This window comes from Nonomuraea sp. NPDC050691, assembly GCF_040654455.1.
Taxonomy (GTDB): Bacteria; Actinomycetota; Actinomycetes; order Streptosporangiales; family Streptosporangiaceae; genus Nonomuraea.
On sequence record NZ_JBFAIA010000017.1, the window covers coordinates 1 to 56646 of the forward strand.

53 protein-coding genes and 2 pseudogenes (1 of these 55 only partly in view) are annotated in these 56646 nt (G+C 72.0%); 40 read left to right on the top strand and 15 right to left on the bottom strand.

From position 1 onward, the window contains the following. Window positions 1–317: 317 nt before the first annotated feature. From AB0H81_RS10140 to AB0H81_RS10155, 4 genes are all read left to right on the top strand, one after another. Window positions 318–1304 (top strand): TerC family protein, encoded by a 987-nt coding sequence (locus AB0H81_RS10140; protein WP_358371919.1) that lies wholly within the window; start codon window positions 318–320, stop codon window positions 1302–1304. A gap of 105 nt (window positions 1305–1409) precedes the next feature. Further along, window positions 1410–2051, top strand: coding sequence for a phosphatidylserine decarboxylase (locus AB0H81_RS10145; RefSeq protein WP_358371922.1), 642 nt, complete (start codon window positions 1410–1412; stop codon window positions 2049–2051). Further along, on the top strand, window positions 2038–2865 hold the full coding sequence (pssA, locus tag AB0H81_RS10150) for a CDP-diacylglycerol--serine O-phosphatidyltransferase (RefSeq protein WP_358371925.1): 828 nt from the start codon (window positions 2038–2040) through the stop codon (window positions 2863–2865). Before AB0H81_RS10145 ends, pssA begins: the two co-directional genes overlap by 14 nt. A gap of 41 nt (window positions 2866–2906) precedes the next feature. Then, the gene (locus tag AB0H81_RS10155) at window positions 2907–3179 is read left to right on the top strand and encodes a hypothetical protein (protein ID WP_358371927.1); all 273 of its coding nucleotides are present in this window, start codon (window positions 2907–2909) and stop codon (window positions 3177–3179) included. 122 nt (window positions 3180–3301) lie between these two features. Here AB0H81_RS10155 and AB0H81_RS10160 read toward each other — a convergent pair whose 3' ends face one another. After that, entirely contained in the window at window positions 3302–3958 is a 657-nt protein-coding gene (locus tag AB0H81_RS10160; protein WP_358371930.1) for an MBL fold metallo-hydrolase, read from the bottom strand. Beyond that, entirely contained in the window at window positions 3955–4749 is a 795-nt protein-coding gene (locus tag AB0H81_RS10165; protein ID WP_358371933.1) for a maleylpyruvate isomerase family mycothiol-dependent enzyme, read from the bottom strand. The genes AB0H81_RS10160 and AB0H81_RS10165 overlap by 4 nt, the downstream gene beginning before the upstream one ends. A 228-nt stretch (window positions 4750–4977) precedes the next feature. Between AB0H81_RS10165 and uvrA the strand changes: the two genes are divergently transcribed. The 8 genes and pseudogenes from uvrA (at window position 4978) to whiA (ending at window position 15330) form a co-directional block, all read left to right on the top strand. Beyond that, the gene (gene uvrA / locus AB0H81_RS10170) at window positions 4978–7818 is read left to right on the top strand and encodes an excinuclease ABC subunit UvrA (protein ID WP_358371936.1); all 2841 of its coding nucleotides are present in this window, start codon (window positions 4978–4980) and stop codon (window positions 7816–7818) included. A gap of 249 nt (window positions 7819–8067) precedes the next feature. Continuing rightward, entirely contained in the window at window positions 8068–8556 is a 489-nt protein-coding gene (locus AB0H81_RS10175; protein ID WP_358371939.1) for a Rieske (2Fe-2S) protein, read from the top strand. Between the two features lie 127 nt (window positions 8557–8683). Then, complete coding sequence (locus AB0H81_RS10180; RefSeq protein ID WP_358371942.1) at window positions 8684–9196, top strand: Rieske (2Fe-2S) protein; 513 nt, start codon at window positions 8684–8686, stop codon at window positions 9194–9196. 46 nt (window positions 9197–9242) lie between these two features. Then, on the top strand, window positions 9243–9710 hold the full coding sequence (locus AB0H81_RS10185; RefSeq protein WP_358371945.1) for a Rieske (2Fe-2S) protein: 468 nt from the start codon (window positions 9243–9245) through the stop codon (window positions 9708–9710). A gap of 161 nt (window positions 9711–9871) precedes the next feature. Beyond that, window positions 9872–11755: pseudogene (gene uvrC, locus AB0H81_RS10190) on the top strand (excinuclease ABC subunit UvrC); the annotation flags it as partial. A 262-nt stretch (window positions 11756–12017) separates the two neighbouring features. Then, complete coding sequence (rapZ, locus tag AB0H81_RS10195) at window positions 12018–13001, top strand: RNase adapter RapZ (protein WP_358371948.1); 984 nt, start codon at window positions 12018–12020, stop codon at window positions 12999–13001. 338 nt (window positions 13002–13339) lie between these two features. After that, window positions 13340–14278 (top strand): uridine diphosphate-N-acetylglucosamine-binding protein YvcK, encoded by a 939-nt coding sequence (gene yvcK, locus AB0H81_RS10200; RefSeq protein ID WP_358371950.1) that lies wholly within the window; start codon window positions 13340–13342, stop codon window positions 14276–14278. Window positions 14279–14349: 71 nt separating this feature from the next. After that, window positions 14350–15330: a DNA-binding protein WhiA gene (gene whiA / locus AB0H81_RS10205; protein WP_138670245.1), complete on the top strand. Its 981-nt coding sequence runs from the start codon at window positions 14350–14352 to the stop codon at window positions 15328–15330. Window positions 15331–15829: 499 nt separating this feature from the next. Here whiA and AB0H81_RS10210 read toward each other — a convergent pair whose 3' ends face one another. Then, a complete protein-coding gene (locus AB0H81_RS10210) occupies window positions 15830–16480 on the bottom strand; it encodes a hypothetical protein (protein ID WP_358371953.1) in 651 nt (216 codons plus the stop codon). Window positions 16481–16664: 184 nt separating this feature from the next. Between AB0H81_RS10210 and gap the strand changes: the two genes are divergently transcribed. From gap to AB0H81_RS10235, 5 genes are all read left to right on the top strand, one after another. After that, on the top strand, window positions 16665–17669 hold the full coding sequence (gene gap, locus AB0H81_RS10215) for a type I glyceraldehyde-3-phosphate dehydrogenase (protein WP_358371956.1): 1005 nt from the start codon (window positions 16665–16667) through the stop codon (window positions 17667–17669). Window positions 17670–17738: 69 nt separating this feature from the next. Continuing rightward, on the top strand, window positions 17739–18932 hold the full coding sequence (locus tag AB0H81_RS10220; protein ID WP_358371958.1) for a phosphoglycerate kinase: 1194 nt from the start codon (window positions 17739–17741) through the stop codon (window positions 18930–18932). Further along, on the top strand, window positions 18929–19738 hold the full coding sequence (gene tpiA, locus AB0H81_RS10225; RefSeq protein WP_358371960.1) for a triose-phosphate isomerase: 810 nt from the start codon (window positions 18929–18931) through the stop codon (window positions 19736–19738). The genes AB0H81_RS10220 and tpiA overlap by 4 nt, the downstream gene beginning before the upstream one ends. A gap of 99 nt (window positions 19739–19837) precedes the next feature. Continuing rightward, a complete protein-coding gene (gene secG, locus AB0H81_RS10230; RefSeq protein ID WP_310708919.1) occupies window positions 19838–20068 on the top strand; it encodes a preprotein translocase subunit SecG in 231 nt (76 codons plus the stop codon). Window positions 20069–20135: 67 nt separating this feature from the next. Continuing rightward, window positions 20136–20480 carry an RNA polymerase-binding protein RbpA gene (locus AB0H81_RS10235; protein WP_175589638.1) on the top strand — a complete coding sequence of 115 codons (345 nt, stop codon included), beginning with the start codon at window positions 20136–20138 and terminating at the stop codon, window positions 20478–20480. A gap of 166 nt (window positions 20481–20646) precedes the next feature. Here the strand turns inward: AB0H81_RS10235 and AB0H81_RS10240 are convergent, their stop codons facing one another. Next, window positions 20647–22260 (bottom strand): amidohydrolase, encoded by a 1614-nt coding sequence (locus tag AB0H81_RS10240; protein WP_358371962.1) that lies wholly within the window; start codon window positions 22258–22260, stop codon window positions 20647–20649. Between the two features lie 177 nt (window positions 22261–22437). On the opposite strand from AB0H81_RS10240, the gene AB0H81_RS10245 reads away from it, so the two are divergent. Continuing rightward, complete coding sequence (locus tag AB0H81_RS10245; protein ID WP_358371965.1) at window positions 22438–23460, top strand: GNAT family N-acetyltransferase; 1023 nt, start codon at window positions 22438–22440, stop codon at window positions 23458–23460. 328 nt (window positions 23461–23788) lie between these two features. Here the strand turns inward: AB0H81_RS10245 and AB0H81_RS10250 are convergent. Beyond that, window positions 23789–24208: pseudogene (locus AB0H81_RS10250) on the bottom strand (Clp protease N-terminal domain-containing protein); the annotation flags it as partial. Window positions 24209–24281: 73 nt separating this feature from the next. Here AB0H81_RS10250 and AB0H81_RS10255 point away from each other — a divergent pair. From AB0H81_RS10255 to add, 4 genes are all read left to right on the top strand, one after another. Beyond that, window positions 24282–25226: a hypothetical protein gene (locus AB0H81_RS10255; protein ID WP_358371967.1), complete on the top strand. Its 945-nt coding sequence runs from the start codon at window positions 24282–24284 to the stop codon at window positions 25224–25226. Window positions 25227–25307: 81 nt separating this feature from the next. Continuing rightward, entirely contained in the window at window positions 25308–26177 is an 870-nt protein-coding gene (locus AB0H81_RS10260) for an oxidoreductase (RefSeq protein WP_358371970.1), read from the top strand. 85 nt (window positions 26178–26262) lie between these two features. Then, entirely contained in the window at window positions 26263–26865 is a 603-nt protein-coding gene (locus AB0H81_RS10265; protein WP_358371972.1) for a TetR/AcrR family transcriptional regulator, read from the top strand. A 67-nt stretch (window positions 26866–26932) separates the two neighbouring features. Continuing rightward, a complete protein-coding gene (add, locus tag AB0H81_RS10270; RefSeq protein WP_358371975.1) occupies window positions 26933–28006 on the top strand; it encodes an adenosine deaminase in 1074 nt (357 codons plus the stop codon). 4 nt (window positions 28007–28010) lie between these two features. Here add and pgl read toward each other — a convergent pair whose 3' ends face one another. The 5 genes from pgl to tkt form a co-directional block, all read right to left on the bottom strand. Next, window positions 28011–28784, bottom strand: a complete 774-nt coding sequence (gene pgl, locus AB0H81_RS10275) for a 6-phosphogluconolactonase (RefSeq protein WP_358371978.1) — start codon at window positions 28782–28784, stop codon at window positions 28011–28013. Window positions 28785–28950: 166 nt separating this feature from the next. Continuing rightward, complete coding sequence (locus tag AB0H81_RS10280) at window positions 28951–29853, bottom strand: glucose-6-phosphate dehydrogenase assembly protein OpcA (protein ID WP_358372123.1); 903 nt, start codon at window positions 29851–29853, stop codon at window positions 28951–28953. Window positions 29854–29864: 11 nt separating this feature from the next. Beyond that, on the bottom strand, window positions 29865–31565 hold the full coding sequence (gene zwf / locus AB0H81_RS10285; RefSeq protein WP_358371980.1) for a glucose-6-phosphate dehydrogenase: 1701 nt from the start codon (window positions 31563–31565) through the stop codon (window positions 29865–29867). A gap of 99 nt (window positions 31566–31664) precedes the next feature. Further along, window positions 31665–32756 (bottom strand): transaldolase, encoded by a 1092-nt coding sequence (tal, locus tag AB0H81_RS10290; protein ID WP_358371983.1) that lies wholly within the window; start codon window positions 32754–32756, stop codon window positions 31665–31667. Between the two features lie 2 nt (window positions 32757–32758). Next, window positions 32759–34789: a transketolase gene (gene tkt, locus AB0H81_RS10295; protein WP_358372126.1), complete on the bottom strand. Its 2031-nt coding sequence runs from the start codon at window positions 34787–34789 to the stop codon at window positions 32759–32761. Between the two features lie 355 nt (window positions 34790–35144). Here tkt and AB0H81_RS10300 point away from each other — a divergent pair, with 355 nt between their 5' ends. Both AB0H81_RS10300 and AB0H81_RS10305 read left to right on the top strand, forming a co-directional pair. Beyond that, window positions 35145–36101, top strand: coding sequence for a heme o synthase (locus tag AB0H81_RS10300; RefSeq protein WP_358371985.1), 957 nt, complete (start codon window positions 35145–35147; stop codon window positions 36099–36101). Window positions 36102–36155: 54 nt separating this feature from the next. Beyond that, a complete protein-coding gene (locus AB0H81_RS10305) occupies window positions 36156–37307 on the top strand; it encodes a PrsW family intramembrane metalloprotease (protein ID WP_358371988.1) in 1152 nt (383 codons plus the stop codon). Here AB0H81_RS10305 and AB0H81_RS10310 read toward each other — a convergent pair. Beyond that, a complete protein-coding gene (locus AB0H81_RS10310; RefSeq protein WP_358371991.1) occupies window positions 37279–38007 on the bottom strand; it encodes an ElyC/SanA/YdcF family protein in 729 nt (242 codons plus the stop codon). The two genes, AB0H81_RS10305 and AB0H81_RS10310, sit on opposite strands and share 29 nt — an antisense overlap. 62 nt (window positions 38008–38069) lie before the next feature. Beyond that, complete coding sequence (locus AB0H81_RS10315; RefSeq protein ID WP_358371994.1) at window positions 38070–39056, bottom strand: COX15/CtaA family protein; 987 nt, start codon at window positions 39054–39056, stop codon at window positions 38070–38072. A gap of 127 nt (window positions 39057–39183) precedes the next feature. Here AB0H81_RS10315 and AB0H81_RS10320 point away from each other — a divergent pair, with 127 nt between their 5' ends. Genes AB0H81_RS10320 through AB0H81_RS10340 form a run of 5 tightly spaced genes read left to right on the top strand, consistent with a single transcriptional unit; the run spans window position 39184 to window position 43781 of the window. Beyond that, window positions 39184–40077: a dihydrodipicolinate synthase family protein gene (locus AB0H81_RS10320; RefSeq protein WP_358371997.1), complete on the top strand. Its 894-nt coding sequence runs from the start codon at window positions 39184–39186 to the stop codon at window positions 40075–40077. Next, complete coding sequence (locus AB0H81_RS10325; RefSeq protein WP_358372000.1) at window positions 40074–41075, top strand: proline racemase family protein; 1002 nt, start codon at window positions 40074–40076, stop codon at window positions 41073–41075. The genes AB0H81_RS10320 and AB0H81_RS10325 overlap by 4 nt, the downstream gene beginning before the upstream one ends. After that, window positions 41072–42061 (top strand): proline racemase family protein, encoded by a 990-nt coding sequence (locus AB0H81_RS10330; protein WP_358372002.1) that lies wholly within the window; start codon window positions 41072–41074, stop codon window positions 42059–42061. The genes AB0H81_RS10325 and AB0H81_RS10330 overlap by 4 nt, the downstream gene beginning before the upstream one ends. Before the next feature lie 21 nt (window positions 42062–42082). After that, window positions 42083–43093: an ornithine cyclodeaminase family protein gene (locus tag AB0H81_RS10335; RefSeq protein ID WP_358372005.1), complete on the top strand. Its 1011-nt coding sequence runs from the start codon at window positions 42083–42085 to the stop codon at window positions 43091–43093. Beyond that, window positions 43077–43781, top strand: a complete 705-nt coding sequence (locus tag AB0H81_RS10340; protein ID WP_358372008.1) for a GntR family transcriptional regulator — start codon at window positions 43077–43079, stop codon at window positions 43779–43781. The genes AB0H81_RS10335 and AB0H81_RS10340 overlap by 17 nt, the downstream gene beginning before the upstream one ends. 68 nt (window positions 43782–43849) lie before the next feature. Here AB0H81_RS10340 and AB0H81_RS10345 read toward each other — a convergent pair whose 3' ends face one another. Continuing rightward, entirely contained in the window at window positions 43850–44758 is a 909-nt protein-coding gene (locus AB0H81_RS10345) for an EamA family transporter (RefSeq protein WP_358372011.1), read from the bottom strand. A gap of 164 nt (window positions 44759–44922) precedes the next feature. Here AB0H81_RS10345 and AB0H81_RS10350 point away from each other — a divergent pair, with 164 nt between their 5' ends. Together AB0H81_RS10350 and AB0H81_RS10355 are read left to right on the top strand one after the other, a co-directional pair. Continuing rightward, window positions 44923–46095: an MFS transporter gene (locus tag AB0H81_RS10350; RefSeq protein WP_358372013.1), complete on the top strand. Its 1173-nt coding sequence runs from the start codon at window positions 44923–44925 to the stop codon at window positions 46093–46095. A 22-nt stretch (window positions 46096–46117) separates the two neighbouring features. After that, complete coding sequence (locus AB0H81_RS10355) at window positions 46118–46477, top strand: hypothetical protein (protein ID WP_358372017.1); 360 nt, start codon at window positions 46118–46120, stop codon at window positions 46475–46477. A 31-nt stretch (window positions 46478–46508) separates the two neighbouring features. Here AB0H81_RS10355 and AB0H81_RS10360 read toward each other — a convergent pair whose 3' ends face one another. Together AB0H81_RS10360 and AB0H81_RS10365 are read right to left on the bottom strand one after the other, a co-directional pair. Next, window positions 46509–47285 carry an ABC transporter permease gene (locus AB0H81_RS10360; protein ID WP_358372020.1) on the bottom strand — a complete coding sequence of 259 codons (777 nt, stop codon included), beginning with the start codon at window positions 47283–47285 and terminating at the stop codon, window positions 46509–46511. Next, window positions 47282–48190 (bottom strand): ABC transporter ATP-binding protein, encoded by a 909-nt coding sequence (locus AB0H81_RS10365; RefSeq protein WP_358372023.1) that lies wholly within the window; start codon window positions 48188–48190, stop codon window positions 47282–47284. The genes AB0H81_RS10360 and AB0H81_RS10365 overlap by 4 nt, the downstream gene beginning before the upstream one ends. Window positions 48191–48419: 229 nt before the next feature. On the opposite strand from AB0H81_RS10365, the gene AB0H81_RS10370 reads away from it, so the two are divergent. From AB0H81_RS10370 to sufU, 9 genes are all read left to right on the top strand, one after another. After that, a complete protein-coding gene (locus tag AB0H81_RS10370) occupies window positions 48420–49196 on the top strand; it encodes a VOC family protein (RefSeq protein ID WP_358372025.1) in 777 nt (258 codons plus the stop codon). A 93-nt stretch (window positions 49197–49289) separates the two neighbouring features. After that, window positions 49290–50594 (top strand): multidrug effflux MFS transporter, encoded by a 1305-nt coding sequence (locus AB0H81_RS10375; protein WP_358372027.1) that lies wholly within the window; start codon window positions 49290–49292, stop codon window positions 50592–50594. A gap of 82 nt (window positions 50595–50676) precedes the next feature. After that, window positions 50677–51387 (top strand): metalloregulator ArsR/SmtB family transcription factor, encoded by a 711-nt coding sequence (locus AB0H81_RS10380; RefSeq protein WP_358372028.1) that lies wholly within the window; start codon window positions 50677–50679, stop codon window positions 51385–51387. After that, on the top strand, window positions 51384–52796 hold the full coding sequence (gene sufB, locus AB0H81_RS10385) for a Fe-S cluster assembly protein SufB (protein WP_358372031.1): 1413 nt from the start codon (window positions 51384–51386) through the stop codon (window positions 52794–52796). Before AB0H81_RS10380 ends, sufB begins: the two co-directional genes overlap by 4 nt. Beyond that, complete coding sequence (sufD, locus tag AB0H81_RS10390) at window positions 52796–53920, top strand: Fe-S cluster assembly protein SufD (protein WP_358372034.1); 1125 nt, start codon at window positions 52796–52798, stop codon at window positions 53918–53920. Before sufB ends, sufD begins: the two co-directional genes overlap by 1 nt. After that, a complete protein-coding gene (locus AB0H81_RS10395; protein ID WP_358372037.1) occupies window positions 53917–54234 on the top strand; it encodes a non-heme iron oxygenase ferredoxin subunit in 318 nt (105 codons plus the stop codon). The genes sufD and AB0H81_RS10395 overlap by 4 nt, the downstream gene beginning before the upstream one ends. Window positions 54235–54238: 4 nt before the next feature. Continuing rightward, window positions 54239–54985 carry a Fe-S cluster assembly ATPase SufC gene (sufC, locus tag AB0H81_RS10400; RefSeq protein ID WP_358372040.1) on the top strand — a complete coding sequence of 249 codons (747 nt, stop codon included), beginning with the start codon at window positions 54239–54241 and terminating at the stop codon, window positions 54983–54985. Further along, the gene (locus AB0H81_RS10405; RefSeq protein ID WP_358372043.1) at window positions 54982–56265 is read left to right on the top strand and encodes a cysteine desulfurase; all 1284 of its coding nucleotides are present in this window, start codon (window positions 54982–54984) and stop codon (window positions 56263–56265) included. The genes sufC and AB0H81_RS10405 overlap by 4 nt, the downstream gene beginning before the upstream one ends. A 2-nt stretch (window positions 56266–56267) precedes the next feature. Further along, window positions 56268–56646: the 5' portion of a Fe-S cluster assembly sulfur transfer protein SufU gene (gene sufU, locus AB0H81_RS10410; RefSeq protein ID WP_175589611.1), read on the top strand. The gene runs 62 nt beyond the window's last position; the window shows 379 of its 441 coding nt (coding positions 1–379); it begins with the start codon at window positions 56268–56270; the stop codon falls past the right edge of the window.

A 56646-nucleotide genomic window follows, 5' to 3' on the forward strand; every position in this document is an offset into this window, starting at 1 on the left:
GGAGCTGGCGGAGGATCCCGCCGAGGCCGCGCGCATGGCGCGGGCCGCCGCCCGGCGCGGCGCCGAGCTGCCCGGCGAGGATGACGCGATGGACAGTGTTCTGTTCGTATACCGGGCCGCTACAGCGGGGGGATGATTAGGCGGACCTTACGCGTTCTCGTATACTGCGTGCGTTAGGGAGGGGAGTATCCCTTCGCGGCAGCCTCGTCATCACGGTGTAGCCCCGCTCCACGGGGCCCCCGGGGCTGCCGGTCCGCCGATCACGGCGGGCGGGAGAGACCTCCGGCAGTCAGTTCGTGCATGCCGGAGGAAGTGACGTGACCGTACCCTTGTGGGCTTATCTCGCCGTCATCGGCGGTCTTCTGGTGGTCCTGGCAGTGGACCTGTGGATCGTCGACCGCGGTGAGGCGCGCGAGTTCTCGATGCGCCAAGCCGGCTACTGGGTCACGTTCTACGTCGCCCTCGCCGTGCTCTTCGGCGGCCTGCTGTGGGTCACCATGGGCCCCGGCAAGGCGGGTGAGTTCTTCGCCGGATACATCACCGAGTACAGCCTGAGCGTCGACAACCTGTTCATCTTCTTCATCATCATGAGCAGGTTCGCCGTGCCCCGGGCCTACCAGCACAAGGTGCTGCTCGTCGGCATCGTGCTGGCGCTGGTGATGCGCGGTATCTTCATCGCGCTCGGCGCCGCCGCCCTGGAGCGGTTCAGCTGGCTGTTCTACGTGTTCGGCGCGTTCCTCCTCTACACCGCCTTCACCATCGTGCGCGACCACCTCAAGGACGAGGACGAGGACTTCAACGAGAACATCCTCCTCCGGTGGGTGCGCCGGGCGTTCCCCACCACCGAGGGGTACGTCGGCTCGAAGATCACCGCCAAGATCGACGGCCGGCGCATGGTCACCCCGATGCTCATCGTGATGATCGCGATCGGCTCCACCGATCTGCTGTTCGCGCTCGACTCGATTCCCGCGATCTTCGGGCTCACCACCGACCCGTTCATCGTCTTCACCGCCAACGCGTTCGCCCTGATGGGACTGCGTCAGCTGTACTTCCTGCTGGGCGGCCTGCTGCAGCGGCTTGTTTACATCAGTTACGGTTTGGCGTTCATCCTCGGGTTCATCGGGGTTAAGCTGATATCGGAGGCCCTGCACGCCAGCGGGGTTTCCTGGGCGCCCGAGATCCCCATCTGGCTGTCCCTCACGGTCATCGGCGGCACCATGGTCATCACCACCGTCGCCTCCCTGATCAAGGCCCGTGTCGACAGCCGCCGCAGCGAGGAAAGCAGTCCTACCAGGGCTAGCTAAATGGCTTTCGAGGCGCTTTGCTTGTGTAGTCGCGCCGTGTAATAGTTGCTGACTCTGTAACATCACGGCAAAGCGCCCAGTCCAGTCATTCACCAAAGGTTGTCCGTGTCAGACGATTCTGCCAAGACGAGCCGGGTCCGGCTCGCACGCGGGGTGTCCCCGTGGCTCCTCCCGACCGTGGCCTCCGCCGCCGCGACCGCGCTGCTCGCGCGCCGGGACCGTCGATGGGCGCTCGCGGCGGTGCCGCTGAGCGCTCTGACCGGGGGCATGCTCTGGTTCTTCCGTGACCCCGACCGCGTCCCCGGGTTCGGCCGCATCCTCTCGCCCGCCGACGGCGTGGTGCAGAGCATCGACCCGTGGCCGGACGGCCGCACCCGCGTCGCGATCTTCATGAGCCCGCTGAACGTGCACGTCAACCGGGCGCCTCTTGCGGGAAATGTCACCTCCGTGCAGCATGTGGCGGGTGGGTTCCTGCCGGCTTTCAACAAGGACAGCGACCAGAACGAGCGCGTGGTGTGGCATTTCGAGACCGCGCTCGGTGACATCGAGATGGTGCAGATCGCGGGCGCGGTGGCGCGCAGGATCGTGCCGTACCTGAGCGCGGGGGCCAAGGTCGAGCAGGCCGAGCGCATCGGCCTCATCCGGTTCGGCTCCCGGGTGGACATCTACCTTCCCGAAGGGATCTCTCCCGCCGTGTCGGTGGGCGAGAAGACGGTTGCGGGGGTGACCAGAATTGACCACGGCTGACGCCGGAAGCTGGCAGGCCGAAGAGGACGAGGAGCAGCCCCGGGGGCCGGTCGGCAAGGCGTTCCGGCTCTCCGCCGCCGACTCGCTCTCCCTCGGCAACGCGCTCTGCGGGTTCCTCGCGGTCTGCGTCCTCGCCTCCTCGGCGATCCGCTCGCTGCAGGAGGGCGACGGGTTCAGGCCCGCGCCCAGTTACTTCGCGACCGCGGTGGTGCTGCTGCTCATCGGCGCCACCTGCGACCTGTTCGACGGCCTCGTCGCCCGGCGCTTCCGCGCCTCGGCGATGGGCGCCGAGCTGGACAACCTCGCCGACGTGATCAGCTTCGGGTTCGCGCCCGCGTTCATGATCGTGATCTGGGGAGGCTTCACCCAGGACATCCCGTTCCCCGCCGTGCTGGTCGCGGCCGGCGCGGTGCTCCTCGCCGGCGTCGTACGGCTGGCGAGATTCGCCTGCGTGAAGACCAAGAGCGGCGACTTCATGGGCCTGCCCATCCCCATGGGCGCCATGACGGTGATCTCGATCGTGCTGCTGTTCGAGCCGAGCTTCCCGGCCCTGCTCGGGGTGCTGGGGGTGGCCTGGCTGATGGTCAGCCGCATCGAGTACCCCAAGCCGAAGGGTCAGCTCGCCGCCGTCGTCCTCGGCTGGATCATGGTCAACGTGGCCTTCCTCGCCTTCTGGGTGGCCTGGCCCGAGGGCGGCGACCTGCCGATCAAGATCGGCGCCTCGATGCAGATCGCACTCGTCGCGGCGATCCCGCTGCGCGTGCTGTTCTACAAGCGGGAGCAGCGCAAGGAAGCCGGGCGCATCGGCGACTGACGCCGACCGCCCGTCCGGGCCGCCCGACGGATGGAGCCGCCATGCCGGACCAGCCCCGTGAGCACACCCGTACGTACTTCCTCGGCAAGCTGGCGCAGGAACTGGAGGCGCGTGGCCTGGACGTCACGCTGCGCGCCCACCCTCCGGCGCTGCGGGTCAGCGACCCCGACACGGCGCTGCTGGCCGAGACCGTCGACTGCGTGCCGTTGTCGGACGGCTGGTTCTACCGGTGGTCGTGGGGCGAGATCGTCGGCCTGGCCGACGACCCGGGACTGGCGGCGCACCGCATCGCCCGGGTGCTGACCGGCCGCTGACCACGCGGCCGGCTCCTCCCGGCAACGCGGCCGGCCACCTGACCACGCGGCCGGCCACCGCGATCATCGCACCACACGATCACCGCACCACGCGGCGGGCCGCCGCGATCAGTGCCCGTGGGTCACCACCCGCGGGCCTTCCACTCCGGCAGCGACGGACGCTCGGCGCCCAGCGTCGTGTCCTTGCCGTGGCCGGGGTAGACCCACGTCTCGTCCGGCAGCCGGTCGAAGATGCGCTCCACCACGTCGGTGTAGAGCTGTTCGAAGCGCTCGGGGTCGTTCTTCGTGTTGCCCACGCCTCCCGGGAACAGGCAGTCGCCGGTGAACAGGTGCTGGTCCGTGCCGCCGCCGTCGTACAGCAGGGCGATCGAGCCCGGCGTGTGACCGCGCAGGTGGATCACCTCCAGCGTCACCACGCCGACCGTGATCCGGTCGCCGTGCTCCACCTCGCGGCCCACCGGCACCGGCAGCGCGGGCGCGTCGAGCGGATGGGCGATCGTCTGCGCGCCCGTCACCTTGGCCACCTGCTCCAGGGCCTGCCAGTGGTCGCCGTGCTGGTGGGTGGTGACGATGGAGCTGAGCGGCTGGTCGGCGATCAGCGCGAGCAGCCGGTCGGCCTCCGCCGCCGCGTCGACGAGCACCCCGTCGCCGGTCTCGTTGCAGCGCAGGAGGTAGGCGTTGTTGTCGTACGGTCCGACGGCGAGCTTGCTGATCGTCAGCTTGGGCAGCTCGCGCACGTCGGCCGGGCCGCCGACCTGGACGTCGCCTGTGTACGTCATGGGTAGTCCTCCGGGGGCGTCGCGGGCAGGTCAGCCGGAGCGGGCATGGTCAGCCACGGCGGCGCCGCGGGAAGCTCCGGGCCCGCCGGGCCGGGCTCGGACGACTGCCCCTCCAGCACCACCCTAACCCCCTCACCCGCTGATCTGCCGGTCAGCCAGGCCAGCATGTCCGCCGGCCGGCCCTCCACGACCGGTCCCGTGCCGAGATCACGCCAGTCCGCCGGGAGGACTCCGCCCTCCGGGACGTCCAGGAGGCGGATCCCGCCCACCGCGCTCCTGCCGTACGGCCAGCAGGTCAGGCAGTCGTGCAGCTCCCGCCGGACGAACCGCTCGGGCCAGTCGGCGGGGCCGTACCCCGCTCCGAGGTCCACGTGGTGCATGCCGAGCTCGCGCAACCGCCTGACCAGGACGTACCAGCCGGGGTGCGGCGGCGGGCGCATCGCCTCCACCGGTGACCGCCACGCCTCCTCCGGCATCTCGGCGATGAGCTCGTCCAGGCGCGCCGAGCTGTCCCGCAGGTCGGCGAGCTGCTCGGCCGCCGGGCGGCCGGCGCCGGCCTCGATCTCCGCGTCGCGGGCGGCGGCGCTCGCGTACTGCGGGACGCGCACACCCGTCCACGCCCAGGTCAGGAGGTTGACCAGGCCGTCGGCGTTCCGGGCCACATGGGTGAGGACGTGGCCGCGGGTCCAGCCCGGCAGGCGGGAGGGCGCGGCGACGTCCTCGTCGCGCAGCGCCGCCGCGGTGTCCAGGAGGGCGGAGGTCGCCGAGGCCAGCTCATCCCGTAATGTCACAACTACCGTCATGTCAGATATTTCAGCATCTGTCGGGTCAAGGGCCGGTGACGGGCATGAAAGAGCGGGTCATGGGGTTGACATGGGAAGGCCCCCTGCCAGGAGGGAGCAGGCCGTACTCTGAGAGGGACGGATTTTCGGGGGTGCGGCATACGGCCCGCCGAAATTGTCGGTGCCCCCGTCTACCATCCCCGTGGACCTATCCGCCTTCTTGACATCGGGATCGCCGTGGCAGACCGCCTCATCGTGCGTGGTGCGCGCGAACACAACCTCAAAGACGTCTCGCTCGACCTGCCGCGAGACTCTCTGATCGTCTTCACCGGCCTGTCCGGTTCGGGCAAGTCGAGCCTGGCCTTCGACACGATCTTCGCCGAGGGCCAGCGGCGCTACGTCGAATCCCTCTCGGCCTACGCCCGCCAGTTCCTCGGCCAGATGGACAAGCCCGACGTCGACTTCATCGAGGGTCTGTCGCCGGCGGTGTCCATCGACCAGAAGGCCACCAGCAAGAACCCCCGCTCCACGGTCGGCACGATCACCGAGGTCTACGACTACCTGCGGCTGCTGTGGGCGCGCATCGGCAAGCCGCACTGCCCGGTCTGCTCCCGCCCGATCGCCCGGCAGATGCCGCAGCAGATCGTCGACCGGGTCATGGATTTGGAGGAGGGCACCCGCTTCCAGGTGCTCGCCCCCGTCATCCGCGGCCGCAAGGGCGAATACACCGAGCTGTTCCGCGAGCTGCAGACCAAGGGCTTCGCCCGGGCGCGCGTCGACGGCACCGTCGTGCGCCTCGAGGAGCCGCCGACGCTGAAGAAGTACGAGAAGCACGACATCGAGGTCATCGTCGACCGCCTGTCGGTCAAGGAGTCGGCGCGGCGCCGCCTCACCGACTCGGTCGAGACCGCCCTGCAGTTGTCCGGCGGCACGATCACCCTCGACTTCGTCGACCTGCCCGACGACGACCCCGGCCGTGAGCGGTTCTACTCCGAGCACCTCTACTGCCCGTACGACGACCTGTCGTTCGAGGAGCTGGAGCCGCGCTCGTTCTCCTTCAACTCCCCGTTCGGCGCCTGCCCCGAGTGCACCGGCCTCGGCACCAAGATGGAGGTCGACCCCGAGCTGGTCGTCCCCGACCCCGAGCGCACGCTGCGCGAGGGCGCCCTGCACCCCTGGTCCGGCGGTCACACCAGCGAATACTTCGTCCGGCTGGTCGAGGCGCTCGGCCACACCATGGGCTTCACGCTCGACACCCCCTGGGAGAAGCTGCCGAAGAAGGCGCAGAAGGCGCTGCTGTCCGGCCACGACGAGCAGGTCCACGTCCGCTACAGCAACCGCTACGGCCGCCAGCGCTCCTACTACACCACCTACGAGGGCGTCATCCCGTGGGTGCAGCGCCGGCACGCCGAGGCCGAGAGCGACGCGACCCGCGAGCGGTTCGAGGGCTACATGCGGGAGATCCCCTGTCCCGCCTGCAAGGGCACCAGGCTCAAGCCGGTCTCGCTGTCCGTCACCGTCTCCGGCCGCTCGATCGCCGAGGTGTCGGCCATGTCGATCGGCGAGTGCGCGGCGTTCCTGTCGGAGCTCACGCTGTCCGACCGCGACATGCAGATCGCCGAGCGGGTCGTCAAGGAGATCAACGCGCGCCTGGGCTTCCTGCTCGACGTCGGCCTCGACTACCTCACCATGAACCGCGCCGCCGCCACCCTGGCGGGCGGCGAGGCGCAGCGCATCCGGCTGGCCACGCAGATCGGCTCCGGCCTCGTCGGCGTCCTGTACGTCCTGGACGAGCCCTCGATCGGCCTGCACCAGCGCGACAACATGCGCCTGCTCGACACGCTGATCCGGCTGCGCGACATGGGGAACACCCTGATCGTGGTCGAGCATGACGAGGACACCATCGCCGCCGCCGACTGGGTGGTCGACATCGGCCCCGGCGCGGGCGAGCACGGCGGCCAGGTCGTCGTCTCCGGCACCGTGCCGGAGCTGCTGGCCAGCGAGGAGTCGCTGACCGGCCAGTACCTGTCCGGCCGCAGGAGCATCGCCATCCCGGCCCAGCGCCGCAAGCGCGACCGCAAGCGGCAGATCACGGTCAAGGGCGCGCGCGAGCACAACCTCAAGGGCGTCGACATCGACTTCCCCCTCGGCCTGTTCACCGCCGTCACCGGCGTGTCCGGGTCGGGCAAGTCGACGCTGGTCAACGACATCCTGTACGCCGCCCTGGCCAAGGAGCTGCACGGCGCACGCACGGTGCCCGGCCGCCACTCCCGCATCAACGGCATGGACCACGTCGACAAGGTCGTCCACGTCGACCAGTCGCCGATCGGGCGCACCCCGCGCTCCAACCCGGCCACCTACACCGGCGTCTTCGACCACGTCCGCAAGCTGTTCGCGGCCACCACCGAGGCGAAGGTCCGTGGCTACCAGCCCGGGCGCTTCAGCTTCAACGTCAAGGGCGGCCGGTGCGAGGCGTGCGCCGGCGACGGCACCATCAAGATCGAGATGAACTTCCTGCCCGACGTCTACGTCCCCTGCGAGGTCTGCCACGGCGCCCGCTACAACCGGGAGACGCTGGAGGTCCACTACAAGGGCAAGACCATCTCCGAGGTCCTCGACATGCCGATCGAGGAGGCCCTGGCCTTCTTCGACGCGATCCCGGCGATCAAGCGGCACCTGCAGACGCTGCACGACGTCGGCCTCGGCTACGTCCGGCTCGGCCAGCCCGCCACCACGCTGTCCGGCGGCGAGGCCCAGCGGGTCAAGCTCGCCTCCGAGCTCCAGCGCCGCCAGACCGGGCGGACGATCTACGTCCTCGACGAGCCGACCACGGGCCTGCACTTCGAGGACATCCGCCGGCTCCTCGGCGTCCTCGGCCGGCTGGTCGACGGCGGCAACACGGTGATCGTCATCGAGCACAACCTCGACGTCATCAAGACCGCCGACTGGATCATCGACATGGGGCCGGAGGGCGGCTCCCGGGGCGGCACCCTCGTCGCCGCGGGCACGCCCGAGGAGATCGCCCTGGTCGAGGAGAGCCACACCGGCACCTTCCTGCGCAAGATCCTCCAGCTCTAGCAGGGCGCGACCGCCCACCGGAGTGCCGGCCCGCGCGTGCCCACCAGGGAACGCGGGGCCGGTGTCCGGGGGTTCAGGCTGCGGAGCGGCACCGGTGATAGCGGTCATGGCGGCAGGGTCGCCCGGCCCGCCGACCGATCACCCGCCACCCACCGACGGGATCGAAGGTCATCACCCCTACAGTGATGGAACGGTCTTTTGGGCCTGACCTGCAGGGGGTCAGCGGCGACGCGGAAGGGTCGGCAGCACATGAGGGGTTCGGAGCGGGGCTTCACCATGCCCGCGATCGAGGAGACGCCGGAGCCGGGGGACGCCCAGGGCGGCCGCGCGAACGGCCGGGCGGTCGGGCGGCGGGAGGCGCTCGGGATCGCGGGCGCGGCCGTGTGCGGGCTGGCGGCCGCCGGCTGCGGCGCCGGAGGGCAGGAGACCGCCCCCGTCCAGAGCATCAAGGGCCAGGTTCTCGCCAAGACGGCCGACGTTCCGGTGGGCGGCGGCACCCTCGTCGAGCAGTGGAAGATCATGGTCACCCAGCCCGCGGAGGGTGTGTTCAAGGCGTTCAGCGCCGTCTGCCCCCATCGCGGCTGCGCCGTCGGCTCCCCGCGGGACTCCGTCATGACCTGCCCCTGCCACGGCAGCGAGTTCGCCGCCGACAGCGGAAAGTGCCTCAAGGGCCCCGCCACGGCCCCGCTCACGGCGTACCAGGTGAAGGTGGAGGGCGACGGCATCGTCGTCGTGTGACGCCAGGCGGGGCCGGTGGCGAACCGGTAATTGTGCGTGGTTCTCCGGATCGGCGTGCGCGACGCTGAACCGGTCGGCGGGCGCCGGCCGTACCTCGGAATGAGACCCGAACCTGGAGGAACGCACCATGACGGATACGACGCGCAGGGCGGTTGTGCTGGGAGCCGGAGGCGCCGGGCTGGCCGCGGTCCTGACCGCCTGCGCCAGCTACGGCGACCCCGCCACCCAGGGCAGCCTCCCTCCCGTCGCGGAGGAGTCCACGGCCGAGGGCCCCACGGCAGAGGAGTCTCCGGCCGAGGAACCGCAGGCCGAGGAATCGTCCGCGGCGCCTAAGAAGAAGTCCTCGGGCGGGGGCAAGGCGCTCGCCGACACCTCCGACATCCCCTCCGGCGGCGGCAAGGTCTTCGAGAGCCAGAAGATCGTCGTCACCCAGCCGGCGGACGGGGAGTTCAGGGCGTTCACGGCGGTATGCACCCATGCGGGGTGCACGGTGGCCAGCGTCTCGAACGGCACGATCAACTGTCCCTGCCACGGCAGCAAGTTCAAGATCGACGACGGCTCCGTGGCCGACGGGCCCGCCGAGCAGCCGCTCGCCGAGAAGAAGATCAAGGTGGACGGCGGCAAGATCATGCTCGTCTGATTCAACTTTCATGCTTTTCTCACCTGGGTGCGGTTAGGTGAGACGTATGGCAGACGACCTTCAGAGCCGCAGGGCGGTGATCGCGGGCGTGGGCGTGGGTGGCCTCTCGCTGGCGTTGACCGCCTGTGGCGGCGGTGAGAGCGGTACGACCACCGCCACCGAGTCCACCGGACAGCCCACGAGCGGGTCCGGCGCGCCGAGCGCCGAGAGCACCGGCTCGTCCGCGGGCGGCGCCCTGGCCAAGACGGCCGACATCCCGGTGGGAGGCGGCACGATCTTCAAGGAGCAGAAGATCGTCGTGGTCCAGCCCGCGGCCGGGCAGTTCAAGGCGTTCAGCGCGGTCTGCACCCACAAGGGATGCTTGGTCGCCAAGGTGGCCGACGGAATGATCGACTGCCCGTGTCACGGCAGCAAGTTCAAGATCCAGGACGGCGCGGTCGCCGACGGACCGGCCCAGCAGCCGCTTCCCGAGAAGCAGATCAAGGTGGAGGGCGACCAGATCACCCTGGCCTAGGCCATTCCGTACGGCCCCGCACAGGTCCCTCGCCGGGCCACGCCACACCCGCGAGGTTCCTGTGCGGGGCCACGACCATGCCCTCCGCCCCGTCCACCGAGGGCGGGCCTGTCGGTGGGGGCCGTTAGTCTGTGAACGTGGCGAGATCAGCGGGCACCCCCTTGAGCTTCCGGCCCCGGCCCGGGTCCATCCCGGAGTCCCCAGGGGTCTACCGGTTCCGGGACGCGCACGGCCGGGTGATCTACGTCGGCAAGGCCAAGAGCCTGCGGCAGCGGCTCAACTCGTACTTCGCCGACTTCTCGGCGCTGCACCCGCGCACCCAGTCGATGCTGACCACGGCCGCCGACGTCGACTGGACCGTCGTCGGCACCGAGGTCGAGGCGCTGCAGCTCGAATACTCCTGGATCAAGGAGTTCGACCCCCGCTTCAACGTCAAGTACCGCGACGACAAGTCCTACCCGTACCTCGCCGTGACCATGGGCGAGGACTTCCCGCGCGTCCAGGTGATGCGCGGCGCCAAGCGCAAGGGCACCCGCTACTTCGGCCCCTACTCCCACGCCTGGGCCATCCGCGAGACCGTCGACCTGCTCCTGCGGGTCTTCCCGGTGCGCACGTGCAGCGCCGGGGTGTTCAAGCGGGCCGGGCAGATCGGCCGGCCCTGCCTGCTCGGCTACATCGACAAGTGCTCGGCGCCGTGCGTCGGGCGCGTCACCCCGGAGGAGCACCGCGCGCTCGCCGAGGACTTCTGCGACTTCATGGCGGGCAACACCAGCCGCTTCATCAAGCGGCTGGAGAAGGAGATGCGCGACGCCGCGGCCGAGCAGGAGTACGAACGCGCCGCCCGGCTGCGCGACGACATCCAGGCGCTCCAGCGCGCCCTGGAGAAGCAGGCGGTCGTGCTCGGCGAGGGCACCGACGCCGACGTCATCGCCCTGGCCGAGGACCCGCTCGAAGCCGCCGTCCAGGTCTTCTACGTGCGCGGCGGCCGCATCCGCGGCCAGCGCGGCTGGGTCGTCGACAAGGTCGAGGAGACCACGCCCGGCGAGCTGGTCGAGCAGTTCCTGCTCCAGATGTACGGCGAGGCGAGCCCCGACTCGATGCCCCGCGAGGTGCTCGTGCCCGAGCTGCCGCCCGACGCGGCCGCGGTCGCCGAGCTGCTGTCCGAGCAGCGCCGGGCCCGGGTCGAGGTGCGGGTGCCGCAGCGCGGCGACAAGAAGGCGCTGCTGGAGACCGTGGGCCGCAACGCCCTGGAGTCGCTGGCCCAGCACAAGATCCGCCGCGCCAGCGACCTGACCACCCGCAGCAAGGCGCTCCAGGAGATCGCCGACGCGCTCGACCTCGACCAGGCGCCCCTGCGCGTCGAGTGCTACGACGTCTCCCACCTCCAGGGCGAGAACGTCGTGGCCTCCATGGTCGTCTTCGAGGACGGCCTGGCCCGCAAGAGCGAGTACCGCCGCTTCGCCGTCAAGACCAAGGAGGGCGACGTCGCCTCGATCCACGAGGTGATCATGCGGAGGTTCCGCCGCTACCTGGAGGAACGCTCGGCCACCGGCGAGCTGGCCGCCGACGACGAGGCCCACGGCCTCATCGACCCCGAGACCGGCAAGCCGCGCAAGTTCGCCTACCCGCCCAACCTCGTCGTCGTCGACGGCGCCGGCCCCCAGGCCGCCGCCGCCCAGCGGGCGCTCGACGAGCTGGGCATCGACGACGTCGCCGTGTGCGGCCTGGCCAAGCGGCTGGAGGAGGTGTGGCTGCCCGGCGACGACCAGCCGGTCATCATGCCGCGCTCCAGCGAGGGGCTCTACCTGCTGCAACGTGTCCGTGACGAGGCGCACCGGTTCGCCATCACCTACCATCGGTCCAAGAGGTCCAAGACCGTGAAGGAGAGCGCGCTCGACGGCGTGCCCGGTCTCGGCCCGGCGCGGAGGCAGGCGCTGCTCAAGCACTTCGGCTCCGTGAAACGGCTTCGGGAGGCCACCGTGGCGGAGATCTGCGAGGTCCCCGGCATCGGCCGGTCGACCGCGGAGGTGATCGCGTCGACGCTGAAAGGGGAGTCAACCGTGACCACCAGCGAGGCGGCGCCCGCACGACGGGCCGCCGGCGCGGGCGGCCCGAACGGCGCCGACGCCCCGGACAAGGCAGAAGACGCGAGCGACGCGCTCAGCAGAGCGGGCGGCGCGAGCGGCGCCGGCGTTCTGGAGGGCGCCGGTGACGCGGAGGGCCCGGCCGGCACGGGCGGCGTCGCCGTCACGACCCTGGGTGAAGCCGCCGGGCCCGACCGACCGAGCGGCCGAACGGAGTGAGACGATGAGCGCCGCCGAAGACAACGACAAGCGCAGCGCCGCGCCGCGGGGTGAGGCGGGCGAGGCCGCCGCCGCCGTGGTCGCGGCCGCTGCCGCCGCCGCGGTGCAGGGCGACAGGGACGAGAGCCGGGATCCGGCGTTCGTCATCGTCACCGGCATGTCCGGGGCGGGACGCAGCACCGCCGCCAAGGCACTGGAGGACCTCGGCTGGTTCGTCATCGACAACCTGCCGCCCGGCCTGCTGTTCGCCATGGCCGAGGAGGCCGGCAAGGTCAAGCTGGCCGCCGACAAGGTCGCGGCCGTGGTCGACGTGCGCAGCCTCGCCTTCACCACCGACCTCAACGCCGCCATCGAGGAGCTCGAGGGCCGCGGCGTGCGCGTGCGCGTCGTGTTCCTGGAGGCCAGCGACGAGGAGTTGGTGCGCCGCTTCGAGAACGTCCGCCGCCCCCATCCGCTGCAGGGCGACGGCCGGCTCGTCGACGGCATCGCCCGCGAGCGCGGCATCCTGCGCGAGGTGCGGGCCAACGCCGACCTGGTCATCGACACCTCCTCCCACAACGTCCACGAACTACGCAACAAGATCGTCGCCTACTTCGGCGGCGAGGACCGTCCCGGTCTGCGGGTCAACGTGGTGTCCTTCGGCTTCAAGTACGGCCTGCCGGTCGACGCCGACCTCGTCGTCGACTGCCGGTTCCTGCCCAACCCGCACTGGGTGCCCGAGTTGCGGCCGATGAACGGCCTCGACACCCCGGTCCGCGAGTACGTGCTGGGCCAGCCGGGCGCCAAGGAGTTCCTCGACGCGTACGAGGAGGTCCTGAAGGTGGTCGCGGCCGGGTATGCCCGCGAGGGCAAGAGCTATGCGACGCTGGCGGTGGGCTGCACGGGCGGCAAGCACCGGAGCGTCGCCATGGCCGAGCAGGTCGCCGCCCGCCTGCGCGACCGCGGGATGGAGGTCCAGGTGAGCCACCGGGATGTGGGGCGGGAGTGACCCATGACCACCAGGGCCCTGGCGCGTCCTCCGCAGAGTCGCCGCCCCCAGCCACCCCGCCGCCCGCGCGGCCGGCGCCCGACGACGTCACACCGCCCGTAGGCCCACCGTTCACGGAGTCGCCGGGCGATGACGTCGCACCGTCCGTGGGCCCGCCGTTCACGGGGGTGCCGGGCGATGACGTCGCACCGTCCGTAGGCCCGCCGTTCACGGGAGTGCCGGGCGATGACGTCGCGCCGTCCGCGAGCCCTCTGTCCGTAGGGGGGCCTGCGGGCGGCACGCCGTCCGCAGGCCCGCCGCTCGCGGGCGCTTCGGCAACCGCGGGATCCCCGCGGGAGGTGCGGCCGCGGGGGCCGCGGGTCGTGGCCCTCGGCGGCGGGCACGGCCTGTACGCCTCCCTGTCCGCGCTGCGGTCCGTGACCGACGCGCTCACGGCCGTCGTCACCGTGGCCGACGACGGCGGCTCCAGCGGCCGGCTGCGCCGCGAACTCGGCGTGCTGCCACCCGGTGACCTGCGCATGGCGCTGGCCGCGCTGTGCGGCGACGACGAGTGGGGCATCACCTGGAGCGAGGTCGTCCAGCACCGCTTCCGCAGCGAGGGGGAGCTGCACGGCCACGCCGTCGGCAACCTGCTCATCGTCGCGCTCTGGGAGCTGCTCGGCGACCCCGTGGCCGGTCTCGACTGGGTGGGACGACTGCTCGGCGCCCAGGGCCGCGTCCTGCCCATGGCGTCCGTGCCGCTCGACATCGTGGCCGAGGTGGAGCTCGACGGCGTCACCTCCACCGTGCGCGGCCAGGTGGCGTGCGCACTCACCCCCGGGCGCGTGCAGGCCGTCTCCCTGGTTCCGGAGAACCCGCCGGCCCGGCCCGAGGCGATCCAGGCGGTGCTGGAGGCCGACTGGGTGGTGTTCGGGCCCGGATCGTGGTTCACCAGCGTGCTGCCGCACCTCAAGGTGCCCGAGCTGGCCAGGGCCCTGCACGAGACCCGGGCCAGGCGCCTGGTCACGCTCAACCTCGCCCCGCAGGCCGGCGAGACCGACGACTTCTCCCCCCAGCAGCACCTGGAGGTGCTCAGACAGCACGCGCCCGACCTGACGGTCGACGTGATCCTGGCCGACACCGGCATGGTCGACGACCTCGACGCGCTGGAGAAGGCGGCGGCCGCGCTCGGCGGACGTCCGGTGCTGGCCGATGTGGCCGCCGCCGACGGCTCGCCCCGGCACGACCCACGACGTCTTGCCTCCGTCCTGGACGAGATTTTCCTCCAGAAGCGTTGATCCTGGTCGGCGCGGCTCGAAGGTGCGAGAGACTGCTGGGAGCCGGTCTGAATGGGGGAGGACTAACGCTTATGGCGATGACGGGTGTGGTCAAGGACGAGCTGAGCCGACTGCCGGTGCTGAAGCCGTGCTGCCGCAAGGCGGAGGTTTCCACGCTGCTACGGTTCGCGAGCGGCCTGCACCTGGTGGGCGGGCGCATCGTGATCGAGGCGGAGCTCGACACCAACGCCACCGCGCGACGGCTGATCAAGGACATCGGCGAGGTGTTCGGCCACAAGGCGGAAGTGCTCGTGCTCGCGCCGGCCGGCCTGCGCAAGGGATCGCGCTACGTCGTACGCGTCTACCGCGACGGCGAGGCGCTCGCCCGGCAGACGGGCCTCATCGACAACCACGGGCGGCCCGTGCGCGGGCTGCCCCGCCAGGTCGTCGCGGGGGCGGCCTGCGACGCCGAGGCGGCCTGGCGGGGGGCGTTCCTGGCGCACGGCTCGCTCACCGAGCCCGGCCGTTCCATGTCGCTCGAGGTCACCTGCCCGGGCCCGGAGGCGGCGCTGGCGCTGGTCGGCTCCGCCCGGCGGCTGAAGATCCACGCCAAGGCGCGCGAGGTGCGCGGCGTCGACCGGGTCGTGGTCCGCGACGGCGACGCCATCAGCGCCCTGCTCACCCGGCTCGGCGCGCACGACAGCGTGCTGGCCTGGGAGGAGCGCCGCATGCGTCGTGAGGTGCGCGCCACCGCCAACCGGCTGGCCAACTTCGACGACGCCAACCTCCGGCGCTCGGCCCGCGCCGCCGTGGCCGCGGGGGCGCGGGTGCAGCGGGCGCTGGAGATCCTCGGCGACGAGGCGCCGGACCACCTGGTGGTGGCCGGGCGGCTGCGGGTGGAGCACAAGCAGGCGTCCCTGGAGGAGCTGGGGCAGATCGCCGACCCGCCACTGACCAAGGACGCGATCGCGGGCCGCATCCGGCGGCTGCTCGCCATGGCCGACAAGCGGGCCTCCGACCTCGGCATCCCCAACACGGAGGCCAACCTCACGGTCGACATGCTCGCGCCCTGACCTGGTGGGATCCGTCAGGGCGCCCGTGTCCGCGCGTCCGGCCTGCGTGTCCGTGTCGGCGCGCCCATGCAGGCGCGTCCTTTTTCGCGTGTGTCCGTGCGCGCCCGAGGGTGGGTGTGTGCGGGCTCCGGCTCGGTGCGCCGGCCTCGGACGCCTGCGTGCGGCGCGCGCTCGCGAATACGGCCGCGTCGTGCCCACGTGGCTCCTGCGCGAAGCGCCGGCCCTCCGGAGACCCCGGCTGGACGCGTGCGTCTGTCTTGCGAAGCGCCGCCCCTCCGGTGCCCCCGGATGTACGCGTGCGTTTCCCTGGCGAGGCGTGTGCCCCGCCTGCGTACGGGCGGTGCCCGCGCCTGAGCAAGGCGCGGACGGGCGCGGCTCGGGGCGGCGGGCTGGCCCGGCCCCGGGGGAACCAGCCCTGGCCAGGGTCCCCGGGACGGGGTCAGCCCTGGCCAGGATCCCCGGGATGGGGTCAGTCCTGGCCAGGATCCCCGGGACGGGGTCAGTCCTGGCCGGGCTCCCGGGGAGTGAAGAGGCTGGCGGTCGGGGCCGCGGGCGCCGGCTTGGGCGGCTGGAGCGGCTCGAACGGTGCCCGGTACTCCGCCTCCGGCTCTGACGAGTCCGCCACCGGCCCGCCGTCGTCGCGCCTGTGGGGGGAGGCCGGGCCGGCCTCGGCCCGCCACCTACGGCGCACCCGTACGACCCGCAGGAGGGTCAGCAGGAACGCGGGCACGGCCGCGGCGCCGACGGCGGCCCAGAACTGCCAGGACGTCCGGGCGGCCCACCACACGCCGTACGCGCCGGACTCGAGGAACGTGACGAGCGAGGACGCGGGGAACCCGTGATCGGCGGCCCAGGCGAGGATTCCGGCGAGATTGCCGATCGCGCGCACCCCCACGGCGTACACCACCATGGCCAGAGGAAGGAGCAGGCTGCGCGGCCGGACCGTCCACATGGCGAGACCGAGCAGGAGCCCCGCCAGGAAGCAGCATGTGACGGGGACGGTGAGCGCCGGGTTACCGGCGAACCAGCGCACCTCGTACGGCAAGCGCATGGAGAACGTCTGCATCGCCGCATATCCCGCGGCGCCGACGAGCATCGCGACGAACCCCACGACCAGGCCGGACAGCAAGCCGGACCTGCGGTGTGACATCTCAGCCCCCAGAGAATGCCGGAATTTACTCCGATGAGTCGGGCACTTTACTCGAACGCTACAAATTACGCCTCCGGAATGGCGATACGCAGGGCGGGGGTTGCAGTGGTCTAAACCAATTTAGGTCCGATAGGGTTGGGGATTGAGGTTTCAGCCCGCATCACGTACGAGGAGATCGGTTTCCGTGAGCATCCGCGTAGGCGTCAACGGCTTCGGCCGCATCGGTCGCAACTTCTGGCGCGCGGTCGCCGCCAGCGGCAAGGACATCGAGATCGTTGCGGTCAACGACCTGACCGACAACGCGACGCTGGCCCACCTGCTGAAGTACGACAGCATCCTGGGCCGCCTGCCGTACGAGGTGAAGGCGACCAGCGACGAGATCACCGTCGACGGCAAGGCCATCAAGGTCTTCGAGGAGCGCGACCCGGCCAAGCTGCCGTGGGGCGACCTCGGGGTGGACGTCGTCGTCGAGTCGACCGGCCTGTTCACCGACGCCACCAAGGCCAAGGTGCACGCCGACAACGGCGCGAAGAAGGTCATCATCTCGGCCCCGGCCAAGAACGAGGACGTCACCATCGTCATGGGCGTCAACCACGACTCCTATGACCCGGCCAACCACACGATCATCTCCAACGCGTCCTGCACCACCAACTGCCTGGCGCCGATGGCCAAGGTCATCCACGACACCTTCACCATCGAGAAGGGTCTGATGACCACCATCCACGCCTACACGCAGGACCAGAACCTCCAGGACGGCCCGCACAAGGACCTGCGCCGCGCCCGCGCCGCCGCGCTCAACGTGGTGCCCACCTCCACCGGCGCCGCCAAGGCCATCGGCCTCGTGCTGCCCGAGCTGAAGGGCAAGCTCGACGGGTTCGCCATGCGCGTGCCGATCCCCACCGGCTCGGCCACCGACCTGACCGTCGACGTCAGCCGCGACGTCACCGTCGAGGAGGTCAACGCCGCGCTCAAGGCCGCCGCCGAGGGCCCGCTCAAGGGCATCCTCACCTACACCGAGGACGAGATCGTCTCCTCCGACATCGTCACCGACCCGGCCTCCTGCATCTTCGACGCCGGCCTCACCAAGGTCATCGGCAACCAGGTCAAGGTCGTCGGCTGGTACGACAACGAGTGGGGTTACTCCAACCGCCTGGCCGACCTCATCCAGCTGGTGGGCGCCGACCTGTGACGGGTCCGCGCTGAGCGAGACATCCATCACCCGGGACCGTCCGAGCCGCGCTCGGCGGAAGGAGCACAGTTGCGCACGATCGACGATCTCGACGTGAAGGGCCGGCGCGTGCTCGTGCGCGCCGACCTCAACGTCCCCCTCGACGGTGAGACGATCACCGACGACGGCCGCATCAGAGCGTCGGTTCCGACGATCCAGACCCTGGCCGGGCGTGGCGCGAAGGTCGTCGTCTGCGCCCACCTCGGCCGGCCCAAGGGCAAGGCCGAGCCGAAGTACTCGCTGAGGCCGGTGGCCGCCCGCCTCGGCGAGCTGCTCGGCCAGGACGTGGCCTTCGCCACCGACGTGGTCGGCGACAGCGCGCAGGCCACTGTCGCGGGGCTCCAGGACGGCCAGGTGGCCCTCCTGGAGAACCTCCGCTACGAGCCGGGTGAGGAGTCCAAGGACGACCAGGAGCGCGGCGAGTTCGCCGCCAGGCTGGCAGCCCTGGCCGAGCTGTACGTGGGCGACGGCTTCGGCGCCGTCCACCGGAAGCACGCCAGCGTCTACGACGTGCCCAGGCTCCTGCCGCACGCGGCGGGCGGGCTGGTCGTGGGCGAGGTCGAGGTGCTCAGGCGCCTGACCGAGCACCCCGAGCGGCCGTACGTCGTGGTGCTGGGCGGCGCGAAGGTGTCCGACAAGCTCGGCGTCATCGCGAGCCTGCTCACCAAGGTCGACCGGCTGCTCGTCGGCGGCGGCATGGCCTACACCTTCCTCAAGGCCCAGGGCCACGAGGTGGGCCAGTCGCTGCTGCAGGAGGACCAGCTCGACCAGGTGCGCGGCTTCCTCGACCAGGCCGCCGAGCGGGGCGTCGAGCTGGTGCTGCCGGTCGACGTGCTGGCGGCCACCGAGTTCGGCAAGGACGCGCCGCACGACGTGGTCGAGGCGAGCGCGATCCCGGCCGACCGGCAGGGGCTCGACATCGGCCCGAAGACCCGCGAGCTGTTCGCGGCCAAGCTGGCCGACGCCCGCACCGTCTTCTGGAACGGCCCGATGGGCGTGTTCGAGTTCGACGCGTTCGCGGGCGGCACGCGCGCGGTGGCGGAGGCGCTGATCGCCTCCGACGCCTTCACCGTGGTCGGCGGCGGCGACTCGGCGGCGGCCGTGCGCCGGCTCGGCCTGCCCGAGGACGGCTTCTCCCACATCTCCACGGGGGGCGGGGCCAGCCTCGAATACCTGGAGGGCAAGACCCTCCCCGGACTCGCCGCCCTGGAGGACGCGGAGTGACGCGACAGGCAGGCCGCCCTTTCCCGGGCGGCCGCAAGCCGCTCATCGCCGGCAACTGGAAGATGAACCTCAACCACCTCGAGGCCATCGCCCTGGTGCAGAAGCTCGCCTTCGCGCTCGGCGACAAGGACTTCGACAAGGTCGAGGTCGCCGTCCTGCCGCCGTACACCGACCTGCGCAGCGTGCAGACGCTCGTCGACGGTGACAAGCTGCGCATCGTGTACGGCGCGCAGGACCTGTCCCAGCACGACGCCGGCGCCTACACCGGCGAGATCTCCGGGGCGATGCTGGCCAAGCTCGGCTGCACCTACTCGGTGATCGGCCACTCCGAGCGGCGCCAGTACCACCACGAGGACGACGACCTGGTCAACGCCAAGGTCCAGGCCGCCTACCGCCACTCGCTGACCCCCATCCTGTGCGTCGGAGAGGGCCTGGAGGTGCGCAAAGCCGGCGGGCATGTGGCGCACACCCTCGCGCAGTTGGAGGCCGCCCTGCGCAAGGTCAGCGCCGAGCAGGCCAAGACGATCGTGGTGGCCTACGAGCCGGTGTGGGCGATCGGCACCGGCGAGGTGGCCACTCCGGAGGACGCCCAGGAGGTGTGTTCGGCCCTGCGCGGACGACTCGCTGAGCTGTACGACGACGAAGTGGCCTCCGCTATCCGTATCCTGTACGGAGGGTCGGTCAAGTCGAGCAACATCGCCGGCATCATGGCTCAGCCCGACGTCGACGGCGCTCTCGTGGGAGGCGCCAGCATCGACGCCGGCGAGTTCGTCAAGATCTGCCGTTTTTCCGACATGCCCGGCTAGCTGAGCCGTTCCGGAGGCACGACTTGACACCAGGTCGTACCCTCTAGAGGCAAGTTTGAATCGTCACGCGTCACAAAGCACTGAAGGAACAGGCATACCGTGGAAATCGGAATCTCCATCGCCCTCATCCTGGCGAGCTGTCTCATGGTCCTGCTCGTGCTGCTCCACAAGGGCAAGGGTGGCGGTCTGTCCGACATGTTCGGCGGAGGTTTCTCGTCGAGCTTCGGCGGCTCGTCCGTGGTGGAGCGCAACCTTGACCGGCTGACGGTCATCACGGGCGTGATCTGGTTCGTCTGCATCATCGCGCTGGGCCTCCTGCTGAAGCCCTGAGCGTTTCGGCGCGTGACAGTGATTCTCCCCCCGTGTCTCGCGGGGCGATCGAGCGAGGAGTTCATCCGTGGGTAGTGGCAACGCGATCCGTGGCAGCCGTGTCGGCGCCGGCCCGATGGGGGAGGCCGAGCGCGGCGAGGCAGCTCCGAGAGTGCGGGTCTCGTTCTGGTGCGCGAACATGCACGAGACGCGCCCCAGCTTCGCCAGTGACGCGGCGGTCCCCGAGATGTGGGACTGCCCGCGCTGCGGCCTCCCGGCAGGACAGGACGAGCAGGCCCCGCCTGCCCCGCCCAAGAACGAGCCGTACAAGACGCACCTGGCTTACGTGAAGGAGCGCAGGAGCGACAAGGACGGCAAGGCCATCCTCGAGGAGGCGCTCGAGCGCCTGCGCAACAACAGGTCCCCCTGGTAGTTCCTGTTCCGGCGTGCGCCGGACGGACAGCGGGAGATCACGTTCGCGCGGTATGACGTGCCTCGAAGGGCCCCGGCGGTGGCGCCGGGGCCCTTCGGCGTCGTGCACACCGTTCGCGAACGCCGTTCCGGTACGCCTGCCGGGCGCGCCCTGGCAGGCGGCCGGTCTACGCGCCGGCCCGCTGGTACACCGGCTCGCCGTCCACGAACGTCAGCGTGACCCGGGTCGTCCAGATCTCCCCGGCGGGCAGCGCGAACGGATCGCGGTCCAGCACGACGAGGTCCGCCGGGCGGCCCGGCTCGATCACCCCGGCCGGGGAGCGGTTGATCCAGGCCGACCCGGCCGTGTACGCGGTCAGGGCCGTGGCCAGGTCGAGGCGCTGCCCGGGCAGGAACGGCGTCTGCGCCGTCGGGTATCCGGCGTGCACCGAGCCGCCCGGCTCGGTGCGGTTGACCGCCACGTGCATGCCCTGCAGCGGGTCGGCGTCCGACACCGGCCAGTCGCTGCCCGCGCAGAAGCGCGTGCCGTGCGCCAGCAGGTCGGCGAACGGGTACTGCCACGACGAGCGCGGCTCGCCGAGGAACGGCAAGGTCAGCTCGTCCATCTGGGCGTGGTGGGTGGCCCACAGCGGCTGCAGGTTGGCGGCGACGCCGAGCCGGGCGAAGCGCGGCACGTCCGACGGCTCGATGATCTGCAGGTGCGCGATGTGGTGCCGGTTGGCGGGGTCGGTGCCCTCGAAACTGTCGAGCGCCTCGCGCACCGCCCGCTCGCCGATGGCGTGGAAGTGCACCTGGAAGCCGAGCCGGTCCAGCTCGGTGACGTACTCCTTGAGCTTGCCCGGGTCCACGTACGACAGACCCGTGCCGCCGCACAGGCAGTACGGCTCCAGGGTGGCGGCGGTGAAGTTCTCGGTGATGCCGTCCTGCATGATCTTGACCGAGGTGGCGGCGAACCGGTCCAGCCCCTCGGCGGAGGCCCGCCGATCGACCAGGTCGGCGATCTGGTCGGCCCCGCGCGTGCGGTCCCACCACAGCGCGCCGACCACGCGGGCCCGCAGCCGGCCCGAGCGGGCCGCCGACAGGTACGTGGGCAGCTGGTCGTCCGAGCCCGCGTACGAGCCGACGATCGCGTCCTGCCAGCCGGTGATGCCGAGCGAGAACAGGTGGCGCTGGGCGTCGTCGAGCGCCGCGTCCAGGTCGGCCGCGCTGGGACGCGGCGTGAGCAGCCCGACCAGGTCCATGGCGCCCTCGTGGAGCACGCCGCTGGGCGTGCCGTCGGGGTCGCGCTCGATGCGGCCGTCGGCGGGGTCGGGGGTGTCGCGGGTGATGCCGGCCAGCTCCAGGGCGCGGGTGCTGACCCAGGCGGCGTGGTGGTCGCGCTGGATGAGGTAGACCGGGCGGCCGTCGGCGTCGAGCTGGGTGCGGTGGGGGAGGCCTCCGGGGAAGGCGGACATGTCCCAGCCGCCGCCGTCGATCCACTCCTTATCCAAATTTTTCGCGGCATAGTTGGCGATCTTCGCCTGGTACGCGTCGAGTCCGTACACCTCGGACAGGTCGCACTTCGCGCGCTCCAGCCCGGCCTGCACCGGGTGGATGTGCGCGTCCGTGAAGCCGGGGGTGAGCAGCCCGCCCTGCAGGTCCACGGTCTCGTGCGGACCCGCCTCGCGGGCGAGGTCGCGCTCGGCGCCGACGGCGGCGATCACCCCGTCGCGCACGAGCGCGGCCTCGGCGAACCCGCCCGCCGCGGTGAACACCCGCCCACCCCGGAACAGCGTCGTCATCGGCCCTCTCCACCCTTCCCGCGCCCCCGTCGTCCCGCACGGCTGATGGCATCCTGCCAGCCGGGTGAGGCGATCAAATCCGACCAAACCGGAACATGTGAGTTCATAGGCGCATATCTTGCTACATGAAACGCGTCGTTAGCGGCCGTGTAACAGCCGCCCGGCATGCTGGTGCCCATGGGATTCTTGCGCATCCGCACCACCGTCGACGAGCGGCCGGGACGGCTCGCCTCACTGGCCGCCGCCCTGGCCGACCGGGGCGGCAACATCCTCGGCCTGAGCGTCCAGTCCGACGCCGACGGCACGGTGGACGAGTTCGTCGCCGACATCCCCGCCCACCCCGAGACCGTGCGCGAGGCCCTGGAGGCGGCCGGCGGCCGCAGGGTCCAGGTCGTCCCGGCGACCGCGCACGAGCTGACCGACGAGCCCACCCGGGCCCTGCTGCTGGCCTCCCGGCTGCGCTCCATGCCGTGGCGGCTGCCCGAGCTGCTGGCCGAGCTGCTGCGCGCGGACGACGCCCGCTGGATCTATGGTGAGGCGGTGAGTGATCTCCCCGACCCGACCCAGCTCGTCGTGCCCGTGGCGCCCCGCCGCGCGGTACGGCTGCGCCGCGCGGAGCTGCCGTTCACGCTGACCGAGGCCGCCCGCGCCGCCTCCTTCGCCCGGCTGGCCCAGCCGCCGGCCGAGCAGGGCGCCGGGAACCGCTCCGTGAAGCTGGCCGACGGCGCGGAGGTCGTCATCCGGCCGCTCACCTCCATCTATCGCGAGGCCGTACGCGACCTGCACGACCGGTGCTCGCCCGAGGCGCGCCGGTTCCGCTACTTCACCTCGATGCCGGCGCTGCCGACGCGCATGTTCGACAAGCTGTGCGACCGCGCCCGCGGCCACTCGCTCGTGGCCGGCCACGACGGGCAGGTCGTGGCCATGGCGAACCTGATGTTCACCTCCGATCCCGGCGCCGCCGAGATGGCCTTCCTGGTCGAGGACCGCTGGCAGGGGCGCGGTCTGGGCTCGGCGCTGGCCAGGGCGCTGATCCGGGCGGCACGCGACCTCGGGTACGCCGAGGTGCGGGCGACCATGCTGTCGGACAACGTCCGGATGCGGCGGCTCATGCTGTCGCTGGGCGCCTCCATCACCTACACCGAGGACCCGGGGGTGCTGGAGTCGCGGCTGCCGGTGGGCGCGATGGTCTCAAGCTGAACCGGCGGCGGCCTCAACCGGCTCCGGCCGCGCCCGGCTGCTCGCCGGGCCGATCCCGGGGCTCCTCTGGCGACGTCTCGCCGGGTTGCTCCTGGGGGGCCTCGCGGGGAGTATCGCCGGCGCCTCTCCCGGAGGCCTCGGCGGGGCGCCCGCCGGAGGCCCCGGCCGGGCGCTCGGCGGTGTCGCCGGGCGTGCGCGCGATGCCGAGATGGCGCTCGATGCGCTCCAGGCTCTCCTCGATCCGCGTCAGCCGCTCGACCATCGTCGGGCCGCTCGTGTAGTACGGCTCGGCCGGCTTGTCCCTCGGGCCCGCGGCGACCATCGCGCGCACGCGTTCGCGCAGCCGGCCCAGCTGGACCCCGGCGTCCGCGAGCGCCTGCGCCGCGAGCCCCTCCGACTCCCGGATGAGCCCGAGCAGGATGTGCTCGGTGCCGATGTAGTTGTGGCGGAGCTGGAGCGCCTCGCGCAGCGAGAGCTCCAGCACCTTCTTGGCGCGCGGCGTGAACGGGATGTGTCCCGGAGGGCCCATGGAGCCGCGCCCCACCTGCTGCTCGACGTACCGCCGCACCGGCCCCAGCTCCACTCCGAAGCCCTCCAGGGCCCGCGCCGCGACGTCGTCGCCGTCACCGGCGTGGAGCAGGCCGAGCAGGATGTGCTCGGTGCCGATGTAGTTGTGGTTCAGCATCCGCGCCTCTTCCTGGGCGAGGACGACGACCCTCCGGGCACGATCGCTGAATCGCTCGAACACGAGAGAACTCCGTTCGGCAGGCCTTGCCTCCACTATGCGCTACAAACCCTGTCATGTGGGGTATCTCACTGGTGTGGATCTTGACGAGGTGGCCGACCGGCTCTACGGGCTGCCGCCGTCCGAGTTCACCGCCGCGCGCGCGGCCGAGGCCCGCGCGGCCAAGGATGAGGGCGACGCGCGGCTGTCCCGCGAGATCGGGCGGCTGCGCAAGCCGACGGTCTCGGCCTGGGCCGTGAACCGGGCCGTCCGCGAGCACCCGGACGATCTGCGCGAGCTGCTGGAGGTGGGGGAGGAGCTGCGCCGGGCCTGGGCGGCCCACGACGCCGAGGCGCTCGCCGAGGTCGCGCGCCGGCGCGGCGCCGTCACGGGGCGGGTCGGCCGGCTGGTCAAGGAGGACGCGGGGCTGTCGGCCGCGGCGTCGGTGGAGGTGGACCGCACGCTGGACGCCGCCGTGGTGGACGAGGGCGCGGCGGCCGAGGTGCGGCAGGGCCGCCTGGTGCGGCCTTTGGAGTACAGCGGCTTCACCCCGGCCCCGGCGGGTTCCGCGGGAGCGGAAGCCGCGACCGCGACGGGAGGGGCCCTCGGGGGCCGGGACGCCGCAGACCGGGTCGCGGAAGCCGGAGGGGTTCGAAGTGCCGGAAGGGCCGAGGACGCGGAGGACCCTGGAAGGGCGTCAGGGGCAGAGGGCGCCGGAGGGAGGGCGCGAGGGGCCGCGGGCGCCGGAGGGGCCCGGGCGGCGCGGAAGGCGGCGGCCGAGGAGCGGGCCAGGCGTGAGGCCGAGGCCCGCGCCGCCCGGGAGGCCCGCCGGGCGCAGGAGCGCGCGGAGGCCGAGGCGGCCTACCTCGAGTGGCGCGATGCGCTGGCGGAGGCCGTACAGGAACACGACAAGCGCGCGGAGAAGGTGGCGCGGCTGCAGCGCAAGCTCGCCAAGGCGCGCGGGAGGCTGCGGGAGAGCGAGCAGCGCCTGGAGGTGGCCCGGCGCGAGGAACGCCACGCCCGCCGGCGCCTGGAGGGCTGACCCGGGCAGGCGTCGCGCGGGCAACCGCTATGGTGTACGAAACGGTTCCGTACACCTGGCTCAGACAACACTGGAGTGGCGATGACCTCCTGGACCCCCGCCGACATGCCGCGCCTCGACGGCCGGACCGCGATCGTCACCGGCGCCAACAGCGGCATCGGCCTGCCCACCGCGCTGGAACTGGCCCGGCACGGCGCGCGCGTGATCGTGGCCGCGCGGTCCGAGGCCAAGGGCGCGGAGGCCGTGGCCGCGATCCGGCGGGCCGTCCCCGCCGCCCGCGTCGAGCACGCCCGGCTGGACCTCGCCGACCTGGCCTCCGTGCGCGCGTTCGCCGACGGGGTGGACGAGGTGGACCTGCTGGTCAACAACGCCGGCATCGGCATGACGCCCCGCAGCCTGACGAAGGACGGGTTCGAGCTGCAGTTCGGCACCAACCACCTGGGCCACTTCGCGCTGACCGGGCTGCTCCTGCCGAAGCTGCTCGCCCGCCCGGGCGCCCGCGTGGTGACCGTGTCCAGCGACGCCCACACCCGCGGCCGGCTCGACTTCGACGACCTCACCCTGGAGCGCGGCTACGGCCGGATGAGCGCCTACGGCCGCTCGAAGCTGGCCAACCTGCTGTTCACCCTGGAACTCCAGCGGCGCGCTGAACGGGCCCAGGCCGACCTCAAGAGCGTGGCCACGCACCCAGGGGCCACCGCCACGAACATCGTCAAGGTGGGGCCGCTCAAGCCGCTCCTGGGGCTGTTCCTGCTGAGCCCCGAGACCGGCGCGCTGCCGTCCCTGTACGCCGCCACCTCGCCGGACATCCGCGGCGGCGAGTTCGTCGGCCCTAAGCTGCGCCTGCTCAGCCCGTCCGCCGACGCCCGCTCCGAGGAGCTCGCCGCGCGCCTCTGGGACGTGTCCACCGAGCTCACCGGCGTACGATTCGAACGGATCGCCGCACGGTGACGCACCGGCGGGCACCCGGCGACCCCGTGACCAGTTGACCATCATCGCCGGGCGGACCGGCCGGGCGGACCGGAGGACGTGTTTCGTGGCCCCACTCGACCCCGTGCGCGAGAGGGCCATCCTCGACGCCACGCTGGAGCTGCTGTCGGAGATGGGCTACGACCGGATGTCGGTCGACCAGATCGCCAGGCGCGCCCGGGCCAGCAAGGCCACGATCTACCGGCGTTGGGCGGGCAAGCCCGAGCTGGTCGTGGACGTCATCTGCAACCGCTTCGACATGGACACGCCGCGCCCGCCCGACACCGGCTCGCTCCGCGGCGACCTGGCGGAGCTGGTCCGGTGCCTGTGCGAGACGGCCGAGCGCAAGCACGCGCTCATCATGGGCCTGTCATCGACGCTGGTGTCGAACCAGGAACTGGCCAGGGCGCTGCGCGCGCACATGCCCAGCAGGGACCTCGGCGGCGTGGAGGCGCTGCTGGAGCGGGCCGGGAGGCGGGGCGAGCCGGCGAGGAGCGCCGACACCGCCCGGCTCGCCGCCGTCGCCGAGGCCCTCGTATGGCATCGGCTGATCTTCGTCGGGCCGCCGCTGGACAACGCCTTCGTGGAGGAGGCGGCGGAGACGGTGCTGCTGCCGCTGGTGCGGGCCTGGGCCGCCACGCCCCCCGAGCAGGCCGGCGAGCAAACCTGACTGCTTTGTGTGAGATTCAGCCGCCAAAGCTGTCCCTGCGGGAGGAGGGCGGCCTAAGGTCGTCGCCATGACGACCGATGTCACCATCCAGGCCCGGGCGGACGCCTCCTCCGGCGACGCCGCCCTCGACGCGTTCATCGACGCCCTGCCCAAGGTCGAGCTGCACGTCCACCTCATCGGCTCCGCGTCCGTCCCCACGGTCCTGGAGCTGGCGCGCCGGCACCCCGGCGGCGGCGTGCCGACGTCCGAGGAGGAGCTGCGCGCCTTCTACCGGTTCACTGACTTCCCGCACTTCGCCCGGGTCTACCGGGCCGTCAACGCACTGGTGCGCGAGCCGGAGGACGTCGCCACCCTGGTGCTCGGGCTGGCCCGCGACCTGGCCGCGCAGGGCGCCCGGTACGCCGAGCTCCAGGTCACCCCGTACGCCCACCACATGGTCGGGATGCCGCGGCGCGAGGTCACCGGGGCCCTCGACCTGGCCGCCCGCCGGGCGCCGGAGGAGTACGGCGTGGAGATGGCCTACATCTTCGACATCCCCGGCGAGTACGGCGTCGAGGCGGCGGAGATCACCCTGGCCCACGCCCTCGAAGAACCTCCCGCCGCGTTGGTAGGTTTCGGCATCGGAGGCATCGAGCAGGAGCGCGTCCACTACCGCGACGCCTACCGCGACGCGTTCACCGCCGCCCGCAACGCCGGCCTGCACAGCGTCCCGCACGGCGGCGAGATGACGGGGCCGGAGACGATCTGGGAGGTCCTCGAGGGGTACGGCGCCGAGCGCGTGGGCCACGGCATCGCCTGCCTCCAGGACGAGCGGCTCGTCGCCCACTTGCGCGAGACGCGGCTGCCGCTCGACGTCTGCCCCACCTCCAACGTCTGCACGGGGCAGGTGGCCCGCATCGAGGACCACCCGCTGCCGCGCCTGCTGGAGGAGGGGCTGTTCGTGACGCTCAACAGCGACGACCCGCCGATGTTCGACACCACGCTGGCCGGGGAGTACCGGACCGCGGCCCGGGTCTTCGGCCTCGGGCGGCGCGAGCTGGCCGACCTGGCCCGCAACGGCGTGAGCGCCTCCTACCTCGCCCCGGAGCGCAAGCGGGCGCTCCTGGCCGAGATCGACGCGCTGGAGACAGCCGTCTCCTGAGTGCTCAGGGGGAGGCCAGGCGGCCGAGACCGGGCGGGATCTTGCCCGCGGCCGCGCGGTCCAGCAGGAACAGCGTGCGCGACCGGCCCCGGGCCCCCGCCGCCGGCACCTGCACGTGGCCGGACTCGGACAGGGCCAGCCGCACCGCGCCCGCCTTCTCCGCGCCCGCGGCGATCACCCACACCTCGCGGGCGGCCTGGATCGCGGGCAGCGTGAGCGAGATGCGGGTGGGCGGCGGCTTGGGCGAGCCGTGCACGGCCACCACCGGACGCGTGTCGTACAGCGCCGGCATGCCGGGGAACAGCGAGGCCACGTGCGCGTCGGGCCCCATGCCGAGCAGCATCACGTCGAACGACGGCGACGGCCCGTGGTCCTCCGGACGGGCCGCCTTGGCCAGCTCGGTGGCGTAGGCGTCGGCCGACTCCTCGGCCGTCAGGCCCGAGTCGGGGCCGAGCATGACGTGCACCCGCTCCGGGTCGACGTCGACATGGTCGAGCAGGGCCTGACGGGCACCCGTCTCGTTGCGCTCGGGGTCGCCGTCGGGCAGGAAACGCTCGTCGCCCCACCAGATGTCGAGACGCCGCCAGTCGACGGCGTCGCGCGCGGGCGTGCCGGCGATGGCCGCCAGGGTGGCGGTGCCGACCGTGCCCCCGGTCAGCACCAGCGACGCGGTGCCCTTGGCGGACTGGACGTCGACGAGCCGGGTGATGATCCGCGCGGCCACGGCCTTGGCCAGGATGTCGGCGTCACGATGGACGACTACGGTTGGAACGCTCACGGGACCAGTCTTCCATCCCCCCGGGCCCGGCCACGCCACGCCCCGCGACACGCCACGCCCCGGCACACGCGACACGGACCGGCACGCGACACGGCCCGGCACACGTGAAACGGCCGGGCACCCGCGAAGCGGGCACCCGGCCGTGTCGGTCAGGCCAGGCCGGACGTCAGGACTTGTACGAGCGGGCCAGCCGCTTGACGGCCGTCTCGTAGATCTCGTCCGGGTCGAGCCGGCGCAGCTCCTCGGCCAGCAGCTCGGGGGTCTGCCGGCGCGCCAGCGCCACGTTCCGGTCGGGCTGCCCCGGCCGGGACAGCGTCGCCAGACGGGCGTCGGCGCGGGCCACCGACAGGTCGCCCTCGGGCGTCGTCAGCCGTACGGTGGTCAGGCCCGGACCGGCGGAGTCGGAGACCTTCACCGTGGTGCCGAGCCGCTCGGACAGCCACGCCGCCAGCAGAGGCGCGCTCGGGTTGCCCGAGGCCGCCTCCACCTGGCCCTTGCGGACCTTGCCGATCGACTGGTCGAAGGCCGCCGCCAGCAGGCTGCGCCAAGGCGTCAGCCGGGCCCACGCCAGGTCGGTGTCGCCCGGCGCGTACCCCTTGGCCCGCGTCGCCAGCGCCTTGACGCCGCCGTCGGGGGACTGGCGGGCGTCGGTGATGCGCCGCTGCGCGAGCATCCCGATCGGGTCCTTGGCCGGCACGTCCGGCGCCGCGCCCGGCCACCACGCCACCACCGGGGTGTCGGGCAGCAGCAGCGGGCTCACCACCGAGTCGGCGTGGTCGGTCAGCTCGCCGTACAGGCGCAGCACGACCACCTCGCCCGGGGTGGACTCGCCGATGCGCAGCTCCGCGTCGAGCCGGGTCGGTTCGTCGGTCTCCCGGTTGATCACCACGAGGATGCGTGACGGGTGCTCGCGGGCCGCCTCGGTGGCCGCCCGCAGTGAGTCGTACTGGTCGCGCTCGTCGCAGACCACCACGAGGGTCAGCACCATGCCGATGGCCGGCGCGCCCATCTGGTGGCGCAGCAGGGTGAGCTGGCCGGCGATCTTCCCCGCCGTCGTGTCGCTCAGCATGAAGGTCGTCATCAGAGTCTCCTCCACACGCGGCCGTCACGCGCCATCATCGCGTCGGCCGACGGCGGCCCCCACGACCCGGCCGGGTACGGCTCCGGCTGGCCCTGCGTGGCCCAGTGCTCCTCGATCGGGTCGAGGATCTTCCACGACAGCTCGACCTCGCGCTGGTGGGGGAAGAGCGGCGGGTCGCCGATCATCACGTCCAGCAGCAGCCGCTCGTACGCCTCGGGCGACGACTCCATGAACGACTCGCCGTAGGCGAAGTCCATGGACACGTCGCGCACCTCCATGGCCGTGCCCGGCACCTTCGAGCCGAACCGCACCGTGATGCCCTCGTCCGGCTGCACCCGGATGACCAGCGCGTTCTGGCCGAGGATCTCGGTGTCGTCCTTGGAGAACGGCAGGTGCGGCGCCCGCTGGAACACCACGGCCACCTCCGTCACCCGCCGGCCGAGCCGCTTGCCGGTGCGCAGGTAGAACGGCACCCCGGCCCAGCGCCGGTTGGCGATCTCCAGCTTGACGGCCGCGTACGTCTCGGTGACGGAGTCCGGCGGGATGCCGTCCTCCTCCAGGTAGCCGACGACCTTCTGTCCGCCCTGCCAGCCCGCGGCGTACTGGCCGCGCGCCGTGTTGGCCGCCAGGTCGGCCGGCAACCGGACCGCCTTGAACACCTTCTCCTTCTCCCGCCGCAGCGCCTGCGCCTCGAAGGACGTGGGGTCCTCCATGGCGACCAGGGCCAGCAGCTGGAGCAGGTGGTTCTGGATCACGTCGCGGGCCGCGCCGATGCCGTCGTAGTAGCCGGCCCGGCCGCCGATGCCGATGTCCTCGGCCATCGTGATCTGCACGTGGTCGACGAAGCTGCGGTTCCAGATCGGCTCGTAGAGGTTGTTGGCGAACCTCAGCGCCATGATGTTCTGGACCGTCTCCTTGCCCAGGTAGTGGTCGATCCGGAAGATCGAGCTCTCCGGGAAGGCCGAGGTGGTGATCTCGTTCAGCTCGTGGGCCGACTTCAGGTCGTGCCCGAACGGCTTCTCGATGACCACGCGCCGCCACGACCCGGGCGGGGCGTCGGCCAGGCCGGTCCGCTTGAGCTGCTCCACCACCACGGGGAAGAACTTCGGCGGCACCGACAGGTAGAAGGCGTAGTTGCCGCCCGTGCCGCGGGTCTCGTCGATCTCCTTGAGCGCCATGGCCAGCGCGTCGAACGCCCCGTCGTCGGAGAAGTCGCCGGGCACGAAGTGGATGCCCTCGCGGATCTGCTTCCAGACCTCCTCGCGGAACGGCGTCCGCGCGTGCTCCTTGACGGCGTCGTGCGTCAGCTGGGCGAAGTCCTGGTTCTTCCAGTCGCGCCGGGCGAAGCCGACCAGGGAGAAGCCGGGCGGCAGCAGCCCCCGGTTGCCCAGGTCGTAGATCGCCGGCAGCAGCTTGCGCTTGGCCAGGTCTCCCGTGACGCCGAACAGCACCATGACGCACGGCCCGGCCACCCGCGGCAGCCTCTTGTCACGCGGGTCGCGCAGCGGGTTGGCCGCCGCCGCCTCGATCGTGGTCGAGGTGCCCGCGACCGAGGTGGCCGCCGACGCCGCGGCGGACGCCCCGGCCGGGCCGTCGCCGGTGGCCGGAGTGCCCGTGCCTGGAGTGGCCGCCTCGACCGCGCTGCCGACCGTGCTGTCCACAGCCTGCGCCCCCTCCGCGGGCGCCTGCGGATCTGTCATCTCAAGCCTCCTGTGCTACGGCGAGCGGTGCGCCGCCGGAGGAGGCGGCGGTCGCCGCCCCCTCCGCGTGGTCGCTGACGTCCCTCGAAGGAGCGGGCATCAGGGGACCAGGTTCTTGCGGACGCTCTCGAGCAGCTCGTTCCAGGACGCCTCGAACTTCTCGACGCCCTCGTCCTCGAGCACCCGGACCACGTCGTCGTAGTCGACCCCGGCCTCCTTGAGGGCGGCCATGGTGTTCCAGGACTGCTCGTAGTACGGGCGGACCGTGTCGCCGGTGACCTGGGCGTGGTCGGCGGTCGCGTCGAGCGTCTTCTCCGGCATCGTGTTGACCGTGCCCGGGGCGACGAGCTGGTCGACGTACATGGTGTCGGAGTACTCGGGGTTCTTCACGCCGGTCGAGGCCCACAGCGGGCGCTGGGGGCGGGCGCCGGCCGCGCGCAGCCGCTGCCAGCGCTCGGAGGCCATGACCTCCTCGAACGCCGCGTACGCCAGGCGCGCGTTGGCGATGCCCGCCTGGCCCTTGAGCTCCGGCTTGCCGAACTGGTCGAGCCGCTTGTCGATCTCGGTGTCGACCCGGCTGACGAAGAACGAGGCCACCGACTCGATCGTGGCCAGGTTGAGGCCCTTGGCCTGGGCCGCCTCCAGGCCCGCCAGCCAGGCGTCCATGACCGCGCGGTAGCGCTCCAGCGAGAAGATCAGCGTGACGTTGACGCTGATGCCCTCGCTGATGGCCTGCGTGATCGCGGGCAGGCCCTCGACCGTCGCCGGGATCTTGATGAACAGGTTGGGCCGGTCGACCAGCCACCACAGCGCGCGCGCCTCGGCCACCGTCTTGTCCGTGTCACGCGCCAGGCGCGGGTCCACCTCCAGCGACACGCGGCCGTCGACGCCGTTCGTGGCGTCGTAGACGGGGCGCAGCACGTCGGCCGCCCAGCGGATGTCGTACGTGGTGATGGCGCGCACCGCCTCGCCCACCTCGACGCCGCGTACGGCGAGGTCGTGCATCTGCGCGTCGTAGGCGTCGCCCTTGCTGAGCGCGCTGGCGAAGATCGTGGGGTTGGAGGTGACGCCGACCACGTTCTTCTCGCGGATCAGCTGCTCGAGGTTGCCCGTGCGCAGCCGCTCGCGGCTGATGTCGTCCAGCCAGACGGACACGCCCTGGCCGGTCAGCTTGTTGAGGATCTCGCTCATCTTCAGTTTCCCGTCGTCTCACCCTTGTCATGGCCCAGCTTGGCCAGACTGGCCTTGGCCGCCGCCGCCACTCTCTCGGCCGTCAGCCCGAACTGCTCGTACAGCGTCTTGTACGGCGCGGAGGCGCCGAAGTGTTCGAGGCCCACCACTTCCCCGGCCTCGCCGACGAACTCGCGCCAGCCCAGCGCGACTCCCGCCTCGACCGCGACGCGGGCCTTGACCGACGGCGGCAGCACGCTCTGCCTGTACGCCGAGTCCTGCCCGTGGAACCACTCGACACACGGCATCGACACGACCCGCGTCGGGATGCCCTGCGCCTCCAGCAGGTCACGGCCGTTGACGGCCAGCTCGACCTCGCTGCCGGTGGCGATGAGGATCACCTGCGGCTGGGCGTCGGAGGCCTCGCGCAGGACGTAGCCGCCGCGGGCGACGCCCTCGGCGGTGGTGCCCTCGTAGACCGGCAGGTTCTGCCGGGTCAGCGCCATCGCGGCCGGCCGGTCGGTGTGCTCCAGGACCGTCTTCCAGGCGTAGGCCGTCTCGTTGGCGTCGGCCGGGCGGACCACGTCGAGACCGGGGATCGCGCGCAGCGCCCACAGGTGCTCGATCGGCTGGTGCGTCGGTCCGTCCTCGCCGAGGCCGATCGAGTCGTGCGTCCACACGTACGTGACCGGCAGCTTCATCAGCGCGGCGAGCCGCACCGCGGGGCGCATGTAGTCGGAGAAGACGAGGAACGTGCCACCGTAGGGGCGGGTGCCGCCGTGCAGGGCGATGCCGTTGAGGATGGCGCCCATGCCGTGCTCGCGGATGCCGAAGTGCAGGGTGCGGCCGTAGCGGTTACCGGGGAACTCCTTGGTCTGATACTCCTCCGGGATGAACGACGGCTCGCCCTTCATCGTGGTGTTGTTGGACTCGGCCAGGTCGGCCGAGCCGCCCCACAGCTCCGGCAGGATCGGCGCCAGGGCGCTCAGCACCTCTCCGGAGGCCTTGCGGGTGGCCATCGAGGCGCCCTTCTCGAACTGCGGCAGCGCCTGGGTCCAGCCGTCGGGCAGCCGGTGGGCGGAGATGCGGTCGAGCTCGGCGGCGCGCTCGGGGTTGGCCTCGCGCCAGGCGTCGTAGGACTTCTGCCAGTCGGCGCGCGCCTCGTGGTTGCGGCGGGCCACCTCGCGGGCGTGCTGGAGCACCTCGGCGGACACGTCGAAGCTCTTGTCGGGGTTCATGCCGAGCACGCGCTTGGTGGCGGCGACCTCCTCGGCGCCGAGCGCGGAGCCGTGGATCTTGCCGGTGTTCTGCTTGTTGGGGGCGGGCCAGCCGATGATCGTGCGCAGCCGGATGAACGTCGGCCGGTCGGTCTCGGCGCGGGACTCCTCCAGCGCGGCGTGCAGCGCCTGCACGTCCTCGACGTAGTCGCCGGTCTCGGTCCAGTCGACGCTCAGCGTCTGCCAGCCGTACGCTTCGTAGCGCTTGAGGACGTCCTCGGACTTGGCGATGAGGGTGTCGTCCTCGATCGAGATGTGGTTGTCGTCGTAGACGACCGTCAGGTTGCCCAGCTTCTGGTGGCCGGCGAGGGCGCTGACCTCGTGGCTGATGCCCTCCTCGATGTCGCCGTCGCTGACGAAGCACCAGATGTGGTGGTCGAACGGCGAGGCGCCGGGGGCGGCGTCGGGGTCGAACAGGCCGCGCTCGCGGCGGGCGGCCATGGCCATGCCCACGGCGTTGCCGAGGCCCTGGCCCAGCGGGCCTGTCGTGGTCTCCACGCCGGCCGTGTGGCCGTGCTCCGGGTGACCCGGGGTGAGGCTGTCCCACTGGCGCAGCCGCTCCAGATCCTCCAGCGTGAGGCCGTAACCCGACAGGTAGAGCTGGATGTACAGGGTCAGGCTCGAATGACCGCACGACAGCACGAAACGGTCACGACCGATCCAGGTCGGGTCCGTCGGGTCGTGGCGCATCGTACGCTGGAAAAGCAGGTATGCGGCGGGTGCCAGGCTCATGGCGGTGCCGGGGTGGCCCGAGCCCGCCTTCTCCACTGCGTCCATGGCCAGGGCTCGAACGACGTCGACCGCCTTCTTGTCGAGGTCGGTCCATTCGAGGGCTGGCACGAGTTCGGTGCTCAAGTGCTCGATCTCCGGAATCTAGTTGTCATTGGATGGTGCCGGTTTGGCATATCCCGCCCACACCGGACCCTAACCGAGTGGCGACGCCGAACGTTCCCCACTCCCTCCATGCGTGTTCCATGCGTTGTGGCGCACGGCCCCGAGCCCCCCATTGGCCGGACCGGCCGACCCTGCGACTACAGTTTTGGTTGTTGTCCGCAGGGCCGCCACGGCGCCCCGTCCACGGATCCGCTCTAATCAGAGGTTACGCGTTGACTCCGCACGTGCTGGAAGCGCCTTGACGGTGCTGACGAACAGGCAGGCGACGGCCCCCGCTCAGGCGGAGGATGCGCCGCGCCCGAGCGGCCGCTCGATCGGCATGGTCGTCAAGGCCTACATCGCCCTGACCAAGCCGCGGATCATCGAGCTGCTGCTCATCACCACGCTGCCGGTGATGTTCCTGGCCGCCGGAGGGCTGCCGCCGCTGTGGACGTCGGTCGCGGTCATGGTGTTCGGCACGCTGTCGGCGGGCAGCGCCAACGCCCTCAACTGCTACGTCGACCGCGACATCGACCAGAAGATGCGCCGCACCCGGCGCCGCCCTCTGGCGCGGCACCAGGTCTCCCCGCGCGGGGCGCTGATCTTCGGCATCGTGCTCGGCCTGCTGTCGCTGCTCGGCCTGTGGCTGACGACCAACTGGCTCGCCGCCATGCTGTCCACCGGGGCGATCCTGTTCTACGTCCTCGTCTACTCGATGATCCTCAAGCGGCGCACCGCCCAGAACATCGTGTGGGGCGGCATCGCCGGCTGCATGCCCGTGATGATCGGCTGGGCCGGCATCACCGACCGGCTCGACTGGGCGCCGCTGGTGCTGTTCGGCGTGGTGTTCTTCTGGACGCCGCCGCACACCTGGACGCTGGCCATGCGCTACAAGGAGGACTACGCGGCGGCGAAGGTGCCGATGCTGCCCGTCGTGGCCACCGAGCGCCGGGTGATCCTGGAGTCGATCGCCTACACCTGGGCGACCGTGCTGTGCTCGCTGGCGCTGTGGCCCGTGGCCGGGACGACGCTGTTCTACCCGATCGTGGCCGCGGTCCTGGGCGCCATGTGCCTGTGGGAGGTGCACCGCCTGCTGGCCCGGCTCAACGCCGGCAAGACCGGGGTCGAACTGCGCCCGATGCGCTTCTTCCACTGGTCCAACGCCTATCTGGCGCTGCTGTTCCTCGCCGTCGCGATCGACCCGCTGCTGTCCTGAGCGGGCCGCGTCCCCCCGCGGGACACCCGACTCGTGATCCGTTAAAGTCACCGTATGACGTCCCGTGATCCACGCTGGGTGTTGAAGGACCGCCCGTCATTCGCGTTGATCACCGGGCTGGTCCTCACCGGCATCTGCGCGCTCGTCTCGCTCTCCTTCGACGTGATCAACGGCGCGCCCGTGCAGTTCGTCATCGCGCTCGTGCTGGCGCTGGCGCCCGTGCCGCTGCTGCTGGCCGCGGTGCTCGCGCTCGACCGGATGGAGCCCGAGCCGCGCAGCAACCTGATCTTCGCCTTCGCGTGGGGCGCGGGCGTGGCCGTGCTCGTCGCCGGCGTGGTCAACTCGCTCAACCTGCACTACGTCACCGACACGGCCAACCTCTCGGCGGCCAGCGCCCGCAACCTCGTCGCCACCTTCGGCGCGCCCGTGGTCGAGGAGACGATGAAGGGCCTGGTGCTGCTCGGGCTGCTCCGCTTCCGCCGGGCCGAGCTCGACGGGCCCACCGACGGGGTCATCTACGCGAGCATGGTGGGCCTCGGCTTCGCGATGAGCGAGAACGTCAGCTACTACCTGCAGGCGCTCAACTCCGAGGCAGGCGGCGTCGGCCTGGCCGTCACCGTGGTGCTGCGCGGCATCCTGTCGCCGTTCGCGCACCCGCTGTTCACCTCGATGATCGGGGTGGCGGTCGCCTACGCGGCCCAGCGTCACGGGCCCGAGCGGGTGTTCTCCATCATGGCCGGCTGGGCGGGCGCGATGGTCCTGCACGGCCTGTGGAACGGCATGGTCTCCTATGGCGGGTTCCGCGGCCTGATGATCGCCTACGCCACGCTGCTGCTGGTGCTGGCCGTGCTGATCGCGCTGGTCTTCCGCGACCGGCGGCGCATCGTCGCGCTCCTGCAGCGCTACCTGCCGCCGTACGAGCCGACACGGCTGGTGGACGCCGGCGACATCCAGATGCTGTCCGCGCTGCCCCGGCGCCGCAAGGCCCGGCAGTGGGCCCGCGCCCATGGCGGCAAGCGCGGCCTGCGGGCCATGCGCGACTACCAGCTCGCGGCCACCGAGCTGGGTCTGCTGCACGAGCGGGCGGCGCGCCGCGTGGTGGACGAGAACGCCTTCCACGAGGAGCAGCGGGCGCTGCTGGAGATCATGAGCATGGCCCGGGCGCAGTTCCCCGCGGTCAGCGGGAGCGGGCCAGGATCGTGGTGAGCGAGGTCTCCCGCGGTCCGGGGAAGACCGGTTCGGAGTGGAGCAGTAAGGCGTCGGCCAGGCCCTTGGCGGTCGCGGCGAGCTCGCGGGTGGCGTAGACGTAGGTGGTGGCGGCCCAGTGCCGGGTCGAGTCGTCGCCCACGCCGAACGTCTCCAGGCCGGCCGCCCGGCACAGCGTCACCGCCCGGGGCAGGTGGAAGGCCTGGGTCACCACGGTCACCCGGCGGGCGCCGAACACCTGGCGGGCCCGTACGCAGGAGTCCCAGGTGTCGAAGCCGGCGTAGTCCAGGACCATGACGTCCCGGGGAACGCCCCGCGCGAGCAGGTAGGCGGCCATCGCCGACGGCTCGTCGTACGTCCTGCGGCTGTTGTCGCCCGACAGGAGCACCGCCTTGACCTGGCCCGTCCGGTACAGCTCGGCGGCGATGTCGAGCCTGCCGGCCAGCATGGAGGAGGGACGGCCGGCGTACAGGCCGGCGCCGAGGACGAGCGCGGCCTCGGCGGCGGGCACCCGCGCCTGCCAGCCGGGGGAGCCGGCCACCACGCGGTGGGGTGCGCTGCCGAGCCAGGCCCAGGTCATGGGGGCGAGGGCGAGCACGCTGAGCAGGACCGACCCCTGGTAGGCCCGGCGCAGCGCCGTCCGTGAGGGACGGCGCAGTCGATGCGCGGCTTTCCGGAAGGGGCGGACTAACTGCCGCAAAACGGCACCTCGCATCGGTGGGGGAGTGGCCGACTTCTCCCCCCATACCCTGGCATAACCGCTCAGACAGCGGCGGGCACTTCGGTGGGGGAGGGGGCGGGCGCCTCATCGGCGGCGTCGCGCACGCGCAGCGCCGTGACGGCGCGCAGCGCGAAGATCCACACCACCGTCGCGCCGAGCACGTGCACCCCCACCAGGAACGCGGGCACGGCCAGGAAGTACTGGGTGTAGCCGATCACGCCCTGGAGCAGCTCGACTCCCAACAGGGCGAGCGCCGCCCGCCGGGCCGGCCGCGGCGCGCCGGACACGCGCAGCGCGAACGCCAGCGCGAACGTCAGCCCCACCACCAGGTAGGCGACGTCGGCGTGCAGCCGCACCACGCTCTCGATGTCGAGGTCGAAGCGCGAGGCCAGCTCGTCGCCCGAGTGCGGGCCCGTGCCGGTCGCCGTCACCCCGGCCAGCACGAGGGCGAACACCGCGGGGACCAGGACGTGGCCGAGCCGGCGGATGTCGCGGTGGACCAGCGGCCGCACCGGGCCGTCGCCCTCGCGCGTGCGCGCGTAGAGCATCCAGCAGGCGGCGACCAGCCCGATCGAGATGAGGAAGTGCACGCTCACCGTGAACGGGTTGAGCATGGTCCTGACCACCAGGCCGCCCCACAGCGCCTGCGCCACGACGCCGAGCGGCTGGAGCAGGGTCAGCAGGAGCAGGGACCGGCGGCGCGGCCGCATCCGCAGCGCCGACAGCAGGCAGGCGACGCCGACCGCCAGCACGAGGAAGGTGACGAGCCGGTTGCCGAACTCGACCAGCATGTTGGCCATCGAGACCTCGGGGTGCGGCACCGGCACGAAGCTGTCGGGCGTGCATCGCGGCCAGGTCGGGCAGCCGAGGCCGGAGCCGGTGACGCGGACGGCGGCGCCGCTCACGGTGATGCCGGCGTTGGCCACCACGGACGCCAGCGCCCAGCCGCTGAACGACTCCGCCGTCGGGGCCCAGGGCGACAGCAGGAGCCGGACGAGACGGTTCGGATGGTCCGTGGATAGCTTCACGTCATCGATGGTATGGGCCGGGGAGGGCGGTCCCGTCACCGGGGAACACCCTTCTCAAGTCCTACGGTGTGTGACATATTACTGGCCAGAAGGTGCTCGGCACCCCGTCCGACCTGGAGGAGTTGTCATGACCGACCGCGTCGCCCCCTGGCAGGGCGTCATGGTGGCCACCGCGCTGCCCCTGCGCGACGATCTCACCGTCGACCTCGACCGGTACGCCGAGCACTGCCGCTGGCTCGTGGACAACGGCTGCGACGGGATCGTGCCCAACGGCTCCCTCGGGGAGTACCAGACGCTCACCCCCGAGGAGCGCGCCCAGGTGATGGAGACCGCCGTCGAGGCCGTCGGCGGCCGGAACGTGATGGCCGGCGCCGGCGCGTACGGCGCGGCCGAGTCGCGCGCGTGGGCCGAGCGGGCCGGCGAGGCCGGCTGCGGCTCGGTGCTGCTGCTGCCGCCGAACGCCTACCGGGCCGGCGAGGACGCCGTCCTCGGCCACTACCGCGAGGTCGCCAAGGCCGGCGTGCCCGTCGTCGCCTACAACAACCCCTACGACACCAAGGTGGACCTGACGCCCGCGCTGCTGGCCCGGCTCTTCGACGAGGGGCTGATCGTCGCGGTCAAGGAGTTCAGCGGCGACCCGCGCCGGGCGTACGAGATCGCCGAGCTGGCCCCGCAGCTCGACCTGCTGATCGGCTCCGACGACGTGCTCCTGGAGCTGGCCGTGGCCGGGGCCGTCGGCTGGGTCGCCGGCTACCCGAACGCGCTGCCCGCCTCGAGCGTCGAGCTCTACCGGGCCGCGACCACGGGCGACCTCGGCACCGCGCTGCCCCTCTACCGCAAGCTGCACCCGCTCCTGCGCTGGGACTCCAAGACGGAGTTCGTCCAGGCCATCAAGCTGTCCATGGACATCGCCGGCCGATACGGAGGACCGTGCCGGCCGCCGCGCGGCCCGCTGAACGCCGAGCAGGAGGCCGTCGTGCGCGCCGCCACCGAGAAGGCGCTCGCGGAGGGCCTGCGATGAGGACCGAGCGCGTCTTCCACGCCGTCGACTCCCACACCGAGGGCATGCCGACGCGTGTCGTCACCGGCGGCGTCGGCGTCGTCCCCGGCGCCAGCATGGCCGAGCGGCGCGTGTACTTCCGCGACCACCTCGACCACATCCGTCGGCTGCTCATGAACGAGCCGCGCGGCCACGCCGCCATGAGCGGCGCCATCCTGCAGCCGCCCACCCGGCCGGACGCCGACTGGGGCGTGCTGTTCATCGAGGTGTCGGGGCTGCTGCCCATGTGCGGCCACGGCACCATCGGGGTCGCCACCGTGCTCGTCGAGACCGGCATGGTCGAGGTGACCGAGCCCGTCACCACCGTGCGCCTGGAGGTGCCCGCCGGGCTCGTCGTGGCCGACGTCGCGGTCGAGGACGGCATGGCCACGTCCGTGACGCTGCGCAACGTGCCGTCCTACAGCGACCGGCTGGACGCGTCCGTCACCGTGCCCGGGTACGGTGACATCCGCTACGACCTGGCCTACGGCGGCAACTTCTACGCCATCGTCGACCTCGACGCGTACGGGCTGCCGTTCGACCGCAAGGCCAAGAACGAGATCCTGGCCGCCGGCCTGGCCACCATGGAGGCGATCAACGCCGCCGACGAGCCGGTCCACCGCGAGGACGGCCGGATCCGCGGCTGCCACCACGTCTACTTCGCCGGGCCGGGATCCGACGCGCGCCACTCGCGTCACGCGATGGCCATCCACCCCGGCTGGTTCGACCGGTCGCCGTGCGGCACCGGCACGAGCGCCCGCATGGCGCAGCTCCACGCCCGCGGAGAGCTGCCCCTGGGCCGGGACTTCGTCAACGAGTCGTTCATCGGCACCCGCTTCGTCGGCCGGCTCCTGGAGGACGCCACGGTCGGCGGGGCGCCGGCGGTGGTGCCGTCGATCACCGGCCGCGCCTGGGTGACCGGAACCGCTCAGTACTTCCTCGATCCGCGTGACCCGTTCCCGGAGGGGTTCGAGCTGTGACCACGCCCGGCCTCGTGACCACGATCGACTACCACACCGGCGGCGAGCCGTTCCGGATCGTCACCGGCGGCGCCCCCGACCTGCCCGGCACGAGCGTGCTCGACCGCCGCGAGCACGCGCAGCGCCCCGGCGGCGAGGCCGACCGGCTGCGGCGGCTGCTCTGCCACGAGCCGCGCGGCCACGCCGACATGTACGGCTGCTTCCTCGTCCCGCCCGACGACCCGGGGGCCCACCTCGGGGTGCTGTTCTGGCACAAGGACGGCTTCTCCACCGCCTGCGGGCACGGCACGATCGCGCTCGGCGTCCACGCGGTCCGCGAGGGCCTGGTGAACGCCGAGCCCGACGGCGAGACCGACGTCGTCGTGGACGTGCCGTCGGGCCGCGTCACCGCCCGCGTCCGCCGCTCCGGCGGGCGGATCGAGGCGGTCACGTTCGTCGGCGTCCCGTCGTTCGTGCTCGCCCGCGGCGTCCCGGCGGACGGCACGCGCGTGGACCTCGCCTACGGCGGCGCGATCTACGCCAGCCTGCCGGCCCGCTCCGTCGGGCTGGAGGCGCGCGCCGGGCACCTGACCGAGCTGATCGCCCGCGCCCGCCGGATCAAGCGCGACCTGGAGGGGCACCCGGCCACCCGGCACCCCACCGACGAGCGGCTGTCCGGCGTCTACGGCGTGATCTTCCACGACGAGCTGTCCGGCGAGGACGGCCGGGTCCGCCAGCGCAACGTCACCGTGTTCGCCGACGGCGAGGTGGACCGCTCGCCGTGCGGCTCCGGCACGGCCGCGCGCCTGGCGCTCCTGCACGACGAAGGCGTCCGGGAGCCGCTGGTCCACGACAGCGTCGTCGGCTCCACCTTCCGGGCCCGCGTCGCCCGGGTCACGGAGGAGGGGGTGGTGCCGGAGGTCGAGGGCATGGCCTACCGCACCGGCCGGCACGCCTTCGAGCTGGACCCGGACGACCCGCTCGGTGCCGGATTCGTGCTGCGGTGACCTGTGACGGATGATCTGACCATGGAGCCCCAGCCGCATCCGGGCGGCGTCCCGGATCCCGCCCCCGCCCTGCCGTACCTCGACGCCGGCACGCTGCGGCGGCTGGTGCCCATGGACCGGGCCGTGAGCGTCCTGGGGGACGCGCTGCGCGCCGGGCTCGACCCCGAGGAGACGCCGCTGCGCACCGCCGCGGACCTGCCCGGCGGCCAGCTCCTGCTCATGCCCGCCGCCGCGGGCCGCTACGCCGGGGTCAAGGCCGTCACCGTCGCCCCGGGCAACCCCGGGCGCGGGCTGCCCCGCATCCAGGGCACGTACCTGCTGTTCGACGGCGCCACGCTGACGCCGCTGGCCGCCCTCGACGGGGTGGCGCTCACCTCGCTGCGCACCCCGGCCGTCTCCGCGCTGGCCGTCCGGCACCTGGCCGAGCCGGACGCGCGTGACCTGCTGGTGTTCGGCACGGGGCCGCAGGCGTACGGGCACGCCGAGGCGCTCGCCGCGGTACGCCCCGTGGCGACCGTCGCCGTGGCCGGCCGCGACCCCGCCCGCGCCGAGGCGCTGGCCGCCCACTGCCGCGCCGTGCTGGGCCTGCGCGCGCGGGCGCTGCCCGTGACCGGCGGCGCCCCGGAGCCCTCCGCGCTGCGCGAGGCGGTCTCCCGGGCCGATCTCATCGCCTGCTGCACCACCGCCCGGCTGCCGCTGTTCCCCGGCGTCCTGCCACGCGACGGGGCCACCGTCGTCGCCGTCGGCTCCCACGAACCCGACGCCCGCGAGCTGGACGGCGACCTCGTCGCCCGCTCCACCGTGGTCGTCGAGGCGCGTTCCTCCGCCCTGGCCGAGGCGGGGGACGTGATCGCACCGATCCGCCACGGTACGATCCCCACTGGTCATCTCGCCGGAAACCTCGCCGAGCTGATCGCCGGCCGTGTGACCCCCGGGCCCGGGCCCCGTGTCTTCAAGAGCACGGGCATGGCGTGGGAGGACCTGGTGGTGGCGGCCGCCGCTTACGAGGCGTGGGATGTTGGGAGTGGATGAGCGGATGGGCGCGGAGCACCGGCTCGACCTGCCGGCGGTCGGAGAGCGGCAGAGCCTGCGTGAGCAGGTGGCCCACGCGCTGCGCGCCGCGCTGGTCACGGGCGAGATGCGGCCCGGCGTCGTCTACTCGGCGCCCGCGCTGGCGCAGCAGTTCGGGGTCTCGGCCACCCCCGTCCGCGAGGCGATGCTCGACCTGGCCAAGGAGGGCCTGGTCGAGGCCGTGCGCAACAAGGGCTTCCGGGTCAGCGAGCTTTCCGCACGCGACCTCGACGAGCTGACCGAGCTGCGCCGGCTGATCGAGGTGCCGACCGTGACCCGGCTGGCCGGCGACGCGCCCGCCGGCGGGTTCGCCCGGCTCCGGCCGCTCGCCGAGGACATCGTGGCCGCCGCCGAGCGCGGCGACCTGCTCGCGTACGTGGACGCCGACCTGCGCTTCCACGTGGAACTGCTGGCGCTGTCGGGCAACTCCCGGCTGGTGTCGGTGGTCACCGACCTGCGCAACCGGGCCCGCCTGTACGGCCTGTCGCAGCTCCCGGGCGAGAAGCTGGCCTCCTCAGCCCGCGAGCACCTGGCCCTGCTCGACGCGCTGGAGGCGGGGGAGCGCGACGCGGTGGGACGCATCATGGCCGAGCACATCGGCCACGTCCGCGGCATCTGGGCCGGCCCGGGATCAACCCCCGGCGCCTAGCGGCACGAGCGTCCGTGAAGCGCGGGCGCCCGGAGTTGCGGACGCCCGCGCGCGGCGGGCGTCCGGTGTCAGCGCGAGCGGGTCGCGCCCAGGCTGGCCGCCACGATGCAGGCGATCGCCGCCCACTGCTGCAGATGCAGCACCTCGCCCAGCAGCAGGAGCCCGACCATCGCCGCCACCGCCGGCTCCAGGCTCATGAGGATGCCGAACACGTGCTTGGGCATCCGCCGCAGCGCCTGCAGCTCCAGCGAGTACGGGATGACCGACGACAGCAGCCCCACCCCGAGCCCGATCAGCACCAGCTCCGGCTGCAGCAGGTCGGCCCCGCCCGTCGCGACCCCCACCGGCGCGACCACCACGGCCGAGACGATCATCGCGAACGACAGCCCGGTGGTCCCCGGGAAACGCTGCCCCGCCGCGGACGACAGCAGGATGTAGGCCGCCCAGCAGGCGCCGGCCACCAGGGCGAAGCCGATGCCCACCCAGCTCACGCTCTCCGACTGGCCCCACGGCGCGAGCAGCACCACGCCCAGCCCGGCGAGGCCGACCCACACCAGGTCGAGCCGGCGCCGCGACGCGGCCACGGCCACCCCGAGGGGGCCCAGGAACTCGATCGCCACCGCGATGCCCATCGGCAGCCGCGACAGCGCCTCGTAGAACGACAGGTTCATCAGGCCGAGCGTCACGCCGAACCCGAGCCCGACCGCCCAGTCGCGCCAGGACATCCCCCGCAGCTTCGGCCGGGCCACCGCGCCCATGATCAGCGCGCCCGCCGCGATGCGGAGGAACACCACCGCGCTCGGCGGCAGCGCCGCGAACAGCTCCTTGGCGAAGCCGGCCCCGAGCTGGACGGAGAAGATCGCCAGCAGGACGAGCCCCGACGGCGGGATGGAGTCGGCGGCCGAGCGCAGCAGGCTCCCCGCCCGCGGCAGGCCGGACCTGCGGTCGAACGGGTCGTCCAAGGCGAAGGCGGTCACGGTGCTCCTCTGGGGCGTGCGACGAGAGAAGAGACGAAAGAAGAGACGAAAGAGGGCCGATCACGGCGATGTGCCGAGGATAGTCAACGACTTCGACATATCCCCACTTAGGGTGGTAGGAGGTAAGCCGATCCCCCGCACACACCCCGTCACGCGCTGGAGACATGACCGCACCCGCAGAGCCCGTCACCCTGGTGCGGCCGCCGTTCGCCCTGTCCGCCGCCTCCCTCGTCAGCAGCTTCGACCGCTTCGCCGTCGGCCCCATGCTCGTCCTGATCGCCCTGGACCTGCGCGTGACGCTCGCCGCGGCCGTCGCGGCGGCGAGCGGCTACTACCTCGCCTACGGCCTGTCCCAGCCGCTGTGGGGCGTGCTGTCCGACCGGTACGGGCGCGTGCCGGTGATGCGGGGCGCGCTGCTGGGCGCCACCGCGGCGGGCCTGGCCTCCGCGTTCATGCCGGGCCTCGTCCCGCTGGTCGCGCTCAGGGTCGTGGCCGGCGCGTGCTTCGGCGCGGTGATCCCCACCTCGCTCACCTACGTCGGCGACACCGTCGCGGCGCCGATCCGCCAGCGCGCCCTGTCGGACCTCATGGGCACGGCCGCGCTCGGCACGGCCATGGCCACCGGCTTCGGTGGCGTGCTGGCCGACCTGGTGAGCTGGCGGGTCGTCTTCGTCACGGCGGCCCTGTGCGCCCTGGCCTGCGCGCTCGGCCTGCGTTCGGTGCCCGAGCCGCCCCGGGGCGCCGTCGCCGGGCTCGGCGCGCACCTCGGCGCGGTGCTGCGGGAGCGATGGGCGCTGCTGGTGTTCGGGCTGGCGTTCGTCGAGGGGGCCGTCCTGCTGGGGCTCCTGCCGTTCCTCGCCACCGCGCTCCAGCACCACGGGGTCACGGCCGCGCTGGCGGGCCTGGCCACCGCGGTCTACGGGGTGGGGCTGTGGCTGCTGACCCGGCTGGTCAAGCGGCTGTCGCGGCAGTGGTCCGCGCCCCGGCTCATCGCCGTGGGCGGCTCCCAGCTGTGCCTCGGGTACGCGCTGGTCGCCGTCCACGTGAGCCTGGTGACCGTGATGGCGGCGGCGCTGCTGTTCGGCGGCGGCTGGTCGTTCATGCACTCGTCGCTGCAGACCTGGGCGACCTCCGTCGTGCCCCAGGCCCGGGGGACGACCGTGGCGTTCTTCGCGGCGGCGCTGTTCATCGGCAGCGCGGTCTCCTCCTCGGCGGGCGGCCCCCTGGCCGACGCGGGGGCGTACGGGCTGCTGTTCGGCGTGGCCGCGGCGATGGCGCTGCCGCTGACCGCCGTGGCCGCTGTGACCCGGCACAGGTGGCGCGGAGCGATGTCATGATCAGGCGCCGTACGATCGAACGGTGAAGAGCGACGAGACAGCGGGAACCGTCGAGGTCGTGGCGGCTCTGCTCGTGGATCTGCTCCTCCTGGCGACCGCGTCGTTCGTCGTCGGCCGGGCCCCCGATCGCGGCTTGCTGTGCGACGGGGCCAGCGTGCTGTGCTCCGGCGGAGACCGGACACAGGCGCAGTGGCTCGCGGAGACGAGCTTCCGCTCCACGGCGGCCTACACGTCCTACGCGGTCGTGGCCCTCGTCGTGATCGCGCTCGCGGTGGTCGGGTGGCGGCGCGGGCGCAGGGCCGTCGTGGTGATGCAGGGCGCGGCGCTCGCGGTGGTGACGACGCTCGCCGTCCTCTGGCAGCCCTACCCCCAAGTGGTCTGATCTCCCGGCAACCGAAGCCGGGCGCCGCGGGTCACTCCCAGCGGAATGTGCGCGAGGCCAGCCCCAGGCACAGCACCGCCCACGCGGCCAGCACCCCGACCGCGCCCAGCGGCAGGGCGCCGCCCGACAGCACCGTCCGCAGCCCGCCGGTGAGCGCCGAGATGGGCAGCACCTCCAGCGCCGGCCGCACTGCTTCGGGCAGCTTCGACAGCGGGAACATCACCCCGCCCGCCCCCAGCAGCACCAGGTAGACGAGGTTGGCCGCGGCCAGCGTCGCCTCGGCCCGCAGTGTGCCGGCCATGAGCAGCCCGAGCCCGCTGAAGGCGGCCGTGCCCAGCACGATCAGCAGCGCCGCCGCCGCGAACGACCCGTGCGGCCGCCAGCCGAGCGCCAGCCCCACGGCCACCACGACCACGACCTGGATGAGCTCCACCGCCAGCACGGCCGCCGTCTTGGCCAGCATGAGCCCGGCCCGGGACAGCGGGGTCGCGCCCAGCCGCTTCAGCACCCCGTAACGCCGCTCGAACCCGGTGGCGATCGCCTGCCCGGTGAACGCCGTGGACATGACCGCCAGCGCCAGCACGCCCGGCGCGAGGAAGGCCACCCGGCTGCCGCCGCCGACGTCGATGAGCGGCGCCAGCGTGAACCCGGCGAGCAGCAGCACCGGGATGACCAGGGTCAGCAGGAGCTGCTCGCCGTTGCGCAGCGTCGCGCGCACCTCGGCGCCCGCCTGGGCGAGCACCATGCGCGGGAACGGCGCGGCCCCGGGCGCCGGGGTGAGGTCGAGGGCCGTGTCCGGCGTGGTCATCGCAGCTCCCTGCCGGTCAGTTCGAGGAAGACGTCCTCCAGCGTGCGCCGCTCGATGCGCAGGTCGTCGGCCGTGACGCCCTCGGCCGCGCACCAGGCGGTCACGGTGGCCAGCAGCTCGGGACCCACCAGGCCCTCCACGATGTAGTGGCCGGCCGGCGACTCCTTGGCCGCGCTGCCCGTCGGCAGCGCGTTGAGCAGCTCCTCCAGCGCCAGGCCGGGCCGGGCGCGGAAGCGGAGCTGACGCTCGGCCCCGGTCAGCGCCTCCGGGCTTCCCTCGGCCACCACCCGCCCGCCGTCGATGATCACCACGTGGTCGGCCAGCCGCTCGGCCTCGTCCATGTGGTGCGTGGTGAGCACCACCGCCACGCCCGCGGCGCGCAGGTCGGCCACGAGGTCCCAGCAGGCGTGGCGGGCCTGCGGGTCGAGCCCGGCCGTCGGCTCGTCGAGGAACACCAGCTCCGGCCGGCCGACGACCGCCGCGGCCAGCGACAGCCGCTGCTGCTGGCCGCCGGACAGGCGGCGGTACGGGGTGCGCGCGTGGGCGGCCAGGCCCAGCCGTACGAGGAGGGCGTCGACGTCGAGGGGACGGGCGTAGAAGCGGGAGACCAGCCGCAGCCACTCGCCGCAGCGCGTCGCGGGCGGCACGCCGCCCGACTGGAGCATGACGCCCACCCTGGGCCGCAGCGCCGGTGCGGCGGGCGGAAGGCCCAGCACCCGCACGGTGCCCTCGTCGGCCTCGCGGAAGCCCTCGCAGATCTCCACCGTGGAGGTCTTGCCCGCGCCGTTGGGCCCGAGCACGGCCGTCACCGCGCCACGGGCGGCGCGCATCGACAGGCCGTCGACCGCTGTGGTGCCGCCGTAGCGTTTGACCAGGCCGATGATCTCGACGGCTGGGGAGTCCATGGCCACGAGTCTAAGGACTGGGCGGAGCGGTCCCGTGCGCAGCCCGGCCGGTCGCGACCGCGTACCTGCCGCACTTGCGGCGGCGGCCGGACGCTGGCCGGATATGGCCACCTGTTTACCGCGCGTTTCCCGGCGAGGGGCGGGGCCGGGTGAAAGCCTGAAGGGCGGGGGCGAGTCGGGCGGCCGCCACGAGGGGGTGCGGCCGGCGAGGACGGCAAGGAGGGTTCCCATGTCAGAACGCAGCGGCTACGAGCCGGGTGTCCCGTGCTGGGTGGATCTGTCGAGCTCCGACGTGGAGGCGTCGGTGCGCTTCTACGGCGAGGTCTTCGGCTGGCGGGCCGAGATGAGCGACGATCCCGCGTCCGGCGGCTACGGCCAGTTCTTCCACGGCGACAAGCGGGTCGCCGGGGTGGGGCCCCTGCACGACGAGGGCATGCCGTCCCACTGGAACAGCTACGTCGCCGTCGAGGACGCCGACGCGACCGCCGACCGGGTCAAGAACTCCGGCGGCGCCGTGGTCGCGGGGCCGATGCAGGTCATGGAGGAGGGCCGGATGGCGGTCTTCCAGGGGCCGGACGGCGCGTACACGTCGATCTGGCAGGCGGGCCGCCATCACGGCGCCGACCTGGTCAACGAGCCGGGCGCGTTCTGCTGGAACGAGCTCGTCACCCGCGACCCGGAGGCCGCCGAGCGGTTCTACCGGGGGGTGTTCGGCTGGGAGCCGCACCCGCAGCAGTTGGACGGCGTCACCTACACCGAATGGCACGTGGGCGGCAGGGGCGTCGCCGGGATGATCGAGATGGGGCCGATGTACCCGCCGGAGACGCCGTCGCACTGGATGGTCTACTTCGCGGTCGCCGACCTCGACGCGGCCATCGGCGCCGCGCGGCGCCACGGCGCGGAGGTCTTCGTCGACTCCATGGACTCGCCGCCGGGCCGGTTCGGGATGTTCCAGGACCCGCAGGGGGCGGCCGTCTCGGTCATCCAGCTCCGCGAAAATCAGTAAAAATCAGATGACCGGGAATTAGGAGGACTTTACCGCTGTTGAGCTCCCTCGGCCCTCGTGGGTCACACGCCTGCGAGGGAGAGGGGTACGCGCATGTCCGTGGCGCCGACGTCACCGTCCGCATCAGCACCACCGGGATCCGGCCTGCCGGGGTCCGCGAGCGGTGAGGAAGGCGCCCCTCGTCCGAAGCGGGCCGACGCCCTGCTGCTGTTCGTGCTCGGCGCGCTGTCGGCCATCGGCCCGCTGTCCATCGACATGTACCTGCCGGCGCTGCCCGCCATCACCGGGGAGCTGCTCAGCACGCCCGCCCAGGTGCAGCTCACGCTGACCGCCTGCCTCATCGGCGTCTCCGCCGGCCAGGTCGTCGCCGGGCCGGTGAGCGACGTGCGCGGGCGCAGGACGCCGCTGCTGGTCGGCGTTGCCGGCTTCGCGGTGGCCTCGCTGCTGTGCGCGTTCGCCCCGAACGTGCCCGTGCTGATCGGGCTGCGGCTGCTGCAGGGCGTGCTCGGCGGCGCGGCCCTGGTGATCGTGCGCGCCGTGGTGCGCGACCTGTACGACGGCGCCGCCATCGCCCGCATCTTCGCCACGCTCATGCTCGTCAGCGGCCTCGCGCCGATCCTCGCCCCCGTGGCCGGCGCCCAGCTGCTGGAGTTCACCTCGTGGCGTGGCGTGTTCGTCGCGCTCAGCCTGACCGGGCTGGTGCTGCTGCTGGCCGTGGTCACGGGCGTCCGCGAGACCCTGCCGGCCGGCAAGCGCGAGAGCGGCGGGCTCGGGCACACCCTGCGCACCTTCGGCCGGCTGCTGCGCGACCGCGCCTTCATGGGCTGCGCGCTGACCGCCGGCCTGGGCTTCGCCGCGATGTTCGCCTACATCTCCGGCTCGCCCTTCGTGATCCAGGAGGTCTACCACGCCACGCCCCAGCAGTACTCCCTGATCTTCGGGCTCAACGCGCTCGGCCTGACCCTCATGGCCCAGGTCGGCGGCCGGCTCGCCGGCCGGGTCCCCCCGGCGCGGCTCGTCCTCACGGGCCTCGCCGTCGCGGTCACGGGCGCCGCGCTGCTGCTGACGGCCGCGGCCACCGGGCTGGGCCTGGCCGGGATCGTCGCGGGGCTGTTCGTCATCATGTGCGGCCAGGGCCTGGTGCTGCCGGGCACCGGCGCGCTCGCCCTGGCCGGGCAGCCGCCGCAGGTCGCGGGCAGCGCCTCCGCCCTGCTCGGGGTGCTCCAGTTCGCGCTCGGCGCCCTCGCCGCCCCGCTCGTGGGCCTCGTGGGCTCGGGCTCGGCGACGCCGATGGCCGCGGTCATGCTGGCGCTGCTGGCCCTCGCGGCCCTCGTCTTCACGGTCCTGCGGGGCCGGCCGCGTGCCGCACTCCAGGCCGCTGAGCAGGGGATTAGGTAAGGCTTACCTGCGTGAGAAATTGCATTGACCCTTTCCGCGGATCCGTTTGTGAGGCGGGAAGGAATTACGGCACACTGATGTTGTGAAAAACGTGCCCACCACGATCGAGCCTGGCAGCGAGCGCAGCACCCGCGCGCGCGTGGCCCGGCTCATCCTGGAGCACGGTCCCGTCGCGGCCGCGGCGCTGGGCGAACGGCTCGGGCTGACCCCGGCCGCCGTCCGCCGTCACCTCGACGCGTTGCTGTCCGACGGGATGATAGAGCCTCGCACGGTACGGCCACGCGGCCAGCGCGGGCGCGGGCGACCGGCCAAGCTGTTCGCCATCACCGACGCGGGGCGCAGTGCCTTCGAGCACGCCTATGACGACCTGGCCGGGAGCGCGCTGCGCTTCCTGGCCGAGCGCATGGGGGACGAGGCGGTGACCGACTTCGCCCGCACGCAGGTCTCCGGCCTGTTGCGTAGGCTGGAGCCGGTCATGCGCGCGGTGCCCGCCGAGCAGCGGGTCGAGGTGCTGGCGCAGGCGCTCTCGGCCGAGGGCTACGCCGCGTCGGCCAGCAAGGCCAAGTCCGGCGGAGACCAGCTCTGCCAGCACCACTGTCCGGTGGCGCACGTGGCGGCGGAGTTCCCTCAGCTCTGCGAGGCCGAGACCGAGGCGTTCGCCCGGCTCCTCGGCACCCCCGTGCAGCGCCTGGCCACGATCGCCCACGGCGACGGGGTCTGCACCACACACGTCAGCCCGCAATCGCTGGGTGATCCCGCACATAGAGACAAGAGCAAGGAGACCGGAAGGTGACTGTCACCGACCGCCCGGAGCTGGAAGGCCTCGGAAATTACAAGTTCGGCTGGGCCGACCCGGACGCCGCCGGGGCGGTGGCCAAGCGTGGCCTGTCCGAGGAAGTCGTGCGCAACATCTCCGGGCTCAAGAACGAGCCGGAGTGGATGCTCGACCTTCGCCTGAAGGGCCTCCGCCTGTTCGACAAGAAGCCGCTGCCCACGTGGGGCTCCGACCTCAGCGACATCGACTTCGACAACATCAAGTACTTCGTCCGCTCGACGGAGAAGCAGGCCGCCTCCTGGGACGAGCTGCCCGCCGACATCAAGAACACCTACGACAAGCTGGGCATCCCCGAGGCGGAGAAGCAGCGTCTCATCGCCGGCGTCGCCGCCCAGTACGAGTCGGAGGTCGTCTACCACAAGATCCGTGAGGACCTTGAGGAGAAGGGTGTCATCTTCGTCGACACCGACACGGGCCTGCGCGAGCACGAGGAGCTGTTCAAGGAGTACTTCGGCTCGGTCATCCCGGTCGGCGACAACAAGTTCGCCGCCCTCAACACCTCCGTGTGGTCCGGTGGCTCGTTCATCTACGTGCCGCCGAACGTCGAGGTCGAGATCCCGCTCCAGGCGTACTTCCGGATCAACACCGAGAACATGGGCCAGTTCGAGCGGACCCTGATCATCGTGGACGAGAACTCCTACGTCCACTACGTCGAGGGCTGCACCGCGCCGATCTACTCCTCCGACTCGCTGCACTCCGCGGTCGTCGAGATCATCGTGAAGAAGAACGCCCGCTGCCGTTACACGACCATCCAGAACTGGTCGAACAACGTCTACAACCTGGTGACCAAGCGCGCCGTCGCCTACGAGGGCGCCACCATGGAGTGGATCGACGGCAACATCGGCTCCAAGGTCACGATGAAGTACCCGGCCGTCTACCTCATGGGCGAGCACGCCAAGGGCGAGACCCTGAGCGTCGCGTTCGCCGGCGAGGGCCAGCACCAGGACGCCGGCTCCAAGATGGTGCACCTGGCGCCCCACACCAGCTCCAGCGTCATCTCCAAGTCGGTGGCCCGCGGCGGCGGCCGCACCTCCTACCGCGGTCTCGTGCAGATCGAGGAGGGCGCCCACGGCAGCGCCAGCACCGTCAAGTGCGACGCGCTGCTCGTCGACCAGATCAGCCGCTCCGACACCTACCCCTACGTCGACGTCCGCGAGGACGACGTGTCCATGGGGCACGAGGCCACGGTCTCCAAGGTCAGCGAGGACCAGCTGTTCTACCTCATGAGCCGCGGGCTCGACGAGGACGAGGCGATGGCGATGATCGTGCGTGGCTTCGTCGAGCCGATCGCGCGTGAGCTGCCCATGGAGTACGCGCTCGAGCTCAACCGGCTGATCGAGCTGCAGATGGAAGGAGCCGTCGGCTGATGGGCCTGAACGAGAAGCCCCTGTCGACCCTGCACGAGAAGGCGTCGTACGACCTGGCCGACTTCGACGTGCCGACCGGGCGCGAGGAGGCGTGGCGCTTCACCCCGCTGTCGCGCCTCAAGGGCCTGCACACCGGCAAGGCCGCGGCCGACGGCAAGGTCGTCGCCGTGGCGTTCGCCCCCGAGGGCGTGCGGGTCGAGTCGGTCGGCCGCGACGACGAGCGCATCGGCAAGGCGTACGTGCCGGCCGACCGGGTCAGCGCCCAGGCGTACAACTCCTTCGAGGAGGCCCTGGTCGTGACGGTGCCCAAGGAGGCGGTGCCCGACGGGACCATCTCCATCCAGGTCAAGGGGCGCGGCGGCGACGGCGCGGCCTACGGCCACACCGTGGTCGTGGTCGAGCCCCTGGCACAGGCCACCGTGGTCATCGAGCACCAGGGCAGCGCGGTCTACGCCGACAACATCGAGTTCGTCGTCGGCGACGGCGCGACCCTCAAGGTCGTCAGCCTGCAGGAGTGGGACGACGACGCCGTGCACGTCTCGCACCACCACGCCCAGCTCGCCAAGGACGCCACGTTCAAGAGCTTCGCCGTGACGCTCGGCGGCGACCTCGTCCGGCTGTCGCCCAGCGTGTCCTACACCGGCCCCGGCGGCGACGCCGACCTGTCCGGCGTCTACTTCGTGGACGCGGGCCAGCACCTGGAGCACCGCCTGCTGGTCGACCACTCGCAGCCCCACTGCAAGAGTAACGTCGACTACCGCGGCGCCCTGCAGGGCGAGGACGCCCACGCCGTCTGGATCGGCGACGTGATCATCAGGGTCGAGGCCGAGGGCACCGACACCTACGAGCTCAACCGCAACCTCATCCTCACCGACGGCGCCCGCGCCGACTCGGTGCCCAACCTGGAGATCCTCACCGGCGAGGTCGCCGGCGCGGGTCACGCCTCGACGTCGGGCCGCCTCGACGACGAGCACCTCTTCTACCTCCAGGCGCGCGGCATCCCCTTCGACGAGGCCCGCCGCCTGGTCATCCGCGGCTTCCTCGGCCAGCTCATCGAGCGCATCGAGATCGAGGAAATCCGCGAGCGCGTCATGGGCGCGGTGGAGGCGGAGCTCGCGCGATGAGTTTCGAGAAGGTGTGCAGCGTCACCGACATCCCCGACGGCGGGGTGATCGGCGTCGAGGTGGACGAGACCCCGGTCGCGCTCGTCCGCAAGGGCGACGAGGTCTTCGCGCTGCACGACATCTGCTCCCACGCCGAGGTCAAGCTCAGTGAGGGAGAGGTCTACGACGGCACGCTGGAGTGCTGGCTGCACGGCTCGTGCTTCGACGTCCGGACCGGCAAGCCCACCGGCCCCCCCGCGACCAGGCCCGTGAACACCTACACAGTCAAGATCGACGGCGATGACGTGCTCGTCTCGCTCTCGAAGGAGTCATAAACACATGCCCACCCTTGAGATCCGTGACCTCCAGGTCGCCGTCGAGGACAAGGAAATCCTGCGCGGCGTCAACCTCACCGTGAGGTCCGGCGAGACCCACGCCATCATGGGCCCCAACGGCTCCGGCAAGTCCACGCTCGCCTACGCGATCGCCGGTCACCCCAAGTACACGATCACCGGCGGCCAGGTGCTGCTCGACGGCGTCGACCTGCTGGAGCTGTCGGTCGACGAGCGCGCCCGCGCCGGCCTGTTCCTCGCCATGCAGTACCCCGTCGAGGTCCCCGGCGTGTCGGTGTCCAACTTCCTGCGCTCGGCCGTCACCGCGGTCCGCGGCGAGGCGCCCAAGCTGCGCGAGTTCGCCAAGGACCTCAAGAGCGGCATGGACGCCCTGTCCATCGACGCCGCCTTCGCCCAGCGCAACCTCAACGAGGGCTTCTCCGGCGGTGAGAAGAAGCGCCACGAGATCCTCCAGCTGGAGCTGCTCAAGCCCAAGATCGCGGTGCTCGACGAGACCGACTCCGGCCTCGACGTCGACGCGCTGCGCGTGGTGTCGGAGGGCATCAACCGCTTCCGCGCCTCCGGCGACACGGGCGTGCTGCTCATCACGCACTACACCCGCATCCTGCGCTACGTGAAGCCGGACTTCGTCCACGTCTTCGCGGGCGGCCGGATCGTCGAGGAGGGCGGCCCGGAGCTGGCTGACAAGCTCGAGTCCGAGGGCTACGAGCAGTACACGAAGGCGACTGCATGACTTATCCCACCAGCTTGGACGTGGAGAGGATCAGGAAGGACTTCCCGGTTCTCTCCCGCGAGCTGCCCGGCGGGCGCCCGCTCGTCTACCTCGACTCGGGCAACTCATCACAGAAGCCCACGCCGGTCGTCGAGACGGTGCGCGAGCACCTGGCGATGCACTACAGCAACGTCGGGCGCGCCATGCACGCGCTCGGCGCCGAGTCCACCGAGGCGTACGAGAGCGCGCGTGACAAGCTGGCAGCGTTCATCGGCGCGCCCTCCCGCGACGAGGTGATCTTCACCAAGAACGCCTCCGAGGCGCTCAACCTGGTCGCGCACGCCTTCGGTTCCCACCTGTGGGGCTCGTCCGGCGAGGGCGCCGATCCGCGCTTCGCGCTCGGCCCCGGCGACGAGATCGTCATCTCCGAGATGGAGCACCACTCCAACATCGTGCCGTGGCAGCTGCTCGTCCAGCGCACCGGCGCGACGCTGAAGTGGTTCGGCGTCACCGACGAGGGCCGGCTCGACCTGTCCAACCTGGACGAGCTGGTCACCGAGCGCACGAGGATCGTCTCGATCGCCCACCAGTCCAACGTGCTCGGCACCGTCAACCCGGTCGCCGACGTGCTGCGGCGCGCCCGCGAGGTGGGCGCCCTGGTGATGCTCGACGCCTCCCAGTCCGTCCCCCACCACCCCGTCGACGTCGCCGAGCTGGGTGTCGACTTCGTGGCCTTCACCGGACACAAGATGCTCGGCCCCTCCGGCATCGGCGTGCTGTGGGGCCGGGGCGAGCTGCTCGAGGCCATGCCCCCGTTCCTGGGCGGCGGCGAGATGATCGAGGCGGTCTGGATGGACCACTCGACGTACGCGCCGATCCCGCACAAGTTCGAGGCGGGCACGCCGCCGATCGTCGAGGCCATCGGTCTCGGCGCGGCCGTCGACTACCTCCAGGCCATCGGCATGGACGCCGTCGAGGCGCACGAGCGCGAGCTCACGGCGTACGCGCTGGAGGCCCTGCGTGAGGTGCCCACGCTGCGGCTCATCGGGCCCGAGACCCTCGACCGGCGCGGCGCGACCCTGTCGTTCACGCTGGAGGGCATCCACCCGCACGACGTGGGGCAGATCCTCGACGACAGCTTCGGCATCGCCGTGCGCGTCGGCCACCACTGCGCGCGCCCGCTGCACCTCAGGTTCGGAATACCGGCGACCACGCGGGCGTCGTTCTACCTGTACAACACCACGGGCGAGATCGACGCCCTGGTGCGCGGCCTCCACCACGTTCAGAAGGTGTTCGCATAGCCATGATCGGCGAGTCGATGTACCAGGAGCTGATCCTGGAGCACTACAAGCACCCGCAGGGGCGGGGGCTGCGCGAGCCGTACGACGCCGAGGTCCACCACGTGAACCCGACGTGCGGCGACGAGATCACGCTCCGGGTCAAGGTCGGCGACGCCGGCCGGATCGAGGACGTCTCCTACGACGGCCAGGGCTGCTCCATCAGCCAGGCCGCCGCCTCGGTCCTGCACGAGCTGACCGCGGGCTCCACGGTGGAGGAGACGCTGTCGGTCGTCGACGAGTTCACCCGGCTCATGCAGGGCAGGGGACAGGTGGAGGCCGACGAGGACGTCCTCGGCGACGCCGTGGCGTTCGCCGGGGTCGCCAAGTTCCCCGCCAGGGTCA

Bases quoted from the DNA above. Each gene is read 5' to 3' on its own strand.
- sufC (WP_358372040.1), top strand. From the start codon at position 54,239: ATGCCCACCCTTGAGATCCGTGACCTCCAGGTCGCCGTCGAGGACAAG.
- AB0H81_RS10175 (WP_358371939.1), top strand. From the start codon at position 8,068: ATGAGGGGTTCGGAGCGGGGCTTCACCATGCCCGCGATCGAGGAGACG.
- rapZ (WP_358371948.1), top strand. From the start codon at position 12,018: ATGAGCGCCGCCGAAGACAACGACAAGCGCAGCGCCGCGCCGCGGGGT.
- tkt (WP_358372126.1), bottom strand. From the start codon at position 34,789: ATGGACGCAGTGGAGAAGGCGGGCTCGGGCCACCCCGGCACCGCCATG.
- AB0H81_RS10375 (WP_358372027.1), top strand. From the start codon at position 49,290: ATGTCCGTGGCGCCGACGTCACCGTCCGCATCAGCACCACCGGGATCC.
- AB0H81_RS10335 (WP_358372005.1), top strand. From the start codon at position 42,083: ATGGAGCCCCAGCCGCATCCGGGCGGCGTCCCGGATCCCGCCCCCGCC.
- AB0H81_RS10360 (WP_358372020.1), bottom strand. From the start codon at position 47,285: ATGACCACGCCGGACACGGCCCTCGACCTCACCCCGGCGCCCGGGGCC.
- AB0H81_RS10350 (WP_358372013.1), top strand. From the start codon at position 44,923: ATGACCGCACCCGCAGAGCCCGTCACCCTGGTGCGGCCGCCGTTCGCC.
- AB0H81_RS10240 (WP_358371962.1), bottom strand. From the start codon at position 22,260: ATGACGACGCTGTTCCGGGGTGGGCGGGTGTTCACCGCGGCGGGCGGG.
- AB0H81_RS10185 (WP_358371945.1), top strand. From the start codon at position 9,243: ATGGCAGACGACCTTCAGAGCCGCAGGGCGGTGATCGCGGGCGTGGGC.
- AB0H81_RS10395 (WP_358372037.1), top strand. From the start codon at position 53,917: ATGAGTTTCGAGAAGGTGTGCAGCGTCACCGACATCCCCGACGGCGGG.
- AB0H81_RS10365 (WP_358372023.1), bottom strand. From the start codon at position 48,190: ATGGACTCCCCAGCCGTCGAGATCATCGGCCTGGTCAAACGCTACGGC.
- AB0H81_RS10405 (WP_358372043.1), top strand. From the start codon at position 54,982: ATGACTTATCCCACCAGCTTGGACGTGGAGAGGATCAGGAAGGACTTC.
- AB0H81_RS10245 (WP_358371965.1), top strand. From the start codon at position 22,438: ATGGGATTCTTGCGCATCCGCACCACCGTCGACGAGCGGCCGGGACGG.
- zwf (WP_358371980.1), bottom strand. From the start codon at position 31,565: ATGACAGATCCGCAGGCGCCCGCGGAGGGGGCGCAGGCTGTGGACAGC.
- sufD (WP_358372034.1), top strand. From the start codon at position 52,796: ATGGGCCTGAACGAGAAGCCCCTGTCGACCCTGCACGAGAAGGCGTCG.
- AB0H81_RS10155 (WP_358371927.1), top strand. From the start codon at position 2,907: ATGCCGGACCAGCCCCGTGAGCACACCCGTACGTACTTCCTCGGCAAG.
- AB0H81_RS10280 (WP_358372123.1), bottom strand. From the start codon at position 29,853: ATGCTGAGCGACACGACGGCGGGGAAGATCGCCGGCCAGCTCACCCTG.
- AB0H81_RS10180 (WP_358371942.1), top strand. From the start codon at position 8,684: ATGACGGATACGACGCGCAGGGCGGTTGTGCTGGGAGCCGGAGGCGCC.
- AB0H81_RS10210 (WP_358371953.1), bottom strand. From the start codon at position 16,480: ATGTCACACCGCAGGTCCGGCTTGCTGTCCGGCCTGGTCGTGGGGTTC.
- AB0H81_RS10305 (WP_358371988.1), top strand. From the start codon at position 36,156: ATGACGTCCCGTGATCCACGCTGGGTGTTGAAGGACCGCCCGTCATTC.
- AB0H81_RS10320 (WP_358371997.1), top strand. From the start codon at position 39,184: ATGACCGACCGCGTCGCCCCCTGGCAGGGCGTCATGGTGGCCACCGCG.
- AB0H81_RS10160 (WP_358371930.1), bottom strand. From the start codon at position 3,958: ATGACGTACACAGGCGACGTCCAGGTCGGCGGCCCGGCCGACGTGCGC.
- AB0H81_RS10370 (WP_358372025.1), top strand. From the start codon at position 48,420: ATGTCAGAACGCAGCGGCTACGAGCCGGGTGTCCCGTGCTGGGTGGAT.
- AB0H81_RS10340 (WP_358372008.1), top strand. From the start codon at position 43,077: ATGTTGGGAGTGGATGAGCGGATGGGCGCGGAGCACCGGCTCGACCTG.
- add (WP_358371975.1), top strand. From the start codon at position 26,933: ATGACGACCGATGTCACCATCCAGGCCCGGGCGGACGCCTCCTCCGGC.
- whiA (WP_138670245.1), top strand. From the start codon at position 14,350: ATGGCGATGACGGGTGTGGTCAAGGACGAGCTGAGCCGACTGCCGGTG.
- tal (WP_358371983.1), bottom strand. From the start codon at position 32,756: ATGAGCGAGATCCTCAACAAGCTGACCGGCCAGGGCGTGTCCGTCTGG.
- AB0H81_RS10260 (WP_358371970.1), top strand. From the start codon at position 25,308: ATGACCTCCTGGACCCCCGCCGACATGCCGCGCCTCGACGGCCGGACC.
- AB0H81_RS10325 (WP_358372000.1), top strand. From the start codon at position 40,074: ATGAGGACCGAGCGCGTCTTCCACGCCGTCGACTCCCACACCGAGGGC.